Annotated in this window: 59 protein-coding genes (2 of these 59 running past the window's edge); 35 read left to right on the top strand and 24 right to left on the bottom strand. The window is 68.1% G+C overall.

Features of this window, described 5'->3' with window-relative positions; all coding sequences use genetic code 11:
• The 8 genes from A5782_RS18180 to A5782_RS18150 form a co-directional block, all read left to right on the top strand.
• Positions 1 to 356, top strand: partial view of a hypothetical protein gene (locus A5782_RS18180; RefSeq protein ID WP_067103088.1) — the final stretch only. It extends 640 nt beyond the left edge of the window; 356 of the gene's 996 nt are visible here — the last part of the coding sequence; its start codon lies beyond the left edge, outside the window; the stop codon is at positions 354 to 356.
• 14 nt (positions 357 to 370) lie between these two features.
• Positions 371 to 1213 carry a sugar phosphate isomerase/epimerase gene (locus A5782_RS18175; RefSeq protein WP_067103086.1) on the top strand — a complete coding sequence of 281 codons (843 nt, stop codon included), beginning with the start codon at positions 371 to 373 and terminating at the stop codon, positions 1211 to 1213.
• Positions 1214 to 1238: 25 nt separating this feature from the next.
• Positions 1239 to 2081 (top strand): thioesterase family protein, encoded by an 843-nt coding sequence (locus A5782_RS18170; protein WP_067103084.1) that lies wholly within the window; start codon positions 1239 to 1241, stop codon positions 2079 to 2081.
• 27 nt (positions 2082 to 2108) lie between these two features.
• On the top strand, positions 2109 to 2984 hold the full coding sequence (gene proC / locus A5782_RS18165) for a pyrroline-5-carboxylate reductase (protein ID WP_197694265.1): 876 nt from the start codon (positions 2109 to 2111) through the stop codon (positions 2982 to 2984).
• Between the two features lie 138 nt (positions 2985 to 3122).
• A complete protein-coding gene (locus tag A5782_RS18160) occupies positions 3123 to 3380 on the top strand; it encodes a cell division/environmental response transcriptional regulator (protein WP_067103082.1) in 258 nt (85 codons plus the stop codon).
• 146 nt (positions 3381 to 3526) lie between these two features.
• Positions 3527 to 3628: a 30S ribosomal protein bS22 gene (locus tag A5782_RS25680; protein WP_003402602.1), complete on the top strand. Its 102-nt coding sequence runs from the start codon at positions 3527 to 3529 to the stop codon at positions 3626 to 3628.
• A gap of 50 nt (positions 3629 to 3678) precedes the next feature.
• Complete coding sequence (locus A5782_RS18155; RefSeq protein WP_067103080.1) at positions 3679 to 4806, top strand: SDR family oxidoreductase; 1128 nt, start codon at positions 3679 to 3681, stop codon at positions 4804 to 4806.
• Complete coding sequence (locus tag A5782_RS18150; RefSeq protein ID WP_197694264.1) at positions 4788 to 5876, top strand: lysophospholipid acyltransferase family protein; 1089 nt, start codon at positions 4788 to 4790, stop codon at positions 5874 to 5876. Before A5782_RS18155 ends, A5782_RS18150 begins: the two co-directional genes overlap by 19 nt.
• 80 nt (positions 5877 to 5956) lie before the next feature.
• Here the strand turns inward: A5782_RS18150 and A5782_RS18145 are convergent, their stop codons facing one another.
• The 5 genes from A5782_RS18145 to A5782_RS18125 all read right to left on the bottom strand — a co-directional run bounded on the left by A5782_RS18145 (position 5957) and on the right by A5782_RS18125 (position 9163).
• Positions 5957 to 6883 carry a cyclopropane mycolic acid synthase family methyltransferase gene (locus A5782_RS18145; protein ID WP_067103076.1) on the bottom strand — a complete coding sequence of 309 codons (927 nt, stop codon included), beginning with the start codon at positions 6881 to 6883 and terminating at the stop codon, positions 5957 to 5959.
• Complete coding sequence (locus tag A5782_RS18140) at positions 6884 to 7405, bottom strand: MaoC family dehydratase N-terminal domain-containing protein (RefSeq protein WP_067103074.1); 522 nt, start codon at positions 7403 to 7405, stop codon at positions 6884 to 6886.
• 44 nt (positions 7406 to 7449) lie between these two features.
• The gene (locus tag A5782_RS18135) at positions 7450 to 8358 is read right to left on the bottom strand and encodes an HAD family phosphatase (RefSeq protein WP_067103072.1); all 909 of its coding nucleotides are present in this window, start codon (positions 8356 to 8358) and stop codon (positions 7450 to 7452) included.
• A gap of 213 nt (positions 8359 to 8571) precedes the next feature.
• Positions 8572 to 8862, bottom strand: coding sequence for a WXG100 family type VII secretion target (locus A5782_RS18130; protein ID WP_067103175.1), 291 nt, complete (start codon positions 8860 to 8862; stop codon positions 8572 to 8574).
• Complete coding sequence (locus A5782_RS18125; protein WP_067103070.1) at positions 8855 to 9163, bottom strand: WXG100 family type VII secretion target; 309 nt, start codon at positions 9161 to 9163, stop codon at positions 8855 to 8857. The genes A5782_RS18130 and A5782_RS18125 overlap by 8 nt, the downstream gene beginning before the upstream one ends.
• A gap of 59 nt (positions 9164 to 9222) precedes the next feature.
• Here A5782_RS18125 and A5782_RS18120 point away from each other — a divergent pair, with 59 nt between their 5' ends.
• From A5782_RS18120 to A5782_RS18090, 7 genes are all read left to right on the top strand, one after another.
• Positions 9223 to 9492 (top strand): glutaredoxin family protein, encoded by a 270-nt coding sequence (locus A5782_RS18120; RefSeq protein ID WP_067103068.1) that lies wholly within the window; start codon positions 9223 to 9225, stop codon positions 9490 to 9492.
• A 125-nt stretch (positions 9493 to 9617) separates the two neighbouring features.
• Positions 9618 to 10988, top strand: coding sequence for a glutamyl-tRNA reductase (locus tag A5782_RS18115; RefSeq protein ID WP_067103066.1), 1371 nt, complete (start codon positions 9618 to 9620; stop codon positions 10986 to 10988).
• Between the two features lie 13 nt (positions 10989 to 11001).
• Positions 11002 to 11949 (top strand): hydroxymethylbilane synthase, encoded by a 948-nt coding sequence (gene hemC, locus A5782_RS18110; protein WP_067103173.1) that lies wholly within the window; start codon positions 11002 to 11004, stop codon positions 11947 to 11949.
• A gap of 23 nt (positions 11950 to 11972) precedes the next feature.
• On the top strand, positions 11973 to 13634 hold the full coding sequence (locus A5782_RS18105; protein WP_067103064.1) for a uroporphyrinogen-III synthase: 1662 nt from the start codon (positions 11973 to 11975) through the stop codon (positions 13632 to 13634).
• A gap of 52 nt (positions 13635 to 13686) precedes the next feature.
• Positions 13687 to 14670, top strand: a complete 984-nt coding sequence (gene hemB / locus A5782_RS18100) for a porphobilinogen synthase (protein ID WP_082942992.1) — start codon at positions 13687 to 13689, stop codon at positions 14668 to 14670.
• Positions 14671 to 14683: 13 nt separating this feature from the next.
• A complete protein-coding gene (locus tag A5782_RS18095; protein WP_067103171.1) occupies positions 14684 to 15235 on the top strand; it encodes a DUF3093 family protein in 552 nt (183 codons plus the stop codon).
• Positions 15232 to 15492 (top strand): hypothetical protein, encoded by a 261-nt coding sequence (locus tag A5782_RS18090; protein ID WP_067103060.1) that lies wholly within the window; start codon positions 15232 to 15234, stop codon positions 15490 to 15492. Before A5782_RS18095 ends, A5782_RS18090 begins: the two co-directional genes overlap by 4 nt.
• Here the strand turns inward: A5782_RS18090 and A5782_RS18085 are convergent.
• Complete coding sequence (locus A5782_RS18085; protein ID WP_067103057.1) at positions 15476 to 15916, bottom strand: STAS domain-containing protein; 441 nt, start codon at positions 15914 to 15916, stop codon at positions 15476 to 15478. The genes A5782_RS18090 and A5782_RS18085 overlap by 17 nt on opposite strands.
• Before the next feature lie 367 nt (positions 15917 to 16283).
• On the opposite strand from A5782_RS18085, the gene A5782_RS18080 reads away from it, so the two are divergent.
• Both A5782_RS18080 and A5782_RS18075 read left to right on the top strand, forming a co-directional pair.
• Positions 16284 to 17519: an acyltransferase gene (locus A5782_RS18080; protein ID WP_067103055.1), complete on the top strand. Its 1236-nt coding sequence runs from the start codon at positions 16284 to 16286 to the stop codon at positions 17517 to 17519.
• Positions 17520 to 17609: 90 nt separating this feature from the next.
• Positions 17610 to 18296 (top strand): GDSL lipase, encoded by a 687-nt coding sequence (locus A5782_RS18075; protein ID WP_067103053.1) that lies wholly within the window; start codon positions 17610 to 17612, stop codon positions 18294 to 18296.
• Between the two features lie 259 nt (positions 18297 to 18555).
• Here A5782_RS18075 and A5782_RS18070 read toward each other — a convergent pair whose 3' ends face one another.
• Entirely contained in the window at positions 18556 to 20679 is a 2124-nt protein-coding gene (locus A5782_RS18070; RefSeq protein ID WP_082942991.1) for an acyltransferase family protein, read from the bottom strand.
• A 51-nt stretch (positions 20680 to 20730) separates the two neighbouring features.
• On the bottom strand, positions 20731 to 21594 hold the full coding sequence (locus A5782_RS18065; RefSeq protein WP_369815647.1) for an alpha/beta hydrolase: 864 nt from the start codon (positions 21592 to 21594) through the stop codon (positions 20731 to 20733).
• 437 nt (positions 21595 to 22031) lie between these two features.
• On the opposite strand from A5782_RS18065, the gene A5782_RS18060 reads away from it, so the two are divergent.
• From A5782_RS18060 to A5782_RS18050, 3 genes are read left to right on the top strand one after another with little or no spacing between them, the layout of a single operon-like run.
• On the top strand, positions 22032 to 23177 hold the full coding sequence (locus A5782_RS18060) for an LLM class flavin-dependent oxidoreductase (RefSeq protein WP_067103047.1): 1146 nt from the start codon (positions 22032 to 22034) through the stop codon (positions 23175 to 23177).
• A gap of 6 nt (positions 23178 to 23183) precedes the next feature.
• Complete coding sequence (locus A5782_RS18055; protein ID WP_067103045.1) at positions 23184 to 24542, top strand: MFS transporter; 1359 nt, start codon at positions 23184 to 23186, stop codon at positions 24540 to 24542.
• A 42-nt stretch (positions 24543 to 24584) separates the two neighbouring features.
• Positions 24585 to 26006: an amino acid permease gene (locus tag A5782_RS18050; protein WP_255360781.1), complete on the top strand. Its 1422-nt coding sequence runs from the start codon at positions 24585 to 24587 to the stop codon at positions 26004 to 26006.
• Between the two features lie 102 nt (positions 26007 to 26108).
• Here the strand turns inward: A5782_RS18050 and car are convergent, their stop codons facing one another.
• Together car and A5782_RS18040 are read right to left on the bottom strand one after the other, a co-directional pair.
• Positions 26109 to 29675 (bottom strand): carboxylic acid reductase, encoded by a 3567-nt coding sequence (gene car / locus A5782_RS18045; protein WP_067103043.1) that lies wholly within the window; start codon positions 29673 to 29675, stop codon positions 26109 to 26111.
• Between the two features lie 155 nt (positions 29676 to 29830).
• On the bottom strand, positions 29831 to 30226 hold the full coding sequence (locus A5782_RS18040) for a nitroreductase family deazaflavin-dependent oxidoreductase (protein ID WP_067103041.1): 396 nt from the start codon (positions 30224 to 30226) through the stop codon (positions 29831 to 29833).
• Positions 30227 to 30300: 74 nt separating this feature from the next.
• Here A5782_RS18040 and A5782_RS18035 point away from each other — a divergent pair, with 74 nt between their 5' ends.
• The 8 genes from A5782_RS18035 to A5782_RS18000 all read left to right on the top strand — a co-directional run bounded on the left by A5782_RS18035 (position 30301) and on the right by A5782_RS18000 (position 38151).
• Positions 30301 to 30645 (top strand): hypothetical protein, encoded by a 345-nt coding sequence (locus A5782_RS18035; protein WP_067103039.1) that lies wholly within the window; start codon positions 30301 to 30303, stop codon positions 30643 to 30645.
• A gap of 90 nt (positions 30646 to 30735) precedes the next feature.
• Positions 30736 to 32085 carry a glutamate-1-semialdehyde 2,1-aminomutase gene (gene hemL / locus A5782_RS18030; RefSeq protein WP_067103037.1) on the top strand — a complete coding sequence of 450 codons (1350 nt, stop codon included), beginning with the start codon at positions 30736 to 30738 and terminating at the stop codon, positions 32083 to 32085.
• The gene (locus A5782_RS18025; protein WP_067103035.1) at positions 32085 to 32693 is read left to right on the top strand and encodes a histidine phosphatase family protein; all 609 of its coding nucleotides are present in this window, start codon (positions 32085 to 32087) and stop codon (positions 32691 to 32693) included. Before hemL ends, A5782_RS18025 begins: the two co-directional genes overlap by 1 nt.
• Positions 32693 to 33343, top strand: a complete 651-nt coding sequence (locus A5782_RS18020; RefSeq protein ID WP_067103167.1) for a TlpA disulfide reductase family protein — start codon at positions 32693 to 32695, stop codon at positions 33341 to 33343. The genes A5782_RS18025 and A5782_RS18020 overlap by 1 nt, the downstream gene beginning before the upstream one ends.
• Positions 33340 to 34119 carry a cytochrome c biogenesis CcdA family protein gene (locus A5782_RS18015; RefSeq protein ID WP_067103034.1) on the top strand — a complete coding sequence of 260 codons (780 nt, stop codon included), beginning with the start codon at positions 33340 to 33342 and terminating at the stop codon, positions 34117 to 34119. Before A5782_RS18020 ends, A5782_RS18015 begins: the two co-directional genes overlap by 4 nt.
• 59 nt (positions 34120 to 34178) lie before the next feature.
• Positions 34179 to 35810: a cytochrome c biogenesis protein ResB gene (locus A5782_RS18010; protein WP_067103032.1), complete on the top strand. Its 1632-nt coding sequence runs from the start codon at positions 34179 to 34181 to the stop codon at positions 35808 to 35810.
• On the top strand, positions 35807 to 36790 hold the full coding sequence (gene ccsB, locus A5782_RS18005; protein WP_067103030.1) for a c-type cytochrome biogenesis protein CcsB: 984 nt from the start codon (positions 35807 to 35809) through the stop codon (positions 36788 to 36790). The genes A5782_RS18010 and ccsB overlap by 4 nt, the downstream gene beginning before the upstream one ends.
• Positions 36791 to 36852: 62 nt before the next feature.
• Positions 36853 to 38151, top strand: coding sequence for a MinD/ParA family protein (locus A5782_RS18000; protein ID WP_067103028.1), 1299 nt, complete (start codon positions 36853 to 36855; stop codon positions 38149 to 38151).
• 161 nt (positions 38152 to 38312) lie between these two features.
• On the opposite strand, the gene A5782_RS26260 is transcribed toward A5782_RS18000, so the two are convergent.
• The gene (locus tag A5782_RS26260) at positions 38313 to 38474 is read right to left on the bottom strand and encodes a hypothetical protein (RefSeq protein WP_085977768.1); all 162 of its coding nucleotides are present in this window, start codon (positions 38472 to 38474) and stop codon (positions 38313 to 38315) included.
• A gap of 46 nt (positions 38475 to 38520) precedes the next feature.
• On the opposite strand from A5782_RS26260, the gene A5782_RS17995 reads away from it, so the two are divergent.
• Complete coding sequence (locus A5782_RS17995) at positions 38521 to 38916, top strand: DUF4229 domain-containing protein (RefSeq protein ID WP_067103026.1); 396 nt, start codon at positions 38521 to 38523, stop codon at positions 38914 to 38916.
• Here the strand turns inward: A5782_RS17995 and A5782_RS17990 are convergent.
• Positions 38913 to 39920 carry a beta-ketoacyl-ACP synthase III gene (locus tag A5782_RS17990; RefSeq protein ID WP_067103024.1) on the bottom strand — a complete coding sequence of 336 codons (1008 nt, stop codon included), beginning with the start codon at positions 39918 to 39920 and terminating at the stop codon, positions 38913 to 38915. The two genes, A5782_RS17995 and A5782_RS17990, sit on opposite strands and share 4 nt — an antisense overlap.
• Before the next feature lie 98 nt (positions 39921 to 40018).
• On the bottom strand, positions 40019 to 40891 hold the full coding sequence (locus A5782_RS17985) for a 1,4-dihydroxy-2-naphthoate polyprenyltransferase (RefSeq protein ID WP_067103165.1): 873 nt from the start codon (positions 40889 to 40891) through the stop codon (positions 40019 to 40021).
• Positions 40892 to 40975: 84 nt separating this feature from the next.
• Here A5782_RS17985 and A5782_RS17980 point away from each other — a divergent pair, with 84 nt between their 5' ends.
• Entirely contained in the window at positions 40976 to 41752 is a 777-nt protein-coding gene (locus tag A5782_RS17980; protein WP_231986715.1) for an S-methyl-5'-thioadenosine phosphorylase, read from the top strand.
• Complete coding sequence (locus A5782_RS17975; RefSeq protein ID WP_067103021.1) at positions 41749 to 42777, top strand: NAD(P)-dependent oxidoreductase; 1029 nt, start codon at positions 41749 to 41751, stop codon at positions 42775 to 42777. Before A5782_RS17980 ends, A5782_RS17975 begins: the two co-directional genes overlap by 4 nt.
• A 3-nt stretch (positions 42778 to 42780) precedes the next feature.
• On the opposite strand, the gene A5782_RS17970 is transcribed toward A5782_RS17975, so the two are convergent.
• Entirely contained in the window at positions 42781 to 44499 is a 1719-nt protein-coding gene (locus A5782_RS17970; protein ID WP_067103019.1) for a hypothetical protein, read from the bottom strand.
• Positions 44500 to 44807: 308 nt separating this feature from the next.
• Between A5782_RS17970 and A5782_RS17965 the strand changes: the two genes are divergently transcribed.
• The 3 genes from A5782_RS17965 to A5782_RS17955 are packed head-to-tail and all read left to right on the top strand — an operon-like array spanning position 44808 to position 47946.
• Positions 44808 to 46619 (top strand): hypothetical protein, encoded by a 1812-nt coding sequence (locus A5782_RS17965; RefSeq protein ID WP_067103017.1) that lies wholly within the window; start codon positions 44808 to 44810, stop codon positions 46617 to 46619.
• A gap of 2 nt (positions 46620 to 46621) precedes the next feature.
• A complete protein-coding gene (locus A5782_RS17960) occupies positions 46622 to 47284 on the top strand; it encodes a glycosyltransferase family 2 protein (protein ID WP_067103015.1) in 663 nt (220 codons plus the stop codon).
• Positions 47281 to 47946: a DUF2064 domain-containing protein gene (locus A5782_RS17955; RefSeq protein WP_067103013.1), complete on the top strand. Its 666-nt coding sequence runs from the start codon at positions 47281 to 47283 to the stop codon at positions 47944 to 47946. The genes A5782_RS17960 and A5782_RS17955 overlap by 4 nt, the downstream gene beginning before the upstream one ends.
• Before the next feature lie 13 nt (positions 47947 to 47959).
• On the opposite strand, the gene A5782_RS17950 is transcribed toward A5782_RS17955, so the two are convergent.
• The 10 genes from A5782_RS17950 to A5782_RS17905 form a co-directional block, all read right to left on the bottom strand.
• Positions 47960 to 49345: a hypothetical protein gene (locus A5782_RS17950; RefSeq protein WP_067103010.1), complete on the bottom strand. Its 1386-nt coding sequence runs from the start codon at positions 49343 to 49345 to the stop codon at positions 47960 to 47962.
• Between the two features lie 11 nt (positions 49346 to 49356).
• Positions 49357 to 50457, bottom strand: a complete 1101-nt coding sequence (gene menE, locus A5782_RS17945) for an o-succinylbenzoate--CoA ligase (RefSeq protein WP_067103163.1) — start codon at positions 50455 to 50457, stop codon at positions 49357 to 49359.
• A gap of 68 nt (positions 50458 to 50525) precedes the next feature.
• Positions 50526 to 50828 (bottom strand): DUF3349 domain-containing protein, encoded by a 303-nt coding sequence (locus A5782_RS17940; RefSeq protein ID WP_067103008.1) that lies wholly within the window; start codon positions 50826 to 50828, stop codon positions 50526 to 50528.
• A 56-nt stretch (positions 50829 to 50884) separates the two neighbouring features.
• Positions 50885 to 51184: a hypothetical protein gene (locus tag A5782_RS17935; RefSeq protein ID WP_067103006.1), complete on the bottom strand. Its 300-nt coding sequence runs from the start codon at positions 51182 to 51184 to the stop codon at positions 50885 to 50887.
• Positions 51184 to 52410 carry an inorganic phosphate transporter gene (locus tag A5782_RS17930; RefSeq protein ID WP_067103004.1) on the bottom strand — a complete coding sequence of 409 codons (1227 nt, stop codon included), beginning with the start codon at positions 52408 to 52410 and terminating at the stop codon, positions 51184 to 51186. The genes A5782_RS17935 and A5782_RS17930 overlap by 1 nt, the downstream gene beginning before the upstream one ends.
• A 97-nt stretch (positions 52411 to 52507) precedes the next feature.
• Positions 52508 to 52915, bottom strand: a complete 408-nt coding sequence (locus A5782_RS17925) for a VOC family protein (protein ID WP_067103002.1) — start codon at positions 52913 to 52915, stop codon at positions 52508 to 52510.
• 53 nt (positions 52916 to 52968) lie between these two features.
• The gene (locus tag A5782_RS17920) at positions 52969 to 53865 is read right to left on the bottom strand and encodes an SDR family oxidoreductase (RefSeq protein ID WP_067103000.1); all 897 of its coding nucleotides are present in this window, start codon (positions 53863 to 53865) and stop codon (positions 52969 to 52971) included.
• Positions 53866 to 53909: 44 nt separating this feature from the next.
• Positions 53910 to 54812: a 1,4-dihydroxy-2-naphthoyl-CoA synthase gene (locus A5782_RS17915; RefSeq protein WP_067102998.1), complete on the bottom strand. Its 903-nt coding sequence runs from the start codon at positions 54810 to 54812 to the stop codon at positions 53910 to 53912.
• Positions 54813 to 54825: 13 nt separating this feature from the next.
• Positions 54826 to 55293, bottom strand: coding sequence for a nitroreductase family deazaflavin-dependent oxidoreductase (locus tag A5782_RS17910; protein ID WP_067102996.1), 468 nt, complete (start codon positions 55291 to 55293; stop codon positions 54826 to 54828).
• 14 nt (positions 55294 to 55307) lie between these two features.
• Positions 55308 to 56249 (bottom strand): aldo/keto reductase, encoded by a 942-nt coding sequence (locus A5782_RS17905; RefSeq protein WP_067102994.1) that lies wholly within the window; start codon positions 56247 to 56249, stop codon positions 55308 to 55310.
• An 86-nt stretch (positions 56250 to 56335) separates the two neighbouring features.
• On the opposite strand from A5782_RS17905, the gene A5782_RS17900 reads away from it, so the two are divergent.
• On the top strand, positions 56336 to 56352 hold the start of the coding sequence (locus A5782_RS17900) for a TetR/AcrR family transcriptional regulator (RefSeq protein WP_067102992.1). It continues 526 nt past the right edge of the window; the window shows 17 of its 543 coding nt (coding positions 1-17); the start codon lies at positions 56336 to 56338; its stop codon lies beyond the right edge, outside the window.

Raw genomic sequence — 56352 nt, 5'->3', positions numbered from 1 at the left:
CCGCCGGAGTGCCCGGCGACGACGGACACCTCGATCTCGAGGACAGGCACCCCGGTGCGGGCCCGGATGCTCACCGGGAGCAGGGCAGATTCGACGCGCTGTGGCGCGGCGGCGTGGTCGTGCTGCAGTCGATGCTGGCCGTCGCGTTCGGCGGCGGGTTGTTCGTGGCCTTCGACCAGCTGTGGCGCTGGAACAGCCTGGTAGCGCTGGTGCTATCGGTGCTGGTCATCCTGGGTTTGGTGGCCGGGGTCCGGGTGGTCCGCAAAACCGAGGACATCGCCAGCACGTTGATCGCGGTCGCGGTGGGTGCGCTGATCACCCTGGGGCCCCTGGCGCTGTCGTTGCAGTCGGGCTAGCGGCACCGTAGACAGTGCGCCCAGCCATCAAAGTCGGCCTTTCCACGGCTTCGGTGTACCCGTTGCGGGCCGAGGCCGCCTTCGAGTACGCGGCCCGGCTCGGCTACGACGGGGTCGAGTTGATGGTGTGGGCCGAGTCGGTCAGCCAGGACGTCGCCGCCGTCGAGAAGCTGTCGCGGCAGTACCGCGTGCCGGTGTTGTCCGTGCACGCACCCTGCCTGCTGATCTCGCAGCGGGTGTGGGGCGCCAACCCGGTCCCCAAGCTGGATCGCAGCGTGCGCGCCGCCGAACAACTGGGCGCGCAGACCGTGGTCGTGCACCCGCCGTTTCGCTGGCAGCGGCGCTATGCCGAGGGTTTCACCGAGCAGGTGGCGAAGCTGGAAGCGTCGAGCGACGTGCTGATCGCGGTGGAGAACATGTTCCCGTTCCGGGCGGACCGGTTCTTCGGGGCCGGCCAGTCACTGGAAAGGATGCGCAAACGCGGCGGCGGCCCGGGCGCGGCGATTTCGGCGTTCGCGCCCTCCTACGACCCGCTCGACGGCGACCACGCGCACTACACGCTGGATCTGTCCCATACCGCGACCGCGGGCACCGACTCGCTCGACATGGCCCAGCGGATGGGAGCGGGGCTGGTGCATCTGCACCTGTGTGACGGCAACGGTCTGCCCGCCGACGAGCACCTGGTGCCCGGGCGCGGCACGCAACCCACCGCCGAGGTATGCCAGATGCTGGCCGGCGGCCATTTCGCCGGGCACGTCATCCTGGAGGTGTCCACGTCCAGTGCGCGTTCCGCCAATGAGCGCGAGGACATGCTCGCCGAATCGCTGCAGTTTGCCCGCACGCATCTGCTGCGCTGACCAAGCCAGGAGAAATCCACCCAACATGAGTGCGTTATTCACCGCCGCGATGACGTTGCGGGAGGTCGGTTCAGGCGTGTTTGAGGGCGAACTCGACAAGCGCTGGACCATCGGCCCCAAGGTGCACGGCGGCGCGATGCTGGCGCTGTGCGCCAACGCCGCCCGCACCGCCTGTGGCGGCCAGTCGGACGGGCAGAGATCGGTCCAGCAGCCGGTCGCGGTGTCGGCGAGCTTCCTGTGGGCGCCCGATCCGGGGCAAGTGCAGTTGGTGACGTCGATTCGCAAGCGGGGCCGCCGGATCAGCGTCGTCGACGTCGAGCTCAACCAGGGCGACCGGACCGCGGTGCACGCCGTGGTCAACCTCGGCGAGCCCGAGCACTTTCCTCCCCACGGTGCGGCCAGGCCGCTGCTGTCGGCCAACCCGGTGCTGGATCTGATGGCGCCCGAACCCCCCGACGACATCGAGCCGATCGGGCCCGGTCATCCGCTCGCCGGCCTCGTACACCTGGGGGAGGGCTGCGACGTGCGGCCGGTGCTGTCGACGATGCAGCCCCGCACCGACGGGCGCCCGCCGGTGATCCAGATGTGGGCGCGCCCCCGCGGTGTGGCTCCGGACGCGCTGTTTGCGCTCATGTGCGGCGATCTGTCGGCGCCGGTGACCTTCGCCGTGGACCGCACCGGTTGGGCGCCCACAATCCAGCTCACGGCCTTTCTGCGGGGCCTGCCGGCCGACGGCTGGCTGCGCATCATCGCGACCTGCACCGAGATCGGGCAGGACTGGTTCGACGAAGACCACACCGTCGTCGACAGCCTGGGACGCCTCGTGGTGCAGGCCCGCCAATTGGCCTTGGTCCCTGCCGCTCGCTAGTGCCTCGTGTCTGCGATGCTGTCCGGCATGGCAAGAATCGCGATCATCGGTGGCGGCAGCATCGGGGAGGCACTGCTGTCGGGTCTGCTGCGGGCGGGCCGGCAGGTCAAAGACCTGGTGGTGGTCGAGCGGGTTCCCGAACGCGCCAAGTATCTGGCCGACACCTATTCGGTGCTGATCAGCTCGGTGTCCGACGCGGTGGAGAACGCGTCGTTCGTGGTGGTCGCGGTGAAACCCGCTGATGTCGAGTCGGTGATGGCCGAGATCGCCCGCGCGGCGGGCGCCGCCGAGAGTGATACCGCCGAGCAGGTGTTCGTCACGGTCGCGGCCGGGATCACGATCACCTACTTCGAGTCCAAACTTCCGGCCGGGACGCCGGTGGTGCGGGCCATGCCGAACGCGGCGGCCCTGGTCGGCGCCGGGGTCACGGCCCTGGCCAAGGGGAGGTTCGTCACCGCGCCACAACTCGAGGGCGTCTCGGCCCTGTTCGACTCCGTCGGCGGCGTGCTGACAGTTCCGGAGGGCCAAATGGACGCCGTCACCGCGCTCTCGGGCTCCGGCCCGGCGTATTTCTTCCTACTGGTCGAGGCCCTGGTCGACGCCGGGGTCGCCGCGGGTCTGAGCCGCGAGGTGGCCGCCGACCTGACCGCGCAGACCATGGCCGGCTCTGCCGCGATGCTGCTGGAGCGCATGGACGCCGATCGGCGGCTGGGCGATGCCGAGACGCCGGGCCTGCGGGTGGACGCCACGGCAACGCAGCTGCGGGCGACCGTCACGTCGCCCGGCGGTACCACCGCGGCCGCCCTGCGCGAGCTGGAACGGGGGGGCCTGCGCGCGGCCGTTGACGCGGCCGTTCAGGCCGCCAAAATGCGCTCTGAGCAGCTAAGAATTACATCAGAGTAAGACAAGTTTTTTAAACTGATTGTCCCCCACCAGTACCAGTAACCCCATTAGTCCCGCTATTCTCCTCTTGTAAGCACGTGTGGGTGCCAGCGGAGGGGAAGCCGCTGGCATGCGCGTGCCTGACACGATTGGGTTGCGATGACGTCTAGTAACGGGCCATCAGCGCGAGATGCTGCAGGTAAACCACGGGACGCCAGTTCCGTTGACAGCCCGCAGGGCAGGACGCAGTTTCTCACCGTCGCGGAGGTAGCGGCGTTGATGCGGGTCTCCAAGATGACGGTGTACCGGTTGGTGCATAACGGCGAGCTGCCCGCGGTGCGGGTGGGCCGGTCCTTCCGGGTACACGCCAAGGCCGTCCACGACATGCTGGAAACGTCGTACTTCGACGCCGGCTGACCTGAAACGGTGCCGCTCGCGGGCGGCACCGTGGCTCTGCCGTTGCGCGGCGATCGGTCGACACCGGTTTGGTGTTCGGTGCGTTCCGCTGGGTAAAGTGTCCGGGTCCAATCTTTGAAGCAGGCCACGGTCAGATAGCGGAGTTCATGGGTTCAGTAATCAAGAAGCGGCGCAAGCGTATGTCGAAGAAGAAGCACCGCAAGCTGCTGCGTCGTACCCGGGTGCAGCGCAGAAAACTCGGCAAGTAACCCGTCCGCGGCATAGTGCCGCCATCTCGCCTGGCCGCTAGGCTGTTCGAGTGGATCCGTCGAATGGGGAGAACGCCGGGCCGGGTGACACCGCCGGCAACACGGTGCATTACCCCAAAATCGTGCTGGTCACTGGGGCCTGCCGGTTCCTGGGCGGCTACCTGACGGCTCGGCTCGCGCAGAACCCGATGATCAAGGGGGTCATCGCGGTGGATGCGATAGCCCCGAGCAAGGACATGCTGCGCCGCATGGGGCGCGCCGAGTTCGTCCGCGCCGACATTCGAAATCCCTTCATAGCCAAGGTGATTCGCAACGGCGACGTCGACACGGTGGTGCACGCGGCGGCCGCGTCGTACGCGCCGCGATCCGGCGGTACCGCGGCCTTGAAAGAGATCAACGTGATGGGCGCGATGCAGCTGTTCGCGGCCTGCCAGAAGGCCCCCTCGGTACGCCGGGTGGTGCTCAAGTCGACGTCTGAGGTGTACGGGTCGAGCGCTCACGATCCGGTGATGTTCACCGAGGACAGCACCAGCCGTCGACCCTTCCGCGACGGTTTCGCCAAGGACAGCCTCGATATCGAGGCCTACGCGCGCGGATTGGGGCGGCGCCGGCCCGACATCGCCGTGACGATCCTGCGGTTGGCCAACATGATCGGCCCGGCGATGGACACCACGCTGTCGCGTTATCTGGCCGGGCCTTTGGTGCCGACCATGTTCGGCCGCGACGCGCGATTGCAACTGCTGCACGAGCAGGATGCGCTGGGCGCGCTGGAGCGTGCGGCGATGGCCGGCAAGGCGGGAACGTTCAACATCGGCGCGGACGGAATCATCATGCTGTCGCAGGCAATCCGGCGGGCGGGCCGGATCCCTTTGCCCGTACCGGGTTTCGGCGTCTGGGCCCTGGATTCTCTACGGCGCGCGAATCGTTACAACGAGATCAGTCGTGATCAGTTTGATTACTTGAGTTATGGCCGCGTCATGGATACCAGCCGGATGCGCTCAGAACTTGGCTATCAACCGAAATGGACGACGGCGGAGGCCTTTGACGACTATGTGCGCGGCCGAAGCTTGACTCCCATTATCGACCCACATCGGGTACGCTCCTGGGAAGGTCGCGCCATATCCCTGGCTCAGCGCTGGGGGAGCCGAAATCCAATTCCGTGGGGTGGGGTCAGGTAGGAATCGTGGCGGGTGAAACCAGAGCGAATGTCATTCCACTGCACACTAATCGGGGTCGGGTAGCGGCGCGTCGGAGAGCCGATCAGCGAGCAGAGTCAGCTCGCCAACATCCTTCGTTACTGTCCGATCCGAACGGTCGCGCGTCGGCCGAGCAGATCGCCGCGGTGGTTCGCGAAATCGACGAGCACCGCCGCGCCGCGGGGGCCCCGTCCGCCGAAGCACCGCTGAACGACCTGGCGCAGCGCGTCGCCGCTGTCGCCGGATTCCTCCGCCAGCGGCTCACCGGCGATTACACCGTCGACGAGTTCGGCTTCGATCCGCACTTCAACAGCGCGATCGTGCGGCCGTTGCTGCGCCTGTTTTTCCGGTCCTGGTTCCGGGTCGAGGTGAGCGGCATCGAGAATCTGCCGAGCGACGGTGCCGCGCTGGTCGTCGCCAACCACGCCGGCGTGCTGCCATTCGACGGATTGATGCTGTCGGTGGCCGTCCACGACGAACACCCCGCGCATCGCGAGCTGCGGCTGCTCGCCGCCGACATGGTGTTCGACCTGCCCGTGGTGGGCGAGGCGGCCCGCAGGGCAGGCCACACCATGGCCTGCGCGACGGACGCGCACCGGTTGCTCGCCGCGGGCGAGCTCACCGCCGTGTTCCCTGAGGGCTACAAGGGGCTGGGCAAGCGCTTCGAGGACCGCTACCGGCTGCAGCGGTTCGGCCGTGGTGGATTCGTCACGGCGGCGCTGCGGACCAAGGCGCCGATCATTCCCTGCTCGATCATCGGGTCCGAAGAGATCTACCCGATGCTGACCGACGTCAAGCTGCTGGCACGGCTGTTCGGGCTGCCGTATTTCCCGATCACGCCGCTGTTCCCGCTGGCCGGACCCGTGGGCCTGGTGCCGCTGCCGTCGAAATGGCACATCGCGTTCGGTGCGCCGATCTATACCGACGACTACGCCGCGTCCGACGCCGACGACCCGATGGTCACCTTCGAGCTCACCGACCAGGTGCGCGAGACCATCCAGCAGACGCTGTACCGGCTGCTCGCCGGCCGTCGCAACATCTTCTTCGGCTGAGCCGCCCAGATCGGCGTAGCCGCGCAAAAGGAAACGCCACCGCGGAAATCCGCGATGGCGTTGACCTTTGAAGAAGCCGACTACTTGACCAGCGTGAACTGGCACACGTTCGTGTAGCCGTCGCGGAACAGGTCCGAGCAGCCCCGCAAGTACTTCAAGTAGATGTCGTAAGTTTCCTGTCCCTTCAGGGCAATCGCCTCGTCCTTGTGCGCCTCGAGGGCGTCCGCCCAGGCCGTCAGCGTCGGAACGTAGTTCTTGCCGATGAAGTGATGGCGCTCGATCTTGAAACCCGCGTCAGTCGAGTACTTGTCGACCAGGTCGACCTGAGGCAGCTTACCGCCCGGGTAGATCTCCTTCAGGATGAAACTGATGAACCGCAGCAAGGTCATGTTCACCTGCAACCCGAGTTTTTTGCCCTCCTCGGCACTGGGCACCACGATGCTGTGCAGCAACATCCGCCCATCGTCGGGCAGCAGGTCGTAGTACTTCTTGAAGAAGGTGGCGTAGCGCTCGTACCCAGCGTCGCCCGCTCCATCGGCGAAGTGCTCGAACGCGCCCAGCGACACGATGCGGTCGATCGGCTCGTCGGGGAATTCCTCCCAGCCCTGGATCCGCACCTCCTTGCGGCGGGGGCTGTCCATTTTTTCGAACTCGGCCACGCAGTGAGCGTGCTGGTTCTCGCTCAGCGTCAGGCCGATGACGTTGACGTCGTACTCCTGCACGGCGTGGCGCATCGTCGAGCCCCAGCCGCTACCGATGTCCAGCAGCGTCATGCCCGGCTCGAGGTTGAGCTTGTCCAGCGCGAGCTTGCGCTTGGCGTACTGGGCTTCTTCCAGCGTCTTGGTCAGATGCTGCGGGTCCGGATTCTCGTCGAAGTAGCCGCAGCTGTAGGTCATCGACGGATCAAGCCAAAGCTTGAAGAATTCGTTGGATTTGTCGTAGTGGGATCGGACCGCTTCGACCGGCGGTTTCAGTTGCGTACTTCCCGTTTCCCCCGGTACAGACATTTACAACGCCCCTAACTTTCCTGCGGATATGGATGCAACTGCCGCGGCGGTTGCTGCAACATCGGCTTCGTTTGTCGATTCTCCCAACATCGTGACGACACTGGTGACGATCGGCTTGCCGTCGGCGTCGGTCACTTCGCTGCGGATCTCCGCGAGCACCGTGCCGTGGGACTCAATTACCGAGTCGAGGTAAGTGTCGAAGTAAAGCCTATCGTGCGCCAGGATCGGCCGGTGGAACTTGAACTTCTGGTCGCGATGAATGACCCGGGCGATGTTGATCGGGATGCTGAACTTGGTGAAGATCTCCAGCTGCACACGGCGCCCGGCGATCGCGAGGAACGTCAGCGGCGCCACCATGTCGGAGTACCCAGCGTTCTCGGACTCACTCTCGTCGAAGTGCGCCGGATGGTCATCCTTGATCGCCATTGCGAACTCGCGGATCTTCTCGCGACCGACCTCGAAGTAATCCGGTGCGCGGTAATGGCTGCCGATGAGCCCTTCGGCTTCCTTGGGGACTGTCATGGCGCTATGCCCTCCGCTCGATTGTGTCTCAGCGGCGCAGCCTATCAGCGTGATTGCCGCCGAGAGGCCAGCGCAGCCAGCGCACCACCGGCTGCGCCCAGCGCCAACGCCGACGGCACCCCGATCCTGGCCGCCTTACGCGCGGTGCGGAAATCGCGAATCTCCCATCCACGCTCCCGGGCCAGCGCGCGCAGGCGGGCGTCGGGGTTGATGGCCACCGCAGTGCCCACCAGCGACAGCATCGGCACATCGTTATAGCTGTCCGAGTAGGCGGTGCAGCGCTTCAGGTTCAGCCCCTCGCGAATTGCCAGCGAGCGCACCGCGTGCGCCTTGCCGGTGCCGTGCAAGATGTCGCCGACCAGCCGGCCGGTGAAGACGCCGTCGACCGATTCCGCGACCGTGCCGAGCGCGCCGGTCAGGCCGAGCCGTCGCGCGATGGTCGCGGCGAGCTCGTAGGGGGTGGCGGTGATCAGCCACACCTGCTGGCCGGCATCGAGATGCATCTGGGTGAGCTCGCGCGTGCCGGGCCAGATCTTGTCGGCGATGATCTCGTCGTAGATCTCCTCGCCCAGGGTGATCAGCTGTTCGACCGATCGGCCCTCGATGAAGGCGAGCGCCTTGCGCCGTCCGGCGGCGACGTCGTTGCTGTTTTCTGTCCCGAGGATCTGGAACTTGGCCTGCGCGTAGATGAATCCGAGCACGTCGCGGTAGGTGAAGTAGTTACGCGTGGCCAGCCCGCGGCCGAAATGCACGGCCGAGGAGCCCTGCACGAGCGTGTTGTCCACGTCGAAGAAGGCGGCGGCGGTCAGGTCGATCGGGGGCTGCGGACGGTCCTGCGAGGCGGCGGCTTCCTGCATGCCCTCGATCGCGCGGGCGGCGCTGGCGTCCGCGGCCAGCGACTCCAGGTCAACGTAACCGGTGTGGTCCGCGTTGGCCGGCTCAGAGGAAGTCATCACCAAACCTCCTAGATCGCTGTGTTGCCTGGCGACCCAGCGGGTGCCCGATCTCCAACCCTATCGGGCAGATGCCGTGGGGGGCGTTGACGTGACCCGGGCTCACGAACGTGCCGCTAGCGTCACGTTCGACGCCGAGTGTGACACCAGCGTCACGCTGGGTCGAGGTACCCCGACCCGTTGGGGACACCGCTCGCCGGCGGCGCCATTTAGTCACGACCACATATTGAGATTCGTCGAGATTGCGCCGGTGTAGTTGCCGTGTGCGGTCGTGGCTACCTTTTCCAGTTGCGCCAGCGCTTGGCGCATCATCGCCTCGCCGCGAACCCAGTGCTGATGCGCCTCGGCATGCGCCGTGGCGGCTTCACCCGTCCACGATGCGTGCAAACGCGTGACGCGCGAATCGATTTCGGTGATCATGTCTTCGGCATAGCGTTGAAACGCTGCCATGCGCTGCACCGCGTCGGTCAGCGCCTGCGGATCCACCCGAAATGCCTCAGCCACCACGCACCGCCCGTTCCGCCTGTGCGGATCCGGCCTCGTTGCCCTGATATGCCCCGCTGGCCTGGCCCACCAGATGCGCCAGCATCGACAGCCCGAGCTCTACCTCGCGGGCACCCCGGTGCCACAGCTCCCACGCGGACCCATAGGCGGTCCCCGACGCGCCCTGCCAACCGCCCAACAGCTGACCCACCTGATCGTCCAGCTGGGACAGCTGGGCCGAAAGCTGCTCGGCCGCACCGCTGAGCGAGGCGGCAGCACCCTGCATCACGACAGGATCGACCCGCAGCGTTTCGTCGGCCATAGTCGGAACATAACGCCTGGTAGATAGCCCCACAAGTCACCGGTGCCACACTGGTGCCCATGACTGAGGCGACCGGCCGACCACAGGTGGAGCTGTTGACCCGCGACGGGTGCACCATCTGCGAGCGGGTACACGCACGGTTGGTCGAACTCGCCGCTGAATTGGGCTTCGAGTTGTCGATGACCGACGTCGACGCCGCCGCCGCCGAGGGCAACCCCGCGCTGCGGGCTGAGTTCGGCGACCGCCTGCCGGTGATCCTGCTCGAGGGGCGCGAACACAGCTACTGGGAGATTGACGAGCCCCGGCTGCGGGCCGATCTCGACCGCTGACCTGTCAGCGGATGCCCGGACGGCCTGCGCCGGGCAATTATTTGGTAGCCCAGCTGATAAACGTTTACCGTGGACAGCAGTTCAGTTACTGGAGGAAGCAAGGGAGCTGGCCAGGTGATGCTGCCGTGAGCGTCTTGCTCTTCGGGGTTTCGCACCGCAGTGCGCCGGTCTCCGTCCTGGAACAACTCAGCATCGACGAGTCCGATCAGGGCAAGATCGTCGATCGGGTGTTGCAGTCGCCGCTGGTGACCGAGGCGATGGTGCTGTCCACATGCAACCGGGTCGAGGTCTACGCGGTGGTGGACGCGTTCCACGGCGGGTTGGCGGTGATCGGGCAGGTGCTGTCGGAACAGTCCGGGATGTCGATGACCGACCTGACCAAATACGCGTACGTCCGGTACAGCGAGGCCGCCGTCGAGCATCTGTTCGCGGTCGCCAGCGGCCTGGATTCCGCTGTGATCGGCGAGCAGCAGGTGCTCGGTCAGGTCCGTCGCGCATACGCCAGCGCCGAGACCAATCGCACCGTCGGCCGGGTATTGCACGAGCTGGCCCAGCGCGCCCTGTCCGTGGGCAAGCGGGTGCATTCCGAAACCGCCATCGACGCCGCCGGCGCCTCGGTGGTGTCGGTCGCCCTGAACATGGCCGAACGCCGGCTCGGCGGGCTGTCGGGCAAGACCGCGGTCCTGGTCGGCGCCGGGGCGATGGGCGCGCTGGCCGCGGCGCATCTTTGTCGTGCCGGCGTCGAGCACATTCACGTAGTCAATCGGTCGCTGTCCCGGGGTCAGCGCCTGGTCCGCAAGATTCGTGACTCCGGTGTGGAGGCGAACGCCCTGCCGTTGGAGCGCCTGCCCGACACCCTGGCCGGTGCCGATGTCGTCGTCAGCTGTACCGGGGCGGTGACCCCGGTGGTCTCGCTGGCCGACGTGCACCACGCGCTGGCCGCAGCGCACCGCGACGAAGAGACGAACCCACTGGTGATCTGCGACCTGGGCATGCCGCGCGACGTCGATCCGGCGGTAGCCGGCCTGCCCGGGGTCTGGGTCGTCGACGTGGATCGCGTGCAGCATGAGCCCTCGGCCCACGCCGCGGCCGCGGACGTCGACGCCGCCCGCAACATCGTCGCCACCGAAGTTGCCGCGTACCTGGCCGGACAGCGGATGGCCGAGGTCACGCCGACGGTCACGGCGCTGCGCCAGCGAGCCGCCGACGTGGTCGAAGCGGAGCTGTTGCGCCTCGACAACCGGCTGCCCGGACTCGAGAGTGCCCAGCGCGACGAGGTGGCTCGCACCGTGCGGCGGGTGGTGGACAAGTTGCTCCACGCGCCGACCGTGCGGATCAAACAGCTCGCCAGCGCGCCCGGTGGTGACAGCTACGCCGAGGCGCTGCGCGAACTTTTCGAACTCGACCAAACCGCCGTCGATGCCGTGGCTGCAGGCGAATTGCCAGTCATCGCAAACGGATTCGACGCGGGTACTCCGCAGCAAACTGCCGAATAAGCGATTGGCGAACGTGATCCGGATAGGTACCCGGGGCAGCCTGTTGGCCACCACGCAGGCTGGGGTCGTCAGAGACGCTTTGATCGCGCTGGGACACCCGGCGGAGCTGGTGACCATCAGCACCGCCGGGGACCGGTCGTCGGCGCCCATTGAAGACCTTGGGGTGGGTGTCTTCACCACCGCACTGCGCGAGGCCATGGACGAGGGCCGTGTCGACGCCGCCGTGCACTCCCACAAGGACCTGCCGACCGCCGACGACCCAAGGTTTGCTGTGGCGGCCATACCGGCGCGCAACGACCCACGCGACGCGGTGGTAGCACGGGATGGGCTGGTTCTTGCCGAGTTGCCACCCGGTTCGCTGGTGGGGACCTCCTCGCCGCGGCGGGCCGCGCAGCTTAGGGCATTGGGTCTCGGTTTGGAAATCCGCCCCCTACGAGGCAACCTAGATACCAGGTTGAACAGGGTAAGCAATGGTGATCTCGACGCGATCGTGGTAGCCCGGGCGGGACTGGCCCGGATCGGTCGCCTCGACGATGTCACCGAGACGCTAGAGCCGGTGCAGATGTTGCCAGCACCGGCTCAAGGCGCGCTCGCCGTCGAATGCCGTGCCGGTGATAGCCGGTTAGCGGCAGTGCTGGCGGAACTGGACGACGCCGACACGCGTGCGTCGGTCACCGCCGAGCGAGCCCTGCTGGCCGAACTGGAGGCCGGTTGCTCCGCACCGGTGGGCGCGATCGCCGAAGTGGTCGAGTCCATCGATGAGGAAGGCCGGATCTTCGAAGAGCTGTCGCTGCGCGGATGCGTGGCGGCGCTGGACGGGTCCGACGTGATCCGCGCGTCTGGCATCGGCGATCCCGGTCGGGCACGAGAGCTTGGGCTCTCGGTCGCCGCGGAGCTGTTCGAGCTGGGCGCGCGAGAGCTGATGAGCGGAGCGCGGCAAGACCCGGCGCGAGGAAATTAAATGCGAGTTACGTGGGAGCGACAATGACGACGCGAGGGCGTAAGCCGACACCGGGCCGCATCACGTACGTGGGCTCCGGCCCGGGTGACCCGGGATTGTTGACGACCCGGGCCGCCACAGTGCTGGCGAACGCCGCCCTGGTGTTCACCGACCCTGACGTGCCTGAGCCGGTGCTGACCCTGATCGGCAAAGACCTGCCGCCGGTTTCCGGTCCGGCTCCGGCCGAACCGGCCGCCACGAACGGCGACGGCGGTTCCGACCAGGCCAAGGTGCAGCCGGCGGTGATATCCGGCGGCCCCGACATCCGGCCGGCGCTGGGTGATCCCGCCGAGGTGGCCAAGACGCTGACCACCGAGGCGCGCACCGGCGTCGACGTGGTCCGATTGGTGGCCGGCGACCCGTTGACCGTCGACGCGGTCATCACCGAGGTCAATGCCATCGCGCGGAGCCACCTGCACATCGAGATCGTGCCCGGACTGGCCCCCAGCGACGCCGTCCCGACGTATGCGGGCCTGCCGCTGGGCTCGTCGCACACGGTGGCCGACGTGCGCGACCCACATGTGGATTGGGAAGCTTTGGCCGCGGCGCCCGGTCCGCTGATATTGCAGGCCACGTCGTCGCATCTGGCCGACGCGGCGCGCATCCTGATCGAGCATGAGCTCGCCGAGAACACCCCGTGCGTGGTGACCGCGCATGGCACCACCTGTCAGCAGCGTTCGATCGAAACCACGCTGCACGGCTTGACGGACTCGGCGGTGCTGGGCGGCACCGACCCCGCCGGTCCGTTGACCGGACCGCTGGTGGTGACCATCGGCAAGACGGTGGCCAGCCGGGCGAAGCTGAACTGGTGGGAGAGCCGCGCGCTGTACGGCTGGACCGTGTTGGTGCCCCGCACCAAGGACCAGGCGGGCGAGATGAGCGAGCGGCTGACGTCCTACGGTGCGCTCCCCGTCGAGGTGCCGACCATCGCCGTCGAGCCGCCGCGCAGCCCCGCCCAGATGGAGCGTGCCGTCAAGGGATTGGTCGACGGCCGCTTCCAGTGGGTGGTGTTCACCTCCACCAACGCCGTGCGCGCGGTGTGGGAGAAGTTCGGTGAGTTCGGGCTGGACGCGCGCGCGTTCTCCGGAGTGAAGATCGCGTGTGTGGGCGAGTCGACCGCCGACCGAGTCAGGGCGTTCGGGATCAGCCCGGAACTGGTGCCGGCCGGCGAACAGTCCTCACTGGGTCTGCTCGACGACTTCCCGCCCTACGACAGCATTTTCGACCCGGTCAACCGGGTCCTGCTGCCGCGTGCCGACATCGCCACCGAGACGCTGGCCGAGGGTCTGCGCGAACGTGGTTGGGAGATCGAGGATGTCACCGCCTACCGGACGGTGCGCGCCGCCCCGCCGCCGGCCGAGACGCGGGAAATGATCAAGACCGGCGGCTTCGACGCGGTGTGCTTCACGTCCAGCTCCACGGTGCGAAACCTGGTCGGCATCGCCGGCAAGCCCCACTCACGGACGATCATCGCCTGCATCGGTCCCAAAACCGCTGAGACCGCGGCCGAATTCGGCCTGCGGGTGGATGTCCAGCCCGAGACCGCAGCGGTTGGCCCGCTGGTCGACGCGTTGGCCGAACACGCCGCGCGGTTGCGCGCCGAGGGTGCGCTGCCACCGCCGCGCAAAAAGAGCCGCAGGCGCTAGTGGCGATCGCGAGCGCGGCGGAGCGCGCGCAGCGGGTCGCCACCCAACGGCCATGAGCGCATACCCGCGGCACCGCCCGCGCCGGCTTCGCACCACCCCGGCGTTGCGCCGTTTGGTGGCGCAAACGTCCTTGGAGCCAAGGCATCTGGTGCTGCCGATGTTCGTCGCCGACGGTATCGACGAACCGCGCCCGATCACGTCCATGCCGGGCGTGGTGCAGCACACCCGTGATTCTTTGCGCAACGCGGCGGCCAGTGCCGTCGCCGCGGGGGTGGGCGGACTGATGCTGTTCGGCGTCCCCCGGGACGAGGACAAGGATTCGACTGGGTCGGCCGGGACCGACCCCGACGGCATTCTCAATCTCGCCCTGCGGGACTTGGCCAAGGACCTCGGCGAGGCCACCGTGCTGATGGCCGATACCTGCCTCGACGAGTTCACCGACCACGGACACTGCGGCGTCCTTGATGCCCGGGGCCGGGTCGACAACGACGCCACCGTGGCCCGCTATGTGGAACTTGCTGTGGCGCAAGCTGAATCGGGCGCTCACGTGGTAGGGCCGAGCGGCATGATGGACGGTCAGGTGGGTGCGATTCGCGACGGATTGGACGCCGCGGGGTTCACCGACACAGCGATTCTGGCCTACGCCGCCAAGTTCGCGTCGGTGTTCTACGGCCCGTTTCGTGAGGCGGTCGGTTCTAGCCTGTCCGGCGACCGGCGCACCTATCAGCAGGAGGCGGGCAACGCCCGGGAGGCGCTGCGCGAGATCGCGCTCGATCTCGACGAGGGTGCGGACATCGTGATGATCAAGCCGGCGATGAGTTACCTCGACGTGGTCGCGGCCGCGGCGGACGTCTCGCCCGTTCCCGTCGCCGCCTACCAGGTGTCGGGGGAGTACGCGATGATTTGCGCTGCAGCGGCTAACAATTGGATTGATGAGCGCGCAGCGGCACTGGAGTCACTGACCAGCATCCGGCGCGCCGGAGCCGATATCGTTCTCACCTATTGGGCCGCGGATGCGGCAGGGTGGCTATCGTGAGATGGGGCTTGCGATGACTACCGACGGCGACACGACGGCCAAGCGGTTGTTCTACGAACCCGGCGCCAGCTGGTGGTGGGTGGCATGCGGCCCGCTCGCGGCGGTGGCCATGGTCCTGATCGAAATCTGGAGCGGTGCCCCGGTGTCGCTGGTGGTCCCCGCGATTTTCTTGGTGCTCGTATCGGCGTTCTTGGGGCTGCAGGTGAAGGCCGCACGGATCCACGTGTCGGTCGAGCTGACCGAAGACGCCCTACAACAAGGCACCGAAACAATTTTGGTGCGCGAAATTCTCAGGGTGTATCCCGAGGCCGAGAATCACGAAGCCTCCGGGAAGGAGCTGGCGCGGTGGCAGTCGGCCCGGGCGCTCGGCGAATTGGTCGGTGTGCCGCGCGGGCGGGTCGGCATCGGTCTCAAGCTCACCGGCCAGCGCACGGCCCAGGCGTGGGCGCGTCGTCATCGTCAGCTGCGGGCCGCGCTGACCCCACTGGTCCAGGAGCGGGTGGAGCCCACCCGATCCGATGTCATCGACGGAGATTGGGACGACGACACCGGGGCGGCGCAATGAACGCCGGCTACCGCGCGACGCTCGAACTCGTCTTGGCCGCCGCCGCGCTCGTGTGCGCGGGAGCGAGCTGGTCGCATTCCCATCACACGGTGTCCGTGGCGCCCATCGCGGACGGGCAGCCCTCCACCACGTCGCTGCTTTACGACCCGCAGCTGCTGCTGCTGACGCTGGTGCTGTTGACGAGTGCCGGGATGCTGGCGGTCATCGGGATCGCCCGGCTGCGGCGCGCCCGCTCCGGGGCTAAGACGTCTTCCTGACGAGCGGCAAGGCCATCCGGCGGCGGAGCACGATGGCGTCGGCCCGATCCTGCAGCGCCTCGTGAACCGAGCGCATGATCGGAAAACTGGCGTCATGACCGGTGTCATCGAGCACCTGGGTTACCGCTGAGCTGGCGACCAGCGTCCAATCCACGCCCGCGGCTCGACAATCGGCATCGAACGCGTACAGCAGCGAAATACCGGCTTCAGCAAATCCGCTGACGTCGGCCACGTCGAGCACCACAGGGTTTTCTCCGAGCGTGAAACGCGCTATGTGGTCGCTGATGCGGTCGACATTCGCGTCGTCGATTTCGCCCCGAACATGCACCACCGTCGCCAGGTGGCGGTAGTGGGCCCGGACCTGTGCGCCGTCGCAGTCAAACACGCAGTTGTCGTGGCCAGTCTGGCCGCCTGCGATCGTCATGAGGACCCCTTACTCTCCGTGGCGCTCGCGCCGTCTCTGGGGGGCCGCCTCCACGCTCACCAAAGGTTGTACACAACGTTATGCCGCAAGCCTAAGGAGACCGGAAGCCACGCCTAACGCTTTGCTAAGAAGCGATTAAGGCCCCAGCGCGATATATCTGCTGAGCAAACGCCCAGTGGACGCCAAGAGCGCTCGGAGGGTCCCGGAACGCCGCATGCCACACCACAACCGTCCACGCGTGCCGGCGATTGCGCTGCTACGCTGCCAGGGCTGCCGGTTGCTAGTCGGGGGGCTTGTGAAAAGGCGAGATTTCCCGCTCAGCCGAAGTAGCACAACGAAACAGCAGGATTCGGACGGGAAGAGCAGCGTGCGGGGCGGAGAAATCAGGGGCGAGATCACGGCCCTGACGGGGCTCCGCATCGTCGCCGCGCTCTGGGTGGTGCTGTTCCATTTCCGGCCGATGCTCGGCGACGTGTCGCCCGATTTCCGCGACGCCCTGGCGCCGGTGCTCAATTGCGGCGCCCAAGGCGTCGACCTCTTCTTCATTCTCAGCGGGTTCGTGCTGACGTATAACTATCTCGACCGCATGGGCCGGTCCTGGTCGACCCGCGCGACTCTGCATTTCCTGTGGCTGCGGCTGGCTCGGGTGTGGCCGGTGTACCTGGTCACCTTGCACCTCGCCGCCCTGTGGGTGATCTTCACCCTGCACGTCGGCCATGTGCCGTCGCCGGATGCCGCTTCCCTCACCGCGATCAGCTACGTGCGCCAAATCCTGTTGGTGCAGTTGTGGTTTGTGCCGTTCTTCGATGACTCGAGTTGGGACGGTCCGGCCTGGTCGATCAGCGCGGAATGGCTGGCCTATGTGCTCTTTGCCGTCTTGGTGCTGGTCCTGTTGCGGATGAAACAGGCGACCAGGGCGCGCAGCCTGATGGTCCTGGCATTCGCCGCATCGCTGCCGCCGGTGGTGATGTTGCTTGCCAGTGGCCACTTCTACACACCGTGGAGCTGGCTGCCGCGGATCGTCACACAGTTCACCGCCGGCGCGTTGGCCTGTGCCGCGGTACGGCGGCTGCGGCTGAGCGATCGTGGCCGCCGCCTCGCCGGGTACATGTCGCTGCTTCTTTTGGCCGCCATGGTCGGCGTGCTGTATTGGTTTGGCGCGCACCCGATATCGGGAGTGGTGGAGAACGACAGTGGTGGCGTGGTCGACGTGTTGTTCGTTCCGCTGGTGATATCGCTGGCGGTCGGACTGGGAAGCCTGCCGAGGGTGTTGTCGACCCGGGTGATGGTGTACGGCGGCAAGATCTCGTTCTGCCTGTACATGGTGCATGAGCTGGTGCACACCTCCTGGGGATGGGCCGTCGAGCAATTCGAACTCCCGACCCTGGATAATCCATGGAAATGGAATGTCATCGGCCTGCTGGTGATTGCTTTGGCAGTTTCGGTGCTGCTATATCACGGCGTCGAAGAGCCCGGCCGCCGCTGGATGCGCAAAATGGTCGATGTCAGGGCCGTCAACGCGAGAAGCGATCCCGGCGAGTCGAACAGTAAGCTGCATCCGATCGACCGTCCGCTGGAAGCGGTTTCGGCCCGCGCGGTGTGATGGCCGCCTCAGCGGCCGGCCGCGACTCACGGGGAATACTTGATGAGGGCGCGCCGGCGCCCGACGATGCCGTTGACAGTGGAGGTGAGAGTGAGTCGTCTGGCCACCTTTCTCATTGGGTTGAGTTTTCTGGCGGGCGTAGGCATCGCATACCCGGCGCAGGTGCACACCTACGAGACACTGACGCTTGACTTCCGGCTGAATCATGTGGCAGTGGTGGGTGATTCGTATACCACCGGAACCGATGAGGGCGGTCTGGGCTCGAGATCGTGGACGTCGCGCGCGTGGCAGTTGCTCGGTTCGCGGGGTTCGAGGATCTCAGGAAGTGTGGCGGCGGAGGGCAAAGCCGGTTATGGGATGCCCGGCGACCACGGCAGTATCTTCGAGGATCTGACCGCCAGAGCGGTCCAGCCCGACGATGCGCTGGTGGTGTTCTTCGGATCCCGCAACGACCAGGGTGTGGATCCCGGGACACTGACCGTAAAAACCAACGCTGCCTTGGATCTGGCGCACCGGCTTGCGCCGGCGGCGCGGTTGCTGGTGATCGGACCGCCGTGGCCGACCGTGGATGTGCCGCCTTCGATGTTTCTGATTCGCGACATCCTCGCCGGCGCGGCCGGGGCGGCAGGAGCGACGTTCATCGACCCGATCGCCGAACACTGGTTCGTCGACCGACCCGACCTGATCGGTGCGGACGGGGTGCATCCGAACGACGCGGGGCACCAGTACATGGCGGACAAGATCGCGCCGCTCATCCGCACGCAGCTGTCGACCTGACTCAGGTGTGCCGAGCGGCTTCCTGGGCAAGCTGAACCCGCGATGACACAGCGAGTTTGGCGTAGACGTGCGCGGCTTCAGTCTTCCGCGTGCCGCTCGTAGTCCCAGCGCTCCAAACGATCTTGCACGTGGAGCAAGCCGAGTCCGGCGAAGGGCGCGGCTACTGCGATGCAAACCAGCAACAGCGGAGACATGACTTAAAACCTCCAAAAACCCTTCACTGATCTGACGTTGGTCAGCCATGAGAAGTTCATTGCGCTCACCCGTTCGCCAGGGCCCGGTCCGCGAGGGCACCCATCAGCGGGGCCACCAACTGCGCGTACTCGGTTGTCACATGGTTGTCGTCGCGGAACACCAGGGTGTTGCCGACCACGATCGGGCAGCGGTCGGCGGTGCAGAACAGGTCGGACAGATCGGCGTAGCGGCCGCCGTTGCCGGTCGTCGCCGCCTGCTCAGCGGCGATCCCGTCGCCGTCCACGGCCGCGGATCTCGTTGGCGCACAAGAGTTCACGTCGTCGAGGTGGGCGGACAGACACGTCGGCGCGGACGAGTGCGGGTCGGCGGCGGGTCCCAGCACCAGGACGGTTGCGCCGGTGGCGCGCAGCCGCGCCACGGTGCGTCCCAGAGTGTCGATCCACGCCGGGTCATAGGAGGTGAAGCCGAAGTCCCCGCCGTAGCGCCGGCTCATGTCCAGCACGATAAGACGGGGGTGTTCGGCGTTCATCCGGCCGATGATCTGGGCGCGCCACTGTTCGCATTCGGTGTACTCGCGGCCCAGGTACGGACTCACGATGTGCAGGTCCTGCAGCGGGCAGGTCACCTTGGCCAGCGTTTCCAGTCGCCAGTGCCGCTGCTCGGCGAGCTGCTCGAACGCCGGGTTCCACATGGCGGCGTGCGAGTCACCGATCAGGGCGACGGTCGTCGGCGAGGCGGTGTCGCCGGTCGCGCACTCGCTTTGTCCGACGTCGCGCCAGGAGCGCACGCAGCCGTCGACGAACACGGCGGCCTTGTCGGCGGGCGCCTTGGCCAGCGGTGGGTCCAGGTTTGACGGGACGGCTCGCAGGTCGGCGGCCGCGGCGAGCGCCACGCGCGCCTGGTCGAAGCCGTGCCGAACCGCCGCTTCCTGCGGGCTGACGGCGGGGACGTTGGCCGGGGGGGTCGCAATGATCTTGGCTCGCGGCGCGGCCACCCCGTGGCCCACCGGTGCCGGTATCACGTTGAGCAGCAGCATGCAGGCGCACGCGGTGGCGGCACTGGCACCGCCCGCCACGACCAGGCTGACTTTCGCGGATCGGCGCAGTGCCGCGGCGAAGCGGCCGGGATTCTCCACCAAATGCAGGGTGATGACGGCGAGTCCGGCGGAGACGGCCGTCGCGCTCAGCCTGGCCGGCAGACCCGCGGGCTCACCGAGCAGCGCCGGCATCAGCAGCAGCACCGGCCAGTGCCATAGGTACCAGGAGTAGGAGATCCGCCCGATTGCGCGCATCGCGGGGCGGCACAGCAGGCGACCGGGCCCGAGCCCGCCGGTGACGGCGCCGCCGCCGATGATCAGCGCGGTGCCCAGCACCGGCAGCAGCGCCTCGGTGCCGGGATACGGGGTGTGGGAGTTGAGCTGGGTGCAAGTCAGCAGGATCAACGCCAGACCGCCCCAGCCGACGATCGACGCGGTCCGCAGCGACAGCCTGCGCCACTGCTGGATCGACAGGGCCACCAGACCACCGGCCGCCAATTCCCAAGCGCGGGTGGGCAGCGAGAAGAACGCCCACGACGGCGAGGTGCGGGTCCACAGCGCGCCCGCCGTCAACGACGAGGCGGCGACCACCGCGAGGACCACCGCATATGGTGTCGCGCGCGTCGTGGCCCCGCGAAGAATCGGGATGCGCCGGACCGACCAGGCGGTGGCGATGATCAGCACCGGCCACACCAGGTAGAACTGTTCCTCCACGCCCAGCGACCAGTAGTGCTGGAACGGTGACGGGGCGTCCGAGGTCAGGTAGTCGGTCCCGCGCAGTGCGAACCGGTAGTTGCCGACATACAGGGCGCTGGCGATGCCGTCGAGAAACACGCTGCGCGCCTGCAGCGGGGGCAGCACCGCGGCCGCACCGATCGCGGTGATGGTGCCGACGATGGCGGCGGCCGGCAGCAGCCGCCGGGCACGCGCACCGTAAAACCGGTCCAGCCGAACGGTATTCGTGCTGCTTGCCTCGCGAAAGAGCAGCCCTGTGATGAGGAAGCCGGAGATGACGAAGAAGACGTCCACCCCGACGTAGCCGCCGGTGATTCCGGGGATGCCGGCGTGGTAAAGCACGACGGCGATCACCGCGACGGCGCGCAGTCCCTCGATGTCGGGCCGGAATCCTTTTCGGGAAGTCCGCCGCTCCACTTGGTGTGGGCCGCCGGCGACTGATTTCTCCCGAAGTGTCATGTGCGTGGGCTAGGTCGCCATCCAGGCCAGTTCGCCGGGCAGTTGGCTGCGCCAGAAGGCGATGTCGTGCCCGCCGAGGGAGAAACTGCCCGCCGGCTGAGCCTTCAACTGGTAGACGAATTGCTTTGTGGCGAAATAGAAGCGGTCGAAGTTGCCGCAGTCCACGCGCAGCGGAATCGAATTCAGCGCCGGCAGGCCCAGCACGCTGTTCTGCACAAAGTCATCGTTGCTGTCGAACGCCCCGGGAGCACTGGTCGCATACGAGGTGTACAACGCCGGGCTGATCGCGCAGATGCCGGCGGTGCGTGACGGCCCCAGCTTGGCACCCAGACGAAGCGCCCCATATCCGCCCATCGACCACCCCATGAAACCGACCCGGGAGGTGTCGAAACCCATCGTCGACAGCATCGGCAGCAGTTCGTCGAGCACCATGGCTCCGGAGTCCTCACCGGAAGTCCTTTTGTGCCAATAGGTGTTGCCGCCGTCGACGCCGACCACCGCGAACGGCGGCTTACCCTCCTTGGCCAGCTGGGCCAGGCCGTCCGGGACGCCCATGTCAAGCATCTGGTTGGCGTCCCCGTCCACGCCGTGCAGTGCGATCACGGGACGGAGCATCCCGGTCTGGCCGGGCGGCACCGCGATCACGTAGTTGGTCTTGATGCCCCCACGGGCCGCCGACACGAACGACCCGGTGAGCTTGGTCGGCAGGCTCTTGCCCGCCGTCGGCGGCTCGAACGGCGCGGGAGCCTGCGGCAACGTCGCGGCCTGCGACTTGTCCGGAGCCAGCAGGGAGCTGAAGGTGAACACGCCTGCGGCTCCGAGGGTGGCACCGGCGCCCATCCGGAGCACCGCTCGGCGTGTGAAGTCAGGCATGATCGCAATAATGCCGCGCTGGCCGGGGATTACCCGCCGAGCCACGCCGTATTGGAAGCATTGTGTGATCCGGCGTGACCGTTCGGTCACGAAGCGGTGATCTTTTCACCGCGCCAGGCCGTCGCCCGGCGCGGCCAATAACGGCGCCGAGTTGCGGCATCGCACGAGATCGTAGTCATCGTAGCGCCGATACCGCTGATTGGCGCCACCTGAAGCATTGCGATCGTATTGCCTTCTGGGACAGCGCGAGATGCGGTCAGCGCTTGACATCCATCCGGTGCGTCGACGGTCCCGTTCGTCGCGCGCGGTCACCGTCTGCCTCGGTGATGGCGGTGTCCAGACGGGGATGCAATCTCGCAGGTTTCAACCCTCGATCCCCGACGGGGACTTCAGAAGGATGGATCCCGGCGTGCACAGGAGCGAAAGAGGGTTGTGAATTGAGTCTCGCGTTTCATTGGTTTCTGCCGACCTACGGCGATTCGCGGAATCTGGTCGCGGGCGGGCACGGCACACCGATGTCGGGCAACCGGCCCGCGACACTGAAGTATCTGCACCAGATCTGTACGGCCGCCGAAGACAACGGTTTCGAAGCTGTCCTCACGCCGACGGGATTGTGGTGTGAGGACGCGTGGTTGACGACGGCAATGCTGGTCGAATCGACCGAAACCCTGAAATTTCTGGTGGCGTTCCGTCCCGGCATGCTCAGCCCGACCCTGGCCGCGCAGATGGCCGGGACCTTCCAGCGGCACTCGGATGGACGGTTGCTGCTCAACGTCGTCACGGGCGGTGAACCGCACGAGCAACGGGCCTACGGGGACTTCCTGGACAAGGAGGCCCGGTATGCCCGCACCGCCGAGTTTTTGCATGTGGTGCGGCAGCTGTGGACCTCGAAAGAGCCGGTGACCTTTGTGGGAGAACACATCCAGGTCGAGGGTGCGCAACTGAACAACCCGCCCGACCCGATACCGGCGGTGTTCTTCGGCGGGTCCTCGGCATCCGCCGGGCCGGTGGCGGCCAACCACTCCGATGTGTACCTCACCTGGGGTGAACCGCTGACTGCGGTCGCCGAGAAGCTCGACTGGGTTCGCGGATTGGCCGTCGACGCCGGCCGGATTCTGCAGTACGGCTTGCGGATTCACGTGATCAGCCGGGATACGGCCGCCGAGGCGTGGGCCGAGGCCGACCGGTTGCTCTCCGCGATCGACCCGGCCGATATCGAGCGGGTGCAAAGCAGCCTGGCGCGCAGCGAATCCGAAGGCCAGCGCCGCATGCTGGACCTGCACGGCGGCGACAGCAGCAAATTGCTGGTCGCGGCCAACCTGTGGGCCGGGGTCGGCCTGGTTCGTGGCGGAGCGGGCACCGCCCTGGTCGGCTCCCACGCCGAGGTCGCCGAGCGGCTGGCCGAATACGCCAAATTGGGCATCTCCCACTTCATCTTGTCGGGATATCCGCATCTGGAAGAGGCCTACTGGTTCGGCGAGGGTGTGCTGCCGATTCTGGAGCGAATGGGTTTGTGGCGTCACCCCAACCGCCAGTCGTACCCGGCGGCGGGGACGCCGTTCGCGGTCGCCTCGGCCCACTAAGGGGTCATGGCAGCCACCTTGCCCGCGTCCGTACCCAGCGCCGATATCGCCGGCCCGGGGCCCGACACGGTTGATGAATCCGCCGAGCAGCAGTGTCGACGGTTGCGCATTGTCGTCGCGGCGAGCCTGTTGGGCACCACGGTCGAGTGGTACGACTTCTTTCTGTACGCGACCGCGGCGGGACTGGTGTTCAACAAGGTGTTCTTCCCCAATGAGAGTTCATTGGTGGGAACAGTATTGGCGTTCGCGACCTTTGCCGTCGGGTTTGTCATGCGGCCCATCGGGGGCCTGGTGTTCGGCCACATCGGCGACCGGATCGGACGCAAGCGCAGCCTTGCCCTGACCATGCTCATCATGGGTGGCGCGACGGCACTGATCGGGGTTTTGCCAACGGCCGCACAGATCGGGGCGTGGGCGCCCGTACTGCTGTTGGTCCTACGTGTGCTGCAGGGTTTTGCGCTGGGAGGTGAGTGGGGCGGGGCGGTACTGCTGGCCGTCGAACACAGCCCGGGCGACCGGCGTGGCCGCTATGGGGCGATTCCGCAAATAGGGTTGGCGCTCGGACTGGCCTTGGGCACCGGCATATTCGCGTTCTTGCAAATCGTTTTGGGGCCGGCGCAGTTCCTGTCCTACGGCTGGCGCATCGGATTTCTGCTGAGCCTGCTGCTGGTTGTGATCGGCATCGTGGTCCGGTTGCGGGTGGAGGAGACACCGGCGTTCCGGGAGTTGCAGGACCTGCAGGCCTCATCGACCGTGCCGATCCTGGACATCGTCCGCGAGCCGCGTTCGCGGCGCAACACCGTGCTCGGGCTGCTGTCGCGGTGGGCGGAAGGATCGGCGTTCAACACGTGGGGCGTCTTCGCCATTAGTTACGCCACCGGCGCGTTGGGCCTGAACCGGGTGTCGGTCTTGGTGGTGGTGACCCTTGCCGCCTTGGTGATGGCGGTGCTGCTACCGATTTCGGGTCGACTGACCGAGTGCTTCGGTGCGCGGCGGGTGTACCTGGCCGGTATCGCCGGCTACGGCCTGGCGGCCTTTCCGGTGTTCGCCTTGTTCGGCACCAGGAACCTGGTCTGGTTCGGGCTGGCAATGATCCTCGTGTTCGGTGTCGTGCACGCACTGTTCTACGGCGCGCAGGGCACGTTGTACTCGTCGCTGTATCCCACCGGCACCCGCTACACCGGTTTGTCGTTCGTCTACCAGTTCTCGGGCGTGTACGCATCCGGGGTGACGCCGATGATTCTCACCGCGCTGATCGCGGCCGCCGGCGGGGCGCCCTGGCTGGCCTGCGGGTATCTGGTGGCCACCGCGGTGATCAGTGTGATCGCGACGGCGCTGATCCGCGATCGCGACCTGTATCTGTAGGTCATTGTTGCTGCGGGCCGCGAAGCCCGCTAGCGTCCGGGCATGCGGCGCACGCAACGCCAGGTGAGTTCCGGTTCTGCCGGTGACGGACCCCGACCGCCGGATGACGGTGCTAATCCGCAACTGCGCCAAGGACTGTCGCAGCGTCAGCTCAGCATGATCGCCCTGGGTGGCGTGATCGGCGCCGGTCTATTCGTCGGGTCCGGTGTGGTGATCAAAGACACCGGCCCGGCCGCGTTCCTCACCTACGCCCTGTGCGGTCTGCTCATCGTCCTGGTGATGCGGATGCTGGGTGAGATGGCGGCCGCGAACCCGTCGACCGGATCGTTCGCCGACTACGCCGCCAAGGCCCTGGGCGGCTGGGCGGGATTCTCGGTGGCGTGGCTGTATTGGTACTTCTGGGTGATCGTGGTGGGCTTCGAGGCGGTCGCCGGCGGTAAGGTGCTCAACTACTGGTTTCACGCACCGCTGTGGCTGCTGTCGCTATGCCTGATGGTGTTGATGACCGCAACCAACTTGTTCTCGGTGTCGTCTTTCGGCGAATTCGAATTCTGGTTCGCCGGAATCAAAGTCGCGACGATCGCGATTTTTCTGGCCGTGGGCGCCGCGTACGTCCTGGGATTGGTGCCGGGCCATCACGGTGGTCTGGCCAATCTGGGATCGCACGGCGGATTCTTTCCCCACGGTGTGGGCGCGGTGTTCGCCGCCATCGTGGTGGTGATCTTCTCCATGGTGGGTGCCGAGATCGTCACCGTCGCCGCCGCCGAAAGTCGCGACCCCGAACTCACGGTCCAAAAGGCGACCCGGTCGGTCGTGGCCCGCATCGGGATCTTCTTCGTCGGCTCGGTTTTCCTACTCGTGGTGCTCTTGCCCTGGGACTCCGTGGAACTCGGCGCCTCGCCGTATGTGGCCGCCCTCAAACACATGGGGCTCTCCGGCGCGGACCAGGTGATGAACGCTGTGGTGCTGACCGCGGTGTTGTCGTGCCTGAACTCCGGTCTGTATACCGCGTCGCGCATGTTGTTCGTGCTCGCCGAGCGGGGCGAGGCCCCCATGCGGCTGGTCAAATTGAGCGGACGCGGCGTTCCCCACGTCGCGATCCTGTGCTCGTCGGCGGTCGGTTTTCTGTGCGTCATCATGGCGCGGGTCGCGCCCAACACGGTGTTCCTGTTCTTGCTCAACTCCTCGGGCGCCATCATCTTGTTCGTCTACTGGCTGATCGCCCTGTCTCAGATCATCCTGCGCCGCCGGACCCCCGCCGAAAAACTGACGGTGAAAATGTGGCTCTACCCGGTGCTGTCCATTCTCACGCTGACCGGAATCACCGCGGTGCTGGTGCAAATGGCGTTCGATCACGCGGCGCGCAGCCAGCTATGGCTCAGCCTGCTGTCCTGGGCGGCGGTGATCGCGCTCTACTTTCTCGCACGATTCCGCGGCCGTGTCCGCGCGGTCTCCGGAGATTAGGTCTTTTTCGAGGCGCTAGCCAGCACGTGCGCTATCGAATTCCGGACTCACACAACGGCGGAGTTCTCGGTGCCGAGGCGGGGCGTGACCCAGAGCGAACCCTCACCCCGCATGGGCTCCGGCGCGGCTGCTCAGCAAACCGAGCCGCTGCAGATCGGTGACATATTTGTCGATCAACGCCTCGGTCACGTGCGGCACGTCCTTGTCGCTACCGATCCCCGCCGATTGCACTGCGGCACGGAATTTTTCGGCCGGCATGCCGGTACCGTGCGTCGGCTGACCGGGCTTCGCGTAGGCATTCATCAGCGGTAGCAGGGAGCTCTTTCGCTGGTTCTCGGGCAGCGCCTTCATCGCCTCGGTGAATCTGGCCAGCCACTGCTGGTAATCGTCGATGCGCTCGATCGGGTGTCCGCCGGCGACGAGCCAGTCGACGAAGGTGTCCAGGGAAACACCGTCGTCGTGGGTATTGAGCACGTTGTAGGTGTGATAGCCCCGCAGGGCACGCGCCCCGAGAGCGGTGATGGCCTCCGCGGTGAAATCGGCCGGCAGCCCGTCGTAATGGGCGCGCTGCGGATTGCCGGACGCATCGAGCTGATAGAACGACCGCGGTGCGAGCCCGGTGGCCACCACGCTCAAGATCAGGCGCGTGAACATGTCCGGCACGTTGAGCTGACCGGCGAATTGGCTGTGCGCCAAGATCATGTCGGACCGGAAGACCGCCACCGGAACGCCACACAAGTCGTGGGCCTCGCGCAGCAGCACCTCGCCCGCCCATTTGCTCGTGGCGTAGCCGCTGGCATACGACTCGTCGAGCGACCGCGAGGGGCTCGCCGAGCGCACATCGACGTCCTCGCCGATGAAGCTACCGTCCGGCAGTGTGGTCACCGCCACGGTGGAGATGTAGTTGATCAGCTTGAGCCGCTTGGTGATTGCGAGCTTGATGATCTCGGCGGTGCCCACCACGTTGGGTCCGAACAGTTGGCTGTAGGGCAGCACGTGGTTGACCAGGGCGGCCGAATGCACGACGAGGTCGACCGACTCGGCGAGCCGCTCGTAGGTGGGTGTGTCCAGCCCGAGGTTGGCCGCCCCCACGTCGCCGACGAGCACCCGCAGATGCTTGTCGGCCAATCGGCGGAAGCGATCGGACAATTCGTCGTCTCCGCTGTCGATCGCCGCCTCTATGCGCTGACGTCCGGCGGTCGGATCGGCGCCACGCGCCAAACAGATCACCGTGCCGCCGTCGGGTGCCAGCCGCTCGAGCCAATCCAGGCACAAGAACCGCCCGAGATAGCCGTTGGCTCCGGTCAGGAGCACGGTGTTGACCGTGCCCGCGGCAGCGGGCAGCCGGGGCGCGGCGGCCAGCGTGTCGGCGTCGATGAAGCTGTCCAGCGTCAGGTCCGCCGCGCGTGCCACCGTGGCGCCGCGTCCGTGCACCGATGCGAACGTCGGTCGCGTCGACACCGAGGTACGTTCTCCATCAATGAAGTTCGCGACGGTGCTCAGGTTGGCGGTGGGGCTGACGATCGTTTGCACCGGCACATCGATGTTGAAGATCTCCGCCAGGAGTGTGGCGAACGAAAACGCGGACAGCGAATCACCGCCGAGCTCAATGAACTTCGCGCCGGCGCGCAGCGCGGTGTCCGCCGGCAGGCCCAGCGTGGCCGCGGCCGCCCGCCGGACCGTATCGATCGTGGGCAGCTCGCGGCTGGCGGAGCGCAGCTCGCCGAGCTGGTTGCCGTGGCTGGCCTCGATGTCGTCGTACATGGCGTCGAGGCGTTCGCCGTAGTGCGCCTTGAGGGCCGGCCGCAGCAGCTTGCCGACCCCGGACAATAATCCGTTGTCCCGGGTGAAACGTTGTGGCTCCAACAGAAAGTCGCGCGGGATCTCGTAGGGGTGCAAGCGGGCGTCGGAGCCGATCCGTTGCAGCGAGTCGGCGATCAGGGCACGCGCGTCCCCATCGCCCACCGCGTCGTCGTTCGGCACGATCACCGCGAGCAGGAACGGCTGCTCGCTGCTGCCGTAGAGGAAGATTTGCCGGATGTACGGGCTCGTCGAGAAGGTCGCCTCCAACTGTGAGACCGCGACGAATTCACCCTGCGAGAGTTTGATCACGTTGTTGCTGCGGTCCAGATACACCAGGTGGTCGGGCCCGAGCTCGGCCATGATGTCACCGGTCTTGTAGAACCCCTCGTCATCGAAGATCTTCGCCGACAGCTCGGGGTGTTTGAAATACCCGGGAATCACGTTGCTGGCCTTGAGGTGTAGCTCGCCGCGCGGGTACGGCTTGTCGGTGGTGAGGTAGCCCAGCTCGGGGACGTCGACCAGTTTGTAGTCGGTCACCGGTGGGCGCCTGATCCTGCCGCTGCGCATGATGCCGCCGCCGGTCTCGGTGGCGCCGTAGCCGTCGGCCACCGGGATGTCGAGCAGCGACTCCATGAAGGCGTGCATCTGCTTGGACAGCGGGGCGCTGCCGCACATCGCCGATATGACCCGCCCACCGATGAAGTCTTGCCGCAGTTCGGCTTTCACCATGTCATCGAGCTGCTCCCCGGCGAGCTCACCGCCGGAGCGCTGGTCGAGCTCTTTGCGGTAGCGCCGAAAGAACATGTCGCACACCCGCGGAACAAGGTTCAGGGCGGTGGGCCGGACCAAACTGATATCGTCGAACAGGGTGGACATGTCACTCTTGGCGGCGAAGTAGCCGATACCCCCGGAGGCCAGGGTGGCGATCAACCATTCCAGCCCGTATACGTGCGAAAGCGGCATGTACTGCAGGTGGATCGCCGGAACCGGCCTGCCGATGTCCACCGACGGACTGTGCGGTCGCTGCCAGATCCGGGTCATCATGTCGGTGGTATACATGGCGCCTTTCGGGGCGCCGGTGCTGCCAGAGGTGTAAATCAGTGTGGCCAGCGGGTTTTCGCCATCCGCCGGGACAAAGGCCGGAGTTGGCGGGAGCCCGCGGCCCGACTCGAGTTCGGTGGAAAGCGACACCACCTTGGCGCGATGCCCGGCGTCACGCAGCCGTTCGTGGGCCTGGTCGTAGTGGCCGCGCTGCTCGTCGTCCTCGGTGCTGTAGTCGAACACCACCAGGCGCTCGACCCAGGGCGCATCGACGACGAGATCGACTGCGGTGCCCAGGGACTCGACGCTCACGGCAAGGATTCGCGGCGCCGTCTCGGCGACGATCGGGGCGAGCTGGGCCGCTGTGGAACTGGTCTGCAGCGGCACGAACACCGCGCCCAGCCGGATGCACGCCAGGTAATGCACGACGTAGTCGATGCTGGTGAAGCCCAGGACGGAGACGAAATCGCCCGGATTGAAGCCGCCCGGCAGATCGGATTGCCACGCGGCGGCCAGCGCCGCGACCCGGCCACCCAGCTCGCGGTAGGTGATGGTTTCGAATCCGGACAGCAGTGTCGTCGCTGCGCGCCCGGATGCCGGATCGCGCACCACCTCGCAGGCGCGCTGCCCCAGTGCCGGCCGGTCGGCATAACCACTCAGATAGGTGTCGACGACCTCGGACAGCCGCAACCCTGAGCGATGCGCGGCGTCGGTCACTTCCGGCATCGACGCGGCGGCCCGGAACTGCGGGTCGTTGGCATAAAGCTGTTCGACGCGCTCGGCCAGTCGCTGTTCGCGGTCTGAGTCGTTGACGGTCTCAGTCATCGGCGGCTTCCTCTCGTCGCGCGCGTGCCGCTGCCGTATACCCGCCCCGGCCGCGCCCAGTCAGCGCCCTTTCGTTCGGTCGACTGGTCAGCGCGGTCAGCGTCGCGCTCGCCGGGGCCGCAACACCAGCCGCCGCGATCCGCCTCGCCCGGTCGTCAGGGCGTCCGCGTGAGCAACACCGCTTGCTCGAACGGCAGCCTCGCGAAAACCGGTCGCACCCTGCGTGTTACGTGCGCCGCGGCCTCGTCCTTGGTGACCACGCGCGGATCGGCGATGCCGAAAGTCTTGCCTTTGCTGCGCAGTCGCCCACCGCCCGCCGCCTTCAGGTTCTTCAGCCAATCGCGGTCGGGGCCATAGGTAAGAAGGATGGCCACCCCGGGTTTGCCCTCGAGATCGGTGTTGAACACGTTGACTGGTGTCCGATACGGCTTGCCCGAGCGCCGTCCGACATGCTCGACGATCCCGAACGGCGGAAGCCAACCGGCCCAGATCCGCTGAATCGGGTTGGTGACGTGACGGTTGAACCGGGCAAGTCCTTGTGGGAGTTGCATACCACCATCCAACTCGCAGGTGCCGGGCCAGGACAACCCAATCTTTCGCGCAGCAACAGGTCTACTGTCGTCTCATGGCGGAATCACCGGGTGACGACGCCGCCCGGCGCGCTCAGGAACTGGTGCGCAGGGAGCAGGAACTCGCCGCGGGAAAGTCCATCACCGCATCGGACGTGGCGCACGCGGCGCAGCGTGCCGAGCTTTCTCGTGAGCGTGACCAGGCGGCGCACCTACGTGGGGTGCAGCGTCATTATGAAGCCGGTGTCGCGCACGAGCGCGCCGCCGAAGTCCAGGAACGCGCGGTCGCCGAGGGTCTCGGTGACGTCGCCGCGCACCAACGCGCGGCGGACAAGGAACACGAGGCTGCCCGCCGCAACTTCATCGCAGCGCAAGAAGCCGACCAGCAGGGCGCCGATTAACCCGGCCACCCGGACCGCGCCGCCTACCCCCAGCCTGTTCTGCTACACCCTGTAGTGGAACGGCCCGCGCGGGCTGGGACACTAGTCGTCATGGGAAGCAGTGATCAGGCGACCGCGCACGCCACCGGGGCCCCCCGGGCTACGGCGGCGTCGGCCCGATTGTTCGAGGATGCCTGCGCCGTCATTCCCGGTGGGGTGAACTCCCCGGTCCGCGCGTTCACCGCGGTGGGCGGGACGCCACCGTTCATCACCGCGGCACGCGGGTGCAGGCTGACCGACGCCGACGGCAACGGCTACGTGGACCTGGTCTGCTCGTGGGGGCCGATGATCCTGGGTCACGCGCACCCGGCCGTTGTCGAGGCCGTGGCCAAGGCCGCCGCGTCGGGCCTGTCGTTCGGGGCGCCCACGCCGGCCGAGAGTGAGCTGGCCGCCGAGATGATCGGGCGGGTGGCACCGGTCGAACGGATCCGACTGGTCAACTCCGGCACCGAGGCCACCATGAGCGCCGTGCGGCTGGCCCGCGGCTTCACCGGCCGGGCCAAGGTCGTCAAGTTCTCCGGCTGCTACCACGGCCATGTCGACGCGTTGCTCGCCGACGCCGGCTCCGGGGTGGCGACACTGGGCCTACCGTCCTCGCCCGGGGTCACCGGTGCGACGGCCGCCGACACAATCGTGTTGCCCTACAACGACATCGATGCCGTGCAGCAGACCTTCGCCCGGTTCGGCGACCAGATCGCGGCGGTGATCACCGAGGCCAGCCCCGGCAACATGGGCGTGGTCCCACCCGCACCCGGCTACAACGCCGCGCTGCGCGCGATCACCGCCGAGCACGGCGCGCTGCTGATCATCGACGAGGTGATGACCGGCTTCCGGGTCAGCCGAAGTGGTTGGTACGGAATCGATCCGGTCGAGGCCGACCTGTTCACCTTCGGCAAGGTGATGAGCGGCGGCTTGCCGGCCGCCGCGTTCGGCGGGCGAGCCGAGGTGATGGAGCGGCTGGCCCCGCTGGGCCCGGTCTATCAGGCCGGCACCCTGTCGGGTAACCCGGTGGCGATGGCCGCCGGGCTGGCCACCCTGCGCAACGCCGACGCAGCCGCCTACGCCGCGCTGGACGCCAACGCCGATCGCCTGGCGGGGCTGTTCTCCGAAGCCCTCACGAATGCCGGTGTAGCGCACCAGGTTCCGCGCGCCGGCAACATGCTCAGCGTGTTCTTCTCCGAAACACCGGTGACGGACTTCGCGTCCGCGCGGGCCACCCAGACTTGGCGTTATCCGCCGTTCTTCCACACGCTGCTGGACGCGGGTGTGTACCCGCCGTGCAGCGCCTTCGAGGCGTGGTTCGTCTCAACCGCGCTGGACGACAGCGCGTTCGACCGGATCGCCGACGCCCTGCCCGCGGCGGCCAGGGCCGCCGCGCAAGCCGAGGAGGGGAAGTCCTGATGGCCGAGCACACCCGGGTGCACGTCGTGCGGCACGGCGAGGTGTACAACCCGAGCGGCATCCTCTACGGACGCCTGCCCGGGTTTCACCTCTCCGACAACGGCCTGGCGCAGGCGGCCGCGGTGGCCGAGGCGCTGGCCGATCGCGACATCGTCGCGGTGATCGCCTCGCCGCTGCAACGGGCCCAGGAAACCGCCGCGCCCATCGCCGCCAAGCACGGTCTGGCCGTCGACACCGACCCGGATCTGATCGAATCGGCCAACTTCTTCGAGGGCAAACGGGTCAGCCCCGGCGCCGGCGCCTGGCGCAACCCGCGGGTGTGGTGGCAGCTGCGCAACCCTTTCCGGCCGTCCTGGGGCGAGCCGTACGCCGAGATAGCCGCCCGGATGGAGACGGCGGTGGACAAGGCCCGCGCCCGCGGCGCCGGCCACGAGGTGGTGTGCGTCAGCCATCAACTGCCGGTGTGGACGCTGCGGCTGCACCTCACCGGCCGGCGACTGTGGCACGACCCGCGTCGGCGGGAATGCGGGCTCGCGTCGGTGACGACACTGGTCTACGACGGCGACCGGCTGGTCGACGTCGAGTACTGCGAGCCGGCGGCGACTTGATCACCCGGCGACGACAGGCGAGGGCGGGGGCGGTGCTGGCGGCGCTGCTGCCCGCCCTGCTCGCCGGCTGCTCCTCCGGGCACGACGCCGTCGCCCAGGGCGGCACCTTCGAATTCGTCTCGCCCGGCGGCAAGACCGACATCTACTACGACCCACCGTCCAGCCGCGGCCGCCCCGGACCGCTGGCCGGGCCCGACCTGGCCGACCCGGCGCACACGCTGTCACTGGACGATCCGATCTTCGCCGGCCGGGTGGTGGTCATCAACATCTGGGGGCAGTGGTGCGGGCCGTGCCGCGCCGAGGTCACCCAGCTTCAGCAGGTGTACGACGCCACCCGCGGGGCGTCGCCGGTGTCTTTTCTCGGCATCGACGTCCGGGACAACAACCGGCAGGCGGCGCTGGACTTCGTCAACGACCGCCAGGTGACGTTCCCGTCCATTTACGACCCGGCGATGCGCACCCTGATCGCATTCGGCGGCAAATACCCCACCACCGTGATCCCGTCCACGCTGGTCCTGGACCGCCAGCACCGCGTCGCGGCGATTTTCCTGCGCGAACTGCTGGCGACCGACCTGCAGCCGGTGGTGCAGCGACTGGCCGGTGAGGCATCGCCGACCGCGGCCGGTAAGGCAGGGCCGGCGCAGCAATGACGGGATTCACCCAGATCGCCGCCGCCGGACCACTTCTGGTGGCCCTCGGTGTGTGCCTGCTGGCCGGACTGGTGTCGTTCGCCTCGCCGTGCGTGGTGCCGCTGGTGCCCGGCTATCTGTCGTACCTGGCCGCGGTCGTCGGGGTTGACGAACAGCCGCCCGAAGGTGCGATCAAAGCCCCGCCGGGCGCCCGATGGCGGGTCGCGGGGTCCGCGGCGTTGTTCGTCGCCGGGTTCACCACGGTGTTCGTCCTCGGCACCGTCGCCGTCCTCGGCATGACGACCACACTGATCAACAACCAACTGCTGCTGCAACGGGCCGGGGGAGTGCTGACCATCGGCATGGGCCTGGTGTTCGTGGGCCTCGTCCCGGCGCTGCAACGGCAGGCCCGGTTCAGTCCCCGACAGCTCACGACGGTCGCCGGAGCGCCGGTGCTGGGCGCGGTGTTCGCTCTGGGCTGGACGCCCTGCCTGGGCCCGACGCTGGCCGGCGTGATCACCGTTGCCTCGGCGACCGACGGCGCCAGCGTGGCGCGCGGAATCGTGTTGGTGATCGCCTACTGCCTGGGCCTGGGCATCCCATTCGTGCTGCTCGCATTCGGCTCGGCCGGCGCGGTCGGCGGCCTGGGCTGGCTGCGCCGGCACACCCGGGCCATCCAGATCTTCGGCGGCGTCCTGCTGATCACCGTGGGCGCGCTGCTGGTCACCGGCGTGTGGAACGACGTCATCTCCTGGCTGCGCGACGCGTTCGTCTCCGACGTGAGGTTGCCGATTTGAGGCAACTCCTCGTAGGGCTTGTTCAAACGAGCCGCAACACCTGGCGCGCGCTGACCTCGATGGGCACCGCGCTGGTGCTGCTGTTCCTGCTGGCACTCGGGGCGATCCCGGGGGCGCTGCTGCCGCAGCGCAGTCTCAACGCCGGCAAGGTCGACGACTACCTGAAGGCCCACCCGGTGATCGGACCGTGGCTGGATCGGGTGCAGGCCTTCAACGTGTTCTCCAGCTTCTGGTTCACCGCCGTCTACGTGTTGTTGTTCGTGTCCCTGGTCGGCTGCCTCACCCCGCGGATGATCGAGCACGTCCGCAGCCTGCGGTCCACCCCGGTGGCCGCACCGCGCAACCTGGCCCGGCTGCCCAAATACGCCAGTCACCAGGTCCACGTCGGCGCCGAAGAGCTCAACACCCTGGCCAACACGGTTGCCGGACGGCTGCGCGGCTGGCGCACCGCCATCCGGCACCAGGACGGGGCCGAGCCCGCCGGTTCGGAAGTCGTCGAGGTGTCCGCCGAGAAGGGCTACCTGCGCGAATTCGGCAACATCGTCTTCCACTTCTCGCTGCTGGGCCTGCTGGTCGCGGTGGCCGTCGGCAAGCTCTTCGGCTACGAGGGCAACGTCATCGTCATCGCCGACGGCGGCCCCGGCTTCTGCTCGGCCTCGCCGGCCGCGTTCGACTCGTTCCGGGCCGGCAACACCGTCGACGGCACCTCGCTGCACCCGTTGTGCATCCGGGTCGACGACTTCGTCGCGCATTACCTGCCGTCGGGTCAGGCCACCTCGTTCGCCGCGAACATCGACTACCAGTCCGGCCAGGACCTGAGCGCCAACAGGTGGCGGCATCACCAGCTGGAGGTCAACCACCCGCTACGGCTCGGCGGTGACAGGGTCTACCTGCAGGGGCACGGTTACGCGCCGACCTTCAGCGTCACCTTCCCGGACGGCCAGATCCGCACGGCGACCGTGCAGTGGCGGCCCGACAATCCGCAGACTCTGCTCTCGTCGGGCGTGGCGCGCATAGATCCGCCCGCCGGCAGCTATCCCAGCGCCGCGGAACGCCGCAACCACGAGATCGCCATCCAGGGCCTGCTGGCGCCGACCGAGCAGCTGGAAGGCACGCTGCTGTCGTCACGCTTCCCGGCCCTGGAAGCCCCGGCTGTGGCCGTCGACATCTACCGGGGCGACACCGGGCTGGACACCGGGCGGCCCCAGTCGCTGTTCACCCTGGACCCCCGGCTGATCGAGCAGCACCGATTGACCAAGGAGAAGCGGGTCAATTTGCGTGCGGGCCAGTCGGTCCGGATCGACCAGGGGCCGGCGGCCGGCACCGTGATCCGCTTCGACGGCGCCGTGCCGTTCGTCAACCTGCAGGTGTCGCACGACCCGGGCCAGACGTGGGTGCTCGTCTTCGCCATCACGATGATGGGCGGTCTGGTGGTGTCGCTGCTGGTGCGCCGCCGCCGTATATGGGTCCGTCTGACGCCCGACGCCGGTGGCACGCCCGGTACGGTGAACGTCGAAGTGGGCGGCCTGGCGCGCACCGACAATTCCGGCTGGGGCGACGAGTTCGAGCGACTGTCTGAGCGGCTGGTTTTCGGCGACTCCGGCACCGCTCGCGCCGCCCCGCCCGCCGCGCCGGACGGCGACGCGACACCCGCAGCGTCCAAAAGGAGTTCTGAGGTGGACGTCAAATGAATACCGTGCACGTCAACATCGAGCTGGCGCGCTACTCCGACTGGGCGTTCACGTCGGCGGTGGTGGCCCTGGTCATCGCGCTGCTGCTGTTGGCCTTCGAGCTGGCCTACGCCGGCGGGCGCCGCGCCGATCAGCGTGCCCGGGTGCTGGCCGGTGCGGTCAGCGCGGACTCCGCCACTCCAGGCGTGGTGGAGGAGACAAGCCAACGCCCGATCGACGAGCGCGTCGGCCGGGCCGGGTTGGCCGTGGTGTACCTGGGCATCGGACTTCTGCTGACGTGCCTGGTGCTGCGCGGCCTGGCCACCGTCCGGGTGCCCTGGGGCAACATGTACGAATTCATCAACCTGACCTGCCTGTGCGGGTTGATCGCCGGAGCGGTCGTGTTGCGCCGCCCGCAATACCGTCCGCTGTGGGTTTTTCTGCTGCTGCCGGTGCTGATCCTGCTCACGGTGTCCGGTCGCTGGCTCTACACCAATGCCGCGCCGGTGATGCCCGCACTGCAGTCCTACTGGCTGCCCATCCATGTGTCGGTGGTCAGCCTGGGATCGGGGGTGTTCCTGGTGGCCGGCATCGCCAGCATCCTGTTCCTGCTGCGCACGTCGCCGCTGGCAGACCCCGAACACAGCACGCACACCGCGCTGAGCCGGCTGGTGCAGCGGTTCCCCGACGCGCAGACGCTGGACCGCATCGCCTATCGGACGACGATTTTCGCTTTTCCGGTGTTCGGTTTCGGCGTCATTTTCGGAGCCATCTGGGCCGAAGAAGCCTGGGGCCGATATTGGGGCTGGGATCCCAAGGAGACGGTGTCTTTTGTCGCCTGGGTGATTTACGCCGCGTACCTGCACGCCAGGTCAACCGCGGGATGGCGGGACCGGAAAGCCGCCTGGATCAATGTCGCGGGGTTTGTGGCCATGGTCTTCAATTTGTTCTTCGTTAACCTGGTCACTGTGGGCCTGCATTCTTATGCGGGCGTCGGGTGAGGGTGCACAACCGGCCCGAATAGCGCACGACACGGGAGAAACGCACAACAAGGGGGAGTGCAGTGACCGAGCATCCAACGGCGGGCGTGGGGGCGCCCGAACAACCGACCACGCAGATACCCCCACAGACGTCGCCGGCGGCAGACCAGCAGGCGCCCGCGCAACAGCAGGCCGAGTCCGGGGGTGACGCCCCCACCCGCGCCTTCGCCGGATTCCGTACCGAACGCCGCGTCCCCGGTCCCCAAGGCCAGCCCGCCGCGCCGCCCAGCCCGGGTGGGATGCCGCCTTGGGATCCCACGCCGGTGACCGGCATCCCACGCGTCGACCCCACTGCGTATGGCGCCTACTACACCGGCCCGGACGCGCCGCCCACCCAGATCAAGGGGGCGCCGCAGCGTCCGGAGCACCTGCCACACACCCCGTATCCGGAACTGTCCACCGGCATGTTGTTGCGGCCGGTCGCGCCGCCGCCGTCCGACGGATGGCGGCTGCTGCTGTTCAAGCTGTCCGGCGGGCTGATCAACCTGGGCGAGAGCCCACGAGCCACCCGGTACAACAACCTGGTCGCCCAGGTGAACCGGCCGCTGCGGGGCTCCTATCGGGTGGCGTTCCTGTCGTTGAAGGGCGGCGTGGGCAAGACCACGATTGCCGCGACGCTGGGCGCCACCTTTGCCTCCATCCGCGGTGACCGGGTGGTGGCCGTGGACGCCAACCCCGACCGCGGCACGCTGAGCCAGAAGATCCCGCTGGAGACGGCCGCGACGGTACGTCAGCTACTGCACGACGCCGGAACCATCGAGCGCTACAGCGATGTGCGCCGCTACACCTCCAAGGGGCCCAGCGGTCTGGAGGTGCTGGCGTCCGAAACCGATCCCGGCATATCGGAAGCGTTCAGCGCCCAAGACTATGAGCGGATCCTGGACATTCTGGAACGGTTCTACGGGTTGGTGCTCACCGACTGCGGGCCCGGACTGCTGCACTCGGTGATGAGCTCGGTGCTGGAGAAGGCGGACGCCCTCGTCGTGGTCAGTTCGGCGTCCATCGACGGTGCGCGCAGTGCCTCGGCGACGCTGGACTGGCTGGATGCCCACGGTCACGAAGACCTGGTCCGCAACTCCATCGCGGTCATCAACGGGGTGAAGTCGCGCCCGGGCAAGGTCGACATGAACAAGGTGATCGACCACTTCTCCCGGCGCTGCCGCGCGGTCCAGCTGGTGCCGTTCGACTCGCACCTCGAAGAGGGCGCCGAGATCGATCTGGACCGGTTACGGCGCGGGACGCGCGAAGCGCTCACCGAGCTGGCCGCCATCGTCGCCGACGGGTTCCCCGGCGACCAACACAACCCGGGAGTGCTCGGCTAGCGGCGGTCGCAAACGCGGCGAAGCCGGGGGCGGCGGGCCGTCGCCGTCAAGCTAGCGGCGGTCGCAAGCGCGGCGAAGCCGGGGGCGGCGGGCCGTCGCCGTCAAGCTAGCGGCGGTCGCAAGCGCGGCGAAGCCGGGCGCGGCGGGCCGTCGCCATCACGCTAGCGCGGGTTGTTGTCGCCGTGGCCCAACCGCCGCAGGAAATCTGGATCGTCGTCGGGCCCGATGACGCGCGTCTTCGGCCGGTGGGCCTGCGATCGCGCCGCACGCCAGCCAACGTAGATCAGCGTCCCCAAAATCACGACGAGCAGCAGGTAGAGCACGCAACACCTCCTTGGGGCGAATATACCCGCGCCGTAGGCTCAGCCTGTGTCACAAGAAGCCAGCGACGGCAGCACCGGAAGCACGGGAGACCACGGCGCGAGCGAGGGCGCGGCGCAACCCGCCGGAAATCGGGTGGCCGTGCACGTGTTGGTGTACATGGCGGCGCGGGTGCTGCTGGCGGTCGCGCTCACCGGCGTGATCTACGGTGTCGCGCGCTTGGCGGGCATCGCGCAGTTTCCCATCGTGGTGGCCGTGCTGTTCGCGCTGATCATCGCGATGCCCCTGGGAATCTGGGTGTTCGCCCCGCTGCGCCGGCGGGCCACCGCCGCGCTCGCGATCGCCGGGGAACGACGCCGCCGCGAACGCGAACTGCTCCAGGCCCGACTGCACGGGGACACGACGCCCGACGAGGGCGGCGACCCAGAATCAGGGCGGGCTTAGCCGTTCGGCAGCCGCACGACCTGAGCGGCATAGCTCAGGCCGGCGCCGTATCCGAGCAGCAGCGCCAGGTCGCCGGCCTTGGCCGCCCCGGTCGCCAGCAGTTCGGCCATCGCCAAGGGAATGGACGCGGCGGAGGTGTTTCCGGTGTGTTCGATGTCGTTGGCGACGATCGCACCCGGGCGCAGATCGAGGCTCTTGGCCAGTACCTCGTTGATCCGGCTGTTGGCCTGATGCGGCAGGAAAACGTCGATCTCGTCGGGCCGGACTCCGGCCGCGTCCATGGCCTGCCGACCGACCTTGCCCATCTCGAACGCCGCCCACCGGAAGACCGCGCTGCCTTCGAGCCGAAGGTACGGGCGCTCGCCGGTGGGGTTCTCCGTGTAGTCGATCCACTCGATGTCCTGGCGGATGGCGGTGGCCTGTGCGCCGTCGCTGCCCCAGATGGTGGGGCCGATGCCCTGGTCGGACGTCTCACCCACCACCACTCCGGCCGCGCCGTCGGCGAAGATGAAGCAGTTGCTGCGGTCTTTCATGTCCACGGTGGGGGACAGCTTCTCCGAGCCGAGCACCAGCACCTTGGCGGCCGTCCCGCCGCGAACCATGTCGGCCGCCACGCCGAGCGCGTAGCCGAAGCCGGCGCAGCCGGCCGAGACGTCGAACGCGGGCACGCCGCCCGCGCCCAGTGCCGTGGCGACTGCCGGTGCGCACGCGGGGGTCTGCGTGAAATGGGTGCTGGTGGCGACGATGACGCAATCGACGTCGGCCGGCTGCAGGGAGGCCCGGGCGATCGCCTCCAGCCCGGCCGCGGTCGCCATGGACGTGACCGATTCGTCGCGTCTGGCGAACCGGCGCGTCTTGATTCCGGTTCGCGAAAAGATCCACTCGTCGGACGAGTCGATGTTTTCGCAGAGCTCGTCGTTGGTGACCACCCGCTCGGGTCGGTACGACCCGACACTGAGCAAGCCGATGTTCGTGGGCCCGCTGGTCGCGGCTATCTGCTTCATTGCGGTCCTCCGCTATCGCCAGAGCAGACGCAAAAGTACCCCAAAAGCGCCGCGCCCGGGGTCCTTTGCCTGCACTCTAAGTAGCCCCTACGTAGTCGTTAGGTAGTCACGGTCAATGCCGCCGCCACCGCGATCGCCCATACCAGCATCGCCAGCCCGGTATCGCGCAGCACCGGGATCAGCTCCGGCCCGCCGCGGCCGGATCGCACCGGGGCCGCCGCGCGCAGCGCCAGCGGGGTGGCCACCAGTCCCACGGCGCACCACGGTGTCGCCAGCATCAGCACCAGGGTCGACACCCCGGCCGTCCCCAGCAGCGCCTGGTACAGGATCCGGGTGCGGGCATCGCCCAGCCGCACCGCCAGGGTGATCTTCCCGGAGTGCGCGTCGGTGGGAATGTCCCGCAGGTTGTTGGCCACCAGCACCGACGAGGACAGCGCCCCGATCGACACCGCCAGCACCAGGCCCACCCAGTCCACGCGCAGCGTCTGGGTGTACTGGGTGCCCAGCACGGCGACGAGCCCGAAGAACAGGAACACCGCGACCTCGCCGAAACCGGCGTAGCCGTAGGGTTTCGACCCGCCGGTGTACAGCCACGCCCCGGCGAGGCACACCGCTCCCACCGCGATCAGCCACGGGGCGCTGAACAGCGCCAGCGCGAGTCCGGCGAGTGCACCGATCGTCAGGCTGGCGACCGCGGCGCCCAGCACCGCTCGGGGCGCCGCCAGGCGCGAGCCGACCAGGCGCACCGGGCCGGCCCGGTCGTCGTCGGTGCCGCGGATGCCGTCGGAGTAGTCGTTGGCGTAGTTGACGCCGATGGTCAGCGCGAGCGCGACGGCCAGCGCCAACAGCGCCTTCCACCACACCGCGGAGTGCAGCCACGCGGCCGCCCCGGTGCCCGCCACCACCGGCGCCACCGCGTTGGGCAACGTCCGCGGCCGTGCACCGGAAATCCACTGCCCGAAATTGGCCACACGGATATCCTGCCAGGATGCGGGCCTGAGATCCCCATGCCCCGCAGCCGCGATCGCCCCGGCGTCATGCACCACAATGGTCGGATGCTCGGAGTCATCGGCGGCAGCGGCTTCTACACCTTCTTCGGAGCCGACTCCCACGACACCACCGTCGACACTCCGTACGGGTCGCCGAGCGCCCCGGTCACCGTCGGCGCCATCGGCGACCACGAGGTGGCTTTCCTGCCCCGCCACGGTGCCAAGCACGAATTCTCCGCGCACACCGTGCCCTACCGGGCCAACATGTGGGCCCTGCGCCAGCTCGGCGTGCGGCGGGTGCTCGCGCCGTGCGCGGTGGGCAGCCTCAAACCCGAACTCGGCCCGGGCGCCGTCGTGGTGCCCGACCAGCTGGTCGACCGCACCAGGGGCCGCGCCGACACCTATTTCGACTCCGGCGGCATCCATGTCGACTTCGCCGACCCCTACTGCCCGACGCTGCGCGACGCGGTGACCGGCCTGCGCGGCGTGGTCGACGGCGGCACCATGGTGGTGATCCAGGGGCCGCGTTTTTCCACCCGCGCCGAAAGCCAGTGGTTCGCCTCCGCCGGGTTCTCGCTGGTCAACATGACCGGCTATCCGGAGGCGGTGCTCGCCCGTGAACTCGAAATATGCTATGCGGCAGTCGCTTTGGTGACCGATCTGGATGCCGGTGTGAGCACCGGCGAGGGCGTGAAGGCCGTCGACGTGTTCGCCCAATTCGAGAAGAACGTCGAAGTGTTCAAGACGCTGGTGCGCCAGGCCATCGGCCGGGTCGCCGCCGACCGCACCTGTACGCATTGCCTGCCGCACGCCGGGGTCACCCTGCCCATCGAGCTGCCGTGAGGGTGCTGTTGACCGGGGCGGCCGGCTTCATCGGTGCGCGGGTGGATGCCGCGCTGCGGGCCGCGGGACACGACGTGGTCGCCGTCGATGCGTTGCTGGCTGCCGCGCACGGCCCGAATCCGGTGTTGCCGCAGGGTTGTCACCGTGTCGACGTGCGCGACGCCGACGCGCTGGCCCCACTGTTGGCCGGCGTGGACGTGGTGTGTCATCAGGCGGCGATGGTGGGTGCGGGCGTGGACGCCGCCGACGCCCCCGCCTACGGCGGCCACAACGATCTGGCCACCACGGTCCTGCTGGCGCAGATGTTCGCCGCCGGGGTGCGCCGCCTGGTGCTGGCTTCGTCGATGGTGGTGTACGGACAGGGCAGTTATCACTGCGATCTGCACGGACCCGTGGACCCGCTGCCGCGGCGGCGCGCGGACCTCGACGCCGGAACCTTCGAGCACCTTTGCCCGGTTGGCGGTGAGGAACTGCACTGGCGCCTCGTGGACGAGGACGCCTGCCTGCGGCCACGAAGCCTGTACGCCGCCAGTAAGACCGCGCAGGAGCATTACGCGCTGGCGTGGTCTGAGGCCACGGGCGGCTCGGTGGTGGCACTGCGCTACCACAATGTCTACGGCCCCGGCATGCCGCGCGACACCCCCTACTCCGGGGTGGCGGCGATCTTCCGATCGGCGCTGGAAAAGGGAGATCCGCCAAAGGTTTTCGAGGACGGCGGGCAGATGCGTGATTTCGTCCACGTGGACGACGTGGCCGCCGCCAACGTCGCGGCGACACAGCAACGCGAGGGCTTCACTGCGGTCAATGTCTGTTCGGGACAACCCATCTCGATTTTGGAGGTGGCCGGCGCACTGTGCGACGCGCGCGGCGGTTCGGTGTCCCCGGTGATCACCGGGCAGTACCGCAGCGGCGACGTGCGCCACATCGTCGCCGACCCGTCCCGGGCCGCCGAGGTGCTGGGCTTCCGTGCGGCCGTCGCACCGGGCGACGGGTTACGTGAATTCGCCTTCGCGCCCCTTCGGTGAGCGCTAACCCTGTGGGGGACGGTAGATCTGCGGCTTCTGCACGGCGATCTGCCGCGTTCCGGAGTCGTCACCGCGGAAGATCCGGGGCGCATTGGCCAGCGGGGGTATCTCGGTGGTCGGCGGCTCGTGGTCCGCGCCGGGGGCACCGGCGGGGATGCGGGTGGTCGCCGCGGCCGACGGCCCGGCGGCCTGGCCGACCGGCACCCGGGTGGTCGGTGCCGCCGCATTCGCCGCGGCGGCGCGCCTGCGGGCGGCGCGGCGATCCAGCCGCCGACCGCTCAGCTGCCCGGCGACGATGGCCGCCACCAGGATGCCCAGAGCCAGCCCGCACAGCGTCACGTCGAACGTGCTGGTGATCTGCTGGGCCAGGTTGTTGCCGTAGACCGGGTGTAGCGCAGGCGAATTGGGTGAGTCCGCGAACCGCGGCGCCAGCTCGACACCGACGACGACGCGGGCAACGCTGAGCGTGGCGACCAGTCCGCACAGCGACGTGACCATACGCGCCGAGAAGGTGGCCAGCCTGCGGCGCAGCCAGATCGCCAGGACCGCGGTGACCAGATCGAACGCGGCCAGCACGATGCTGTCGTACCGGGAGAACGGGTAGTTCAGGATTACGCCGACGACGAGGTCGGTGATCCGCATCGCCATCGACCCCACGCACCAAACGGCGATGAGCAGCAGGCCATTTCGCGTCGTTGCACGCCACGCCGATTCCTCCGTCGGCGACGCGTTCCGGTGACCGAACAGCGCCCGCGGCGCGAAAAGCGCCGCACCGGCCGCCCACGCCAGGTAGCCCTCGAACCCGACGCCGGCGGTGGAGGTGTTCTGTGCGATGCCGTGGAATGCGTCGATGTCACGACCGGCGGGCACAAACCACACCAGAATTCCGGCGACCAGCGTCGACGCGCCGAGCGCGACGGTGGTCAGCCGGGCCGCCCGGGAGCTGCGCAACAGCCAGCTGGACGCGACCAGAACCGCGACCAACGCCACCACGCCGTAGACAGCCGCGGTTGCGATCACGGCGATATTCTGCTTGCCGAAATCCTCTGCGCCGCCGGTGCTTTGCAGCGCGTAGCGCACCCGCCAGTACAGGTTGAAACCGAAGCTGAGCACCGCCGCGAGCATCGACAGCGACCCGATGACCCGCGCCGATCGGTGCCAGCCGGTGGACTCGTCGCCCGCCGGGACCGGTCCGGCGAGTGCACCGGTCGGCACCGCCTGGGCGCTCAACAGCGAGCCGGCGATCCCGGCCCACGCCCCCGGACCGACACCGCCGGGCACGTTGACCGTGCCACCGAAACGGACGGTTTCGTACGCATCGAACACGACGAAGGCGAGCACCAGCAGCAGATAGGGGACATTGAGCGCCAGGCGAAGCCGGGCAGCCCGCGCGGGGTTGAACCGCGCGCCCGTCGAGCGCCAGGAACCGGCGACGGCCACGGCGACGACGGCCAGCACCGTCACCGCGATCAGCACCGCGGTCAGGGTCGGGCTGCTGTCCGGGATTCCGAATCCGAAGTAAAGGTTCCACGGCAAGAACACCGCGAGCACCAGCAGAGCCACCGCGGTCAGGTCGACGACGTGCCGGTACCGCTTCGTCACCGCGGGTGCCGCCGCGGTGCCACCCGCGGCGTGCGGGCGGATGATGCGGGGCGCCGGCGCATGCTGGTCCTGACCGCGGATGGGACCCGTAGGCGTGTCGTCGCTGGTCTGGCTCACCATGCCCCCCGGGATTCAAGGACCGATATTCTTGACGCAGTTTCGGGTGTTCGGCCGGGGATTACCCTGCCGAGCGAAACGCACTGCTCGCTTACGAACATATTCTCCGTTCGGATGCCGTGGCAGTGGCTGAGATCGGCTGCTGCGGCGGAGATGATTCCGCGGCGACCGTCCTGTCGTTCGAAAAGCTGGTTACGCTGCGCTAGTAGGCGAAGCTTGTCGCCTGAATGCTGACACTGCCAACGGTATCGCAAGTGTAATGATGCCGGGACATTGCTGGTTGCGGGGTAGCCAGCCGAAGGAGAACCGGGATGGACGTCGTTTTGGGGGTTGCGGTCACCGGCCCTGTCGCCCGCTTGGCGCTTGTCGGGTCGGGGGCGCACGGGGCCGACGTGATCGACCAATCCGTCGTCGACCTCGCTGACAATCCGATCGGGACACTGACCGAGACCGTGGTCGGCACGAATCGGCTGCTGGCCGACGAGAACCACCGGCTGGTCGGTACCCGGGTGTGCTGGCCCGACCATCCCGCCGCCGACCAGCTGCGGCGGGCGCTGGAGGATTCCGGCGTCCACAACGTCGCGGTGCTCTCGGAGTCGCAGGCGGTGGCCGCCCTGATGCGCGCGGCCGGTCGGCCGGGCGCGGCGCTGGTAATGGATGACGCGACCGCGACGCTGTCGATGGCAGGTGCCGCCGACGGCGATCCGGACGCGCCGCCGACCGTGCTGGCCACCCAGCAGCTGGCGGACGCCCCGGGCGGCGATGCGACGGCCGCATTCCACACGATGATGGCCAACCTCGGCGCCCACCCGGATGCCCCGCAGGATGTGTATCTGCTCGGCGCCTCGCCCGACCTGAATCGGGTCGCCGATGAGCTTCGCGATGCCTCGACCATGCGGGTGCAGGTCGCCGACGACCCCACCTTTGCGCTCGCCCGCGGCGCCGCGATAGCCGCCGCGCCGGCGGCGCTCGCGGTCGGGGCGCTGCAAGCGGGGGACGCGACGGCCATGGCGCCCGCGGTCGGGCTGACCGGGGATGCCACCGCGATGGCGCCGGCGGCCGGGGATGCCACCGCGATGGCGCCGGCGGCCGGGGATGCCACCGCGATGGCGCCCGCGGCGGGGCTCACCGGGGACGAGACGGCCGTCGTGCCGGCATCGGAGTTCGCCGATCCGAACGCCGAAGACCAACAGCTGGCCTATTCGATGGCCGACGAGGGCGAGCAGTACCCGGGCGAATTGGACGAGTACGACCCCGAATTCGATGACTACGAATACAGCGACATCGACGAGGCCGAGGCCAAGCTGTCGCGGCGATCGCTGGTGATCGGCAACGCCGTCGTCGCCTTCGCGGTCATCGGGTTGGCGTCGCTGGCCACCGCGATCGCGGTGGCCGTCGAGCCCACCGCCAGCCGGCAGCCGGTGGTGGGAGTGCAAAACGGCACCCCGGGCAAGTTCATGCCGATCCTGCCGAGCCAGCAACAGGCGCCGCTGCCGCCGCCCCCGGCCGATGCGCCCAACGCCGGATTCCAGGGCGGCACCGTCCCGGCTCCGAACAACGTCCCGGCTCCGCAGCAGGTCGCGCCGCCGTCTGGAGGCGGGGTTCCCACCGCCCCCGTTCCCGAGGCCCCGGTTAATCCCGGCGTCGTGCCCAATCCCGATCCGGGTTGGGCGCCTCGCCCCAATCCGATTGTGCCGGTTCCTATTCCGATTCCCATCCCGATCCCGGGATGGGGACCGAACTATCCGCCCTACCACCCGCCGTACAACCCTCCCTACACGCCTCCGACGACGACCTTTTCTCCGCCGACCACCACGTACGAACCGCCGACGACCACGTATTCGCCTCCGACGACGACGTATTCGCCGCCGAGCACCACGCACGAACCGCCGACGACGACGTATTCGCCGCCGAGCACCACGCACGAACCGCCGACCACCACGTACGCACCGCCGAGCACCAAGGAAACCACCCAGGCGCCGCTGCCGACGCACACCCAGCAGACCGAGCCCCCGACGTATTCGCAACAGCCGCAATACCCGACGCATTCGCAACAGCCGCAGTATCCGACGCATTCGCAGCCGATGGTCCCGCAGGAGCCCCGCCCCCACCGCGGGTTCTGAGCGTGCCCGACGCCGACGGTCTGGTCACGGTGGTCCTGCCCTGCCTCAATGAAGAGGAGTCGCTGCCGGCGGTGCTGGCCGCCATCCCCGCCGGCTACCGGGCGTTGGTGGTCGACAACAACAGCACCGATGACACCGCCGGCGTCGCGAGCCGGCACGGCGCCCGCGTCGTCGCCGAACCGCGGGCCGGGTACGGCGCTGCGGTCCACGCCGGCGTGCTGGCCGCGACCACCCCGATCGTGGCGGTCATCGACGCCGACGGCTCGATGGATGGCGGGGATCTGCCCCGGCTGGTCGCCGCGCTGGAGCACGGCGCCGACTTGGTGACCGGCCGGCGCCGACCGGTAGCCGGACTGCACTGGCCGTGGGTGGCCCGGGTGGGCACCGTCGTCATGAGCTGGCGACTGCGCACCCGTCACGGCCTGCCGGTGCATGACATCGCGCCGATGCGCGTGGCCCGGCGCGAAGCGCTGCTGCAGCTGGGCGTCGTCGACCGGCGATCGGGTTATCCGCTGGAATTGCTGGTGCGTGCCGCGGCCGCCGGCTGGCGCGTCGTCGAGCTCGACGTCAGCTACGGTCCGCGGACGGGCGGCAAGTCGAAGGTCAGCGGTTCGCTGCGGGGCAGCATCACCGCGATCATCGACTTTTGGAAGGTGATCTCGTGAGCGTGCTGGCGGTGACCCTGCTGGTGGTCGCCAAGGCGCCGGAGCCCGGCCTGGCCAAGACGCGGCTCGCGGCGACCGTCGGCGACCGGGTCGCCGCCGAAATCGCCGCCGCCGCACTGCTCGACACGCTCGACGCCGTGGCCGCCGCGCCGGTGTCGTCGCGGGTGGTGGCCCTCACCGGGGACCTGGACGGCGCCGCGAACGCCGCCGAGATCCGGCAGCGGCTCACGTCCTTCACGGTGATTCCCCAGCGCGGTGAAGGTTTCGCGGCGCGGCTCGCCAACGCGCATGCCGACGCGGGCTCCTGCGGGCTTCCGGTGCTGCAGATCGGGATGGACACCCCCCAGGTGAGCGCCGAGCTGTTGACCGGCTGTGCGCGCCGGCTGCTCGAGGCGCCGGCGGTGCTCGGTTTGGCCCGCGACGGTGGCTGGTGGGTGCTCGGCGTGGGGGAGCCCGCCATGGCGGACTGCCTGCGTACCGTCCCGATGTCCGTGCCCGATACCGGAGAATTGACATTGAAAGCATTGCGCGACAACGGGATTGATGTGGACACCGTGCAGACGCTGGCTGACGTGGACGTCATCGGTGACGTGGCGGCGGTGCGCGACGCCTGCGCTCCCGCCAGTCGGTTCGCGCACGTCACCCGCGCCGCCGGCCTCTAGCCGAGCGGCGCCCCTACCAGTTCGTCAGGATGATGGTGTTGAGCGCCAGCGCGCCGAAGGCGTTGAGCGCCAACCAGATCCGGTGTGACCGCAGCGGCAGCAATGCGGCCGCCGCGGTGAGCCAGATGGTGAACGGCAGCCAGATGCGTTCCACCTCGGCCTTGCTCAGCATGCTCAGGTCCGCGCAGACGATGGCGGCCAGCACAGCCAGCAGCAGCAGCTGAAAACCGGAGCGGCGACGGATGGCGGGCCAGTCGAACACCCTGCTGATGCCGGCGACACCACCCAACCCGATCGCGCACACCACGCAGGCCAGGTTGGCCCAGCTCCAATATTGGAACGGCCGGAATTTGGCGATGCCCTGCCAATAGCGTTGCTGCACCAGGGCGTAGCCGTCGAACCAGAAGAACCCGGCGACGGCGAAGGCCACCGCCACCGCGATCGCGGCGAGCGCCGCCGGGCCGAGGGCCCGCAGGATCGCGCGCCAGTCCGCCCAGCCTTTGCCCGGCTTCTGGGCGGAGGCCAGCACCGCCAATGCCGGCAGCCCCATCAACATCAGGCCGTAGTTGCAGAACACCGCCCAGCCCAACAGCAGACCCGCGCCCGCGGCGGTCAGCGCGGGGAAGCGAACCGGGCGGTGCACCGCCACGGCCAACAGCGCGATGCCCCACGCCGCCACCCCGGCGAAGTATCCGTCGGCGGAGACCGCCACCCAGATCGCCGCCGGTGCCAGCGCGACAAATGGGGCGGCGCGCCGCGCGGTGGGCTCGTCGGCCAGCGCGCGCACACCGATCACCACCGCGGCCGACGCGCTCGAGCCGGCCAGCAGGCACAGCGAGCCGGCCCAGGCGCCGCCATGCAGGCCGAGCCGGTCCAGCCAGACGAACGTCAGCAGCGCACCCGGTGGATGCCCCGACACGTGGGTGGTCCACGAGTTCGGCTGGTAGTCCACGATCCGGCTCGCGAATGTGCGTAGCGTTGCTCCGACGTCGGTGATGCTCGGCACCTGCGACAGGTATTCGTCGCGGGTGGTCAACCGGCCGGCGAAGCCGCGCTGCCAGCCGTCGATCATCGCCAGCGCGAAGGTCCAGCCGCACGCGGTGACCCAGCTGCCCAGTGTCAATGCCCGCCACGAAAGGCGTTGCGCCAGAATCGGTCCCCAGGCGACGGTGGCGAGGGCGATGGCGACGGCCGGTCCGGTTCCCCAGCCGGCGTGGATCAACCATTCGCCGAAGATCGGGGCGGCGCCGGCGTGGGTGGCGAACTTCTCGGCACCGACGTCAAGACGCGGCCGCACCCCGAGGTTCATCCGCGGCAGCACGAACGCCGCCGCCACCAGCACCACCCCGACCGTGACCGCTATCGCTTCGCGCACTGTCTCCGGTCGAGCGATCCTCACGGACGAACAGCCTATTGATCGCTCGTGCCGGCGAACCGGCGCACCAACGCCGCCCGGTCGATCTTGCCGATGCCACGACGCGGCAGTGCGGCAACGATGTGCAGCTCGCGCGGCGCGGCGGTGGCGTCCAGGGTGCGGGTTACCTGCGCGCGCAGCGCGTCCAGGGTCGGGGCGACGGATCCGTCTCGCACCACGATCGCGGCGACCACCCGCTGCCCCAGCCGATCGTCGGCCACTCCGAACACCGCGCAATCGCTCACGGCCGGATGGCTGCTCAGCGCCGCCTCGACCGGCTGCGGCAGCACGGTCAGCCCGCCCGTGCTGATCGCGTCGTCGGCGCGGCCCAGGACGGTCAGCACACCCGCATCGCTGACGGCGCCGAGATCGTCGGTCGCAAACCAACCCGGCTCCGCGAATGGATCCGGGTCAACCGGGTTGCGGTAGCCCTTCGCCAGCGTCGCGCCCCCGATGACGATGCGCCCGTCGACCGTGCGCAGCCGCACCCCGTCCAGCGGGACACCGTCGTACACGCACCCTCCGGCGGTCTCGCTCATCCCGTAGGTGCGGACCACGCTGATGCCCGCCGCGGCCGCGTCGTCGAGGACCGGTCGCGGCGCCGGGCCGCCGCCGACCAGCACGGTGTCCAGTTCGGCGAGGGCGGCCGCGGCCGCCGGGTCGCGCAGCGCCTTGGCCAGCTGCGCGGCAACCAGCGAGGTGTATCGCCGACCTGGGCCCAATGCCCCTATCGCACGGGGTAATTCGGCGACGTCGAACCCCTTGGAGGGGTTAGTGACGTCCATCTCGACCGGCACCGAGCCGGCGAGCACGCTGCGCACCAAGACCTGAACGCCGGCGATGTGGTGGGGTGGCAAGGCGAGCAGCCAGCTGCCCGGCCCGCCGAGACGGTCGTGGGTGGCCGCCGCGCTGGCCTTCAGGGCGGCGGCGGTCAGCAAGGCGCCCTTGGGTATACCGGTGGTTCCCGACGTCGCCGCGACCAGGGCCACGTCGTCGTCGATGGGCTCCCCGACGCGCAGACCCGCGCGCAGCGCGTCCGATTCGCGGTCGTCGCCCGCGGGCAGGGCGACCAGTGCGGGATCGCGCCCATCCAGCACCCGTTCCAGGGCGGGCAACAGCGACGAGGCCGCCGAGCCCGGCGGGACGTGCAGTGCGCGCAGTACCGCTATGCCGGGTCCCCGGCCTCGTCGGCCTCGTCAAAAGGCCAGCCCTGGGCGGCCAATCGCACCCGCACCCGCTCGACGTCAACCGGCGACGGCAACTCGTCGGTGATCTGGGTGATCAGCACGCCGATGTCGACATCGTCGAACTCGCCGCGCCGAACCAGCTCGCAGGCCACCGCCTTGGCCTCGTCGCCGGACAACCGGCGGGCCAGCAACGCGAGCACCGGAAAGGTGTCGGTCGGCGGAACGCCTTCGGGATATCCCGCGCGTAGCCACGAGACGATGGAATTCAGGAATCCGTTCACGCTGGTACCGCTCCCCCCGGCGTCCGGCTCGGTAACTCGGTGGGCATCAAACGATGCTACTTCGGTTTCGCTCCCAGGAACGGATAGCCGATGTGATGGGCGATGAAGTCCCGGGCGACATACGCCAGAGCAAAGGCAATCACCACGAGCACCAGCGCGTAGATCGCCCACGCTACAGCCAGCAGCGCCGGGTTTTTCTGTGGTGAGCTCCCGTCGGTGCCGGCCTGTCCGGCACCGACCGCGTGGAATCGGAGCCCCAGGGCGAACAGCGCAGGTAGTGCCGCACCGGCCAGCATGCTGAAGACCAGGATCTTCAGGGAGGCCTCGTAGTTGAACCAGTCGCCGAAGTGACTCATCAGGCGTTCGCCTTAATCGTAGGGTCGTCGGAGCCGTACCGAGGTGGCGTCGGGCCGGTATCCGTGGGCGGCCCTTGTTCGTCCGGACTTTGCAGCCCGGCGGTCAGGTCGCCCTTCCATTCGGCGTTGACGTTGTTGGCGTCGACCTTGACCTTGCGCGACCGGATGTAGATGGTGGCCGAGACCGCGACCAGCAGTGCGAAACCGACGATCGCGCCGGGGTATCCGCCGATGAGGTGGACGATCCAGTAGGTCAGCGCGCCGACCAGGCCGGCCAACGGAAGCGTCACCAGCCATGCGACCGCCATGCGACCGGCGACTCCCCAGCGGACCTCGCCGCCGGGCTTGCCCAGCCCGCTGCCGAGCACCGAACCGGTGCAGACCTGCGTCGTCGACAGCGCGTAGCCGAAGTGGGTGGACAGCAGGATGACTGCGGCCGAGGACGACTCGGCGGCCATACCTTGGGGCGACTGAATCTCGACCAGTCCTTTGCCCAGGGTGCGGATGATGCGCCAGCCGCCCAGGTAGGTGCCCGCCGCCATGGACACCGCGCAAGCGACGATGACCCATAGGGGCGGCATGGCCTCGTTTTTGCTGATCGACCCGTAGGACATCAGCGCCAGGAAGATGATGCCCATCGTCTTCTGCGCGTCGCCGGTCCCGTGCGCCAGCGACACCAGCGACGCCGAGCCCCACTGCCCGTACCGGAACCCGGCCTCGGTGCGACCAGTCTCCAGACCGCGGGTGATCCGGTACACGAGCCAGGTCGCGATCGCCCCGACGGCGATGGCCAGGATCGCGGCCACCACGGCCGGGATGAGTACGTGCGACACCAGGCCCTTCCAGATCACGCCGTGTCCGCCGACGGCGGCGATCGTGGCACCGACGATGCCGCCGATCAGCGCGTGCGAGGAGCTAGACGGGATACCGAGGAGCCATGTCAGCAGGTTCCAGACGATGCCGCCGACGAGGCCGGCAAACACGAGTTCCAGCGTCACGATGTGCCCGTCGATCAAACCCTTTGCGATCGTGGCGGCAACGGCGGTGGACATGAACGCACCCACCAGGTTCAGCACCGCTGACAGCGCGACCGCCGTTTTGGGCTTGAGCGCACCACTGGCGATCGAGGTCGCCATCGCGTTGCCCGTGTCATGGAAGCCGTTGGTGAAATCGAAAGCCAGTGCCGTGATTACGACGATGATCAAGAGGAACAATTGGATGTTCACAGCGCCTGATTCTGGTGGTAGGAGGATTCCATTGTCGAATGCTGGGAGAGTCGAAACGCGGGTGTACCTTGACTCGTCGCCGAATGTTGCCTCTCAGTTAACCGGAATTTCCCTGTCGTTCACCCCGGGTGTCACGCCGTAACGGGTGGTCGGAGGGGATTTCGAGGAAAATGAGCGTGATCCCATCGGGGTCGATCACATGCATTTCGTAGAGGCCCCACGGTTCCTGGCGTGCCTCGCGCGCGATCGACACCCCGCGACCGCGAAGCTCGGCCTGGGTTGCCTCGATGTCGCGGACCTGTAGCCACAGCGCGCCCGGGAACGGGCCCCGGGAATGGTCCGGGGAGCCGTAACCGGCGAGTTCCAGCAGCGACTGGCCCGCGAAAAAGACTGTGCCTGCGCCATATTCGCGGGCTATCGCCAGGCCGATCTGGTCGCGGTAGAAGGTCAGCGACTGCTGATAGTCCGCCGGCCGGAGCAGCATCCGACTGGCCAGGATCTCCATAGCGTCGTGTCTATCACAGTGCCCGTCTGAAAAGGCCGGTTGGAACGGCCGGGTCAGCTATCGCTGTTGCGGTTGGGCTGGATGCTTTGGCGCTGCATCATGGCGTTGACCCAGCGGGGGCCGAAGGTGTCCAGCGCCTTGGCCGCGATCGCCATCCGCGGTGCGATGCGCACCGGGCGGGTGCGGGCGGCGGTGATCATCCACTCGCCGGCCTCCTCCGACGTCAGTGCCGGCATTCCCTGGTAGGCCTTCGTCGGCGCGATCATCGGGGTGGCCACCAACGGGTAGTAGAGCGTGGTGGAGTGCACCCCCTTGTCGCCCCACTCGGTTTCCACGACCCGGCTCACCGTCGACAGCGCGGCCTTCGAGGCGTTGTACACCGAGAACAGCGGCGAGGCCTCCGACAGCACGCCCCACGTCGAGACGTTGATGATGTGGCCGTCGCCGCGCTCGATCATCCCGGGCGCCACCCCACGGATCAGCCGCAGCGGCGCGTAGTAGTTGAGCACTATGGTGCGCTCGACGTCATGCCAGCGCTCCAGCGATTCGGCCAGCGGCCGGCGGATGGACCGGCCGGCGTTGTTGATCAGGATGTCGACGCCGCCCAGACGCGTGTCGACGTCGGCGACCAGCGCGTCGACGGCGTCCATATCCGAGACGTCGCACGGGATCGGCAGCGCGTCGCCGCCCGCAGCGGTGATCCGCTGGGCCAGCGCGTCCAGCAGCTCCTGACGCCGGGCGACGACGACCACCGTGGCGCCGTGCCGGGCGAACTGTTCGGCCGCGGCCTCGCCGATCCCCGACGACGCCCCGGTGAGCAGGATGCGCTTGCCCGCCAGTTCGATCGGCTTGATCAGCGGACGGTTGATCAGAACTTGCGGCGCCATGGGGGGCCGCATGGTCGCCAGCACCAGCTGGTCGGCGATGCGGCGAAGGGGACTCTTGCTCACGTGACGCGAGTCTAGGTGGGGGCGCGACGCGCCAACCGCGCCGCTCAGAAGTAGCGGGGGAACCGGCTCCAGTCCGGGTCGCGCTTTTCCAGGAACGCGTCGCGGCCCTCGACGGCCTCGTCGGTCATGTACGCCAGCCGGGTGGCCTCGCCCGCGAACAACTGCTGGCCCACCAGGCCGTCGTCGAGCAGGTTGAATGCGAACTTCAGCATCCGTTGCGCCTGCGGGGATTTCGCGTTGATCTCGCGCGCCCACTGGATGGCCTCAGATTCCAGCTCGGCATGATCGACGACGGCGTTGACCGCGCCCATGTGGTGCATCTGCTCGGCGGTGTAGGGGCGGCCCAAAAAGAAGATCTCGCGGGCGAACTTCTGGCCGATCTGACGGGCCAGGTACGCGCTGCCGTAGCCGCCGTCGAAGCTGCCGACGTCGGCGTCGGTCTGCTTGAAGCGGGCGTGCTCGCGGCTGGCCAGGGTGAGGTCGCAGACCACGTGCAGGCTGTGCCCGCCGCCGGCCGCCCACCCGTTGACCAGACAGATGACCACCTTTGGCATGAACCGGATCAGCCGCTGAACCTCGAGGATGTGCAGGCGTCCGGCGCGGGCGGTGTCGACGGTGTCGGCGGTCTCGCCGCTCGCGTACTGATAGCCGCTGCGCCCGCGGATCCGCTGATCCCCGCCCGAGCAGAACGCCCAGCCGCCGTCTTTGGGCGACGGCCCGTTGCCGGTCAGCAACACCACGCCGACATCGGGCGACATCCGGGCGTGGTCGAGCACCCGGTAGAGCTCGTCGACGGTGTGCGGCCGAAACGCGTTGCGCACCTCGGGCCGGTTGAACGCCACCCGCACCGTGGCGTCATCGACGTGCCGGTGATAGGTGATGTCGGTCAGGTCGCCGAAGCCGTCGACGGAACGCCACTGCTGGGCGTCAAAGGGATTGTCGCTCAAGGCTTTTGAACTCCTATACCGGGTCCAGCCGGAATACCGCGCAGCGGCCGGCCAGTGCCTCGAATTCCTCCGGACGCCCGTCGGTGATCAGGCCCGCCCGCTTCATGAAACCGACGCCGGTGGGCACCTCGGTCGGGAAGGCCCGCAGAATCGGCCGCGCGTCGTCGGCGGACAACTCGGCCATCCGCACCCGCTCGACGTGGCGGCCGCGGGCGATCGTCGCCTCCCGCGCGACCCGCACGTTGGCCACCCAGTCGGCACCGGGGAATCCGGCGACCACGTAACGCCTGCCGTCGAGGGTCATCGGGGTCACCGGCGTCGACCGGGGAGCGCCGGACTTACGTCCGGGCACGCTCAGCACGACCGGGCTTTCACCGCCGAAGCTCAGACCGAGCCGCGACATCCGGATGAAGACTTTGTTCGCCGGCTTCAGCCACCAAGGCGGTTTGAGAGGCGGCTTGAGCTCTTCGGGCGTACCCATGCCTGACACAGTAGTCAGGTCTGCGGCGCCTCCAAGAAGGGTTCGGCACCGTGCGCCCAGGGATCGGCACCGGGTGTGGCGACGGCGTCGAGCCGGGCGATCGCCTCGGCGCTCAGCGTGACGCCGGCAGCGCCGATGTTCTCCTCCAGATGGGCGATCGACCGGGTGCCGGCGATCAGCAACGTGTTCGGCGTGTGGGCCAGCAGCCACGCCAGTCCGACCTGGGCGCCGGTGACGCCCAGGTCGCCGGCGATGTCGGCCACCACCTGGTTGTCGGCGACCTTCGGGAATCCCGGGAACGCCGAGCCGAGCGGGAAGTACGGCACCCAGGCGATGCGCTCAGCCACGCACAACTGCAGAGTGGCTTCCTGCGAGCGGTCCAGCAGGCTGTAGGCGTTCTGCACGCAGACGATGCCCGCGGGCAGCGCGCGTTGCACCAGTTCGAGCGGCACCGCGCTGATCCCGATCCCGCCGACCTTCCCCTCGTCGCGCAGCGCGATCATCTCGGCGAGCTGGTCATCGAGGTCGACGATCTGGTCTCCCTCGGCGGCCACGCCGGGCCCCAGGTCCATGCGCCGCAGGTTGACCACCGGAATCTGGTCCAGACCGAGTTGACGCAGATCGTCCTCGACGGCCGCGCGCAGTTCGGCCGGCTTTTGGGCGGCGGCCAGCGGAATCGGTTGTGCGCCGGTATAGCGCGCACCGACCTTGCTGACGATGACGAGGTCGTCCGGGTAGGGGGCCAGCGCCGCGCGGATCCGACGGTCGACCTCGCCCGGGCCGTAGAACGACGCGGTGTCGATGTGGTTGACGCCGAGTTCGATGGCGCGGCGCAGCACCGTGGCCGCGGCGTCGACGGACGGCGCCTCGAACAGCTGCATGGCGCCGTAGCCCATCCGGGCGACGGTGGCCGTGCCGAGATTGCCCGTACCGCCGGGTTGTGGTTTGTCGGTCATGATGCTCCCTGGCTCGTGACACACTGGAGAAAATGCGGAGGACCCTCCGCTTCGGTCAGCGTAGCAGAAACGGAGGGTCCTCCGCTTTGGTCGAACGGTCGGA

It is taken from the genome of Mycobacterium sp. 852002-40037_SCH5390672 (assembly GCF_001665875.1).
Taxonomy (GTDB): domain Bacteria; phylum Actinomycetota; class Actinomycetes; order Mycobacteriales; family Mycobacteriaceae; genus Mycobacterium.
This window is presented reverse-complemented; position numbering and strand designations above follow the sequence as displayed.

What these genes read in the sequence shown, in the direction of transcription:
- A5782_RS18120 (WP_067103068.1), top strand. Translation starts at nt 9,223, where the DNA reads ATGACTGAGGCGACCGGCCGACCACAGGTGGAGCTGTTGACCCGCGAC.
- A5782_RS18010 (WP_067103032.1), top strand. Translation starts at nt 34,179, where the DNA reads ATGGGCACCGCGCTGGTGCTGCTGTTCCTGCTGGCACTCGGGGCGATC.
- A5782_RS17925 (WP_067103002.1), bottom strand. Translation starts at nt 52,915, where the DNA reads ATGGAGATCCTGGCCAGTCGGATGCTGCTCCGGCCGGCGGACTATCAG.
- A5782_RS18105 (WP_067103064.1), top strand. Translation starts at nt 11,973, where the DNA reads ATGACGACGCGAGGGCGTAAGCCGACACCGGGCCGCATCACGTACGTG.
- A5782_RS18125 (WP_067103070.1), bottom strand. Translation starts at nt 9,163, where the DNA reads ATGGCCGACGAAACGCTGCGGGTCGATCCTGTCGTGATGCAGGGTGCT.
- A5782_RS18095 (WP_067103171.1), top strand. Translation starts at nt 14,684, where the DNA reads ATGACTACCGACGGCGACACGACGGCCAAGCGGTTGTTCTACGAACCC.
- A5782_RS18015 (WP_067103034.1), top strand. Translation starts at nt 33,340, where the DNA reads ATGACGGGATTCACCCAGATCGCCGCCGCCGGACCACTTCTGGTGGCC.
- A5782_RS18160 (WP_067103082.1), top strand. Translation starts at nt 3,123, where the DNA reads ATGACGTCTAGTAACGGGCCATCAGCGCGAGATGCTGCAGGTAAACCA.
- A5782_RS17910 (WP_067102996.1), bottom strand. Translation starts at nt 55,293, where the DNA reads ATGGGTACGCCCGAAGAGCTCAAGCCGCCTCTCAAACCGCCTTGGTGG.
- A5782_RS18090 (WP_067103060.1), top strand. Translation starts at nt 15,232, where the DNA reads ATGAACGCCGGCTACCGCGCGACGCTCGAACTCGTCTTGGCCGCCGCC.
- A5782_RS17935 (WP_067103006.1), bottom strand. Translation starts at nt 51,184, where the DNA reads ATGAGTCACTTCGGCGACTGGTTCAACTACGAGGCCTCCCTGAAGATC.
- A5782_RS18140 (WP_067103074.1), bottom strand. Translation starts at nt 7,405, where the DNA reads ATGACAGTCCCCAAGGAAGCCGAAGGGCTCATCGGCAGCCATTACCGC.
- A5782_RS17970 (WP_067103019.1), bottom strand. Translation starts at nt 44,499, where the DNA reads ATGGTGAGCCAGACCAGCGACGACACGCCTACGGGTCCCATCCGCGGT.
- A5782_RS18170 (WP_067103084.1), top strand. Translation starts at nt 1,239, where the DNA reads ATGAGTGCGTTATTCACCGCCGCGATGACGTTGCGGGAGGTCGGTTCA.
- A5782_RS18035 (WP_067103039.1), top strand. Translation starts at nt 30,301, where the DNA reads ATGGCGGAATCACCGGGTGACGACGCCGCCCGGCGCGCTCAGGAACTG.
- A5782_RS25680 (WP_003402602.1), top strand. Translation starts at nt 3,527, where the DNA reads ATGGGTTCAGTAATCAAGAAGCGGCGCAAGCGTATGTCGAAGAAGAAG.
- A5782_RS18040 (WP_067103041.1), bottom strand. Translation starts at nt 30,226, where the DNA reads ATGCAACTCCCACAAGGACTTGCCCGGTTCAACCGTCACGTCACCAAC.
- A5782_RS17965 (WP_067103017.1), top strand. Translation starts at nt 44,808, where the DNA reads ATGGACGTCGTTTTGGGGGTTGCGGTCACCGGCCCTGTCGCCCGCTTG.
- A5782_RS18085 (WP_067103057.1), bottom strand. Translation starts at nt 15,916, where the DNA reads ATGACGATCGCAGGCGGCCAGACTGGCCACGACAACTGCGTGTTTGAC.
- A5782_RS18025 (WP_067103035.1), top strand. Translation starts at nt 32,085, where the DNA reads ATGGCCGAGCACACCCGGGTGCACGTCGTGCGGCACGGCGAGGTGTAC.
- A5782_RS17990 (WP_067103024.1), bottom strand. Translation starts at nt 39,920, where the DNA reads ATGAAGCAGATAGCCGCGACCAGCGGGCCCACGAACATCGGCTTGCTC.
- car (WP_067103043.1), bottom strand. Translation starts at nt 29,675, where the DNA reads ATGACTGAGACCGTCAACGACTCAGACCGCGAACAGCGACTGGCCGAG.
- hemL (WP_067103037.1), top strand. Translation starts at nt 30,736, where the DNA reads ATGGGAAGCAGTGATCAGGCGACCGCGCACGCCACCGGGGCCCCCCGG.
- hemB (WP_082942992.1), top strand. Translation starts at nt 13,687, where the DNA reads ATGAGCGCATACCCGCGGCACCGCCCGCGCCGGCTTCGCACCACCCCG.
- ccsB (WP_067103030.1), top strand. Translation starts at nt 35,807, where the DNA reads ATGAATACCGTGCACGTCAACATCGAGCTGGCGCGCTACTCCGACTGG.
- proC (WP_197694265.1), top strand. Translation starts at nt 2,109, where the DNA reads ATGGCAAGAATCGCGATCATCGGTGGCGGCAGCATCGGGGAGGCACTG.
- A5782_RS17980 (WP_231986715.1), top strand. Translation starts at nt 40,976, where the DNA reads ATGCTCGGAGTCATCGGCGGCAGCGGCTTCTACACCTTCTTCGGAGCC.
- A5782_RS17905 (WP_067102994.1), bottom strand. Translation starts at nt 56,249, where the DNA reads ATGACCGACAAACCACAACCCGGCGGTACGGGCAATCTCGGCACGGCC.
- A5782_RS18145 (WP_067103076.1), bottom strand. Translation starts at nt 6,883, where the DNA reads ATGTCTGTACCGGGGGAAACGGGAAGTACGCAACTGAAACCGCCGGTC.
- A5782_RS18050 (WP_255360781.1), top strand. Translation starts at nt 24,585, where the DNA reads ATGCGGCGCACGCAACGCCAGGTGAGTTCCGGTTCTGCCGGTGACGGA.
- A5782_RS18135 (WP_067103072.1), bottom strand. Translation starts at nt 8,358, where the DNA reads ATGACTTCCTCTGAGCCGGCCAACGCGGACCACACCGGTTACGTTGAC.
- A5782_RS18065 (WP_369815647.1), bottom strand. Translation starts at nt 21,594, where the DNA reads ATGCCTGACTTCACACGCCGAGCGGTGCTCCGGATGGGCGCCGGTGCC.
- A5782_RS18055 (WP_067103045.1), top strand. Translation starts at nt 23,184, where the DNA reads ATGGCAGCCACCTTGCCCGCGTCCGTACCCAGCGCCGATATCGCCGGC.